47 protein-coding genes, 1 tRNA gene, 1 pseudogene and 1 riboswitch are annotated in these 50,956 nt (G+C 61.0%); of the genes and pseudogenes, 24 read left to right on the top strand and 25 right to left on the bottom strand.

Going from position 1 to position 50,956, the window contains the following annotated elements; genetic code table 11:
- The 11 genes from pdxJ to rpoE all read right to left on the bottom strand — a co-directional run.
- The coding region (pdxJ, locus tag VF672_RS11750) for a pyridoxine 5'-phosphate synthase (RefSeq protein WP_331104766.1) at positions 1-747 on the bottom strand (747 nt) is incomplete at its 3' end.
- Between the two features lie 91 nt (positions 748-838).
- A complete protein-coding gene (gene recO, locus VF672_RS11745; protein ID WP_331104765.1) occupies positions 839-1,528 on the bottom strand; it encodes a DNA repair protein RecO in 690 nt (229 codons plus the stop codon).
- Positions 1,529-1,739: 211 nt separating this feature from the next.
- The gene (gene era / locus VF672_RS11740) at positions 1,740-2,642 is read right to left on the bottom strand and encodes a GTPase Era (protein ID WP_074888856.1); all 903 of its coding nucleotides are present in this window, start codon (positions 2,640-2,642) and stop codon (positions 1,740-1,742) included.
- A complete protein-coding gene (gene rnc, locus VF672_RS11735; protein WP_037014347.1) occupies positions 2,635-3,324 on the bottom strand; it encodes a ribonuclease III in 690 nt (229 codons plus the stop codon). The genes era and rnc overlap by 8 nt, the downstream gene beginning before the upstream one ends.
- Positions 3,321-3,698, bottom strand: a complete 378-nt coding sequence (locus VF672_RS11730) for a DUF4845 domain-containing protein (RefSeq protein ID WP_331104770.1) — start codon at positions 3,696-3,698, stop codon at positions 3,321-3,323. The genes rnc and VF672_RS11730 overlap by 4 nt, the downstream gene beginning before the upstream one ends.
- A 101-nt stretch (positions 3,699-3,799) precedes the next feature.
- Positions 3,800-4,654 carry a signal peptidase I gene (gene lepB, locus VF672_RS11725; RefSeq protein ID WP_331104764.1) on the bottom strand — a complete coding sequence of 285 codons (855 nt, stop codon included), beginning with the start codon at positions 4,652-4,654 and terminating at the stop codon, positions 3,800-3,802.
- Between the two features lie 9 nt (positions 4,655-4,663).
- Entirely contained in the window at positions 4,664-6,460 is a 1,797-nt protein-coding gene (gene lepA, locus VF672_RS11720) for a translation elongation factor 4 (protein WP_331104763.1), read from the bottom strand.
- 172 nt (positions 6,461-6,632) lie between these two features.
- A complete protein-coding gene (locus VF672_RS11715) occupies positions 6,633-8,069 on the bottom strand; it encodes a DegQ family serine endoprotease (RefSeq protein ID WP_414705597.1) in 1,437 nt (478 codons plus the stop codon).
- 293 nt (positions 8,070-8,362) lie between these two features.
- The gene (locus tag VF672_RS11710; RefSeq protein ID WP_331104762.1) at positions 8,363-9,325 is read right to left on the bottom strand and encodes a MucB/RseB C-terminal domain-containing protein; all 963 of its coding nucleotides are present in this window, start codon (positions 9,323-9,325) and stop codon (positions 8,363-8,365) included.
- Between the two features lie 8 nt (positions 9,326-9,333).
- Positions 9,334-9,924: a sigma-E factor negative regulatory protein gene (locus VF672_RS11705; RefSeq protein ID WP_331104761.1), complete on the bottom strand. Its 591-nt coding sequence runs from the start codon at positions 9,922-9,924 to the stop codon at positions 9,334-9,336.
- A gap of 33 nt (positions 9,925-9,957) precedes the next feature.
- Positions 9,958-10,539 carry an RNA polymerase sigma factor RpoE gene (gene rpoE, locus VF672_RS11700; RefSeq protein WP_268797658.1) on the bottom strand — a complete coding sequence of 194 codons (582 nt, stop codon included), beginning with the start codon at positions 10,537-10,539 and terminating at the stop codon, positions 9,958-9,960.
- Positions 10,540-11,034: 495 nt separating this feature from the next.
- On the opposite strand from rpoE, the gene nadB reads away from it, so the two are divergent.
- A complete protein-coding gene (nadB, locus tag VF672_RS11695) occupies positions 11,035-12,651 on the top strand; it encodes an L-aspartate oxidase (RefSeq protein ID WP_331104760.1) in 1,617 nt (538 codons plus the stop codon).
- Here the strand turns inward: nadB and VF672_RS11690 are convergent.
- The gene (locus VF672_RS11690; RefSeq protein ID WP_331104759.1) at positions 12,620-13,087 is read right to left on the bottom strand and encodes a protein YgfX; all 468 of its coding nucleotides are present in this window, start codon (positions 13,085-13,087) and stop codon (positions 12,620-12,622) included. The two genes, nadB and VF672_RS11690, sit on opposite strands and share 32 nt — an antisense overlap.
- Complete coding sequence (locus VF672_RS11685) at positions 13,071-13,325, bottom strand: succinate dehydrogenase assembly factor 2 (RefSeq protein WP_331104758.1); 255 nt, start codon at positions 13,323-13,325, stop codon at positions 13,071-13,073. Before VF672_RS11685 ends, VF672_RS11690 begins: the two co-directional genes overlap by 17 nt.
- A gap of 143 nt (positions 13,326-13,468) precedes the next feature.
- Between VF672_RS11685 and VF672_RS11680 the strand changes: the two genes are divergently transcribed.
- Both VF672_RS11680 and VF672_RS11675 read left to right on the top strand, forming a co-directional pair.
- A complete protein-coding gene (locus VF672_RS11680) occupies positions 13,469-14,410 on the top strand; it encodes a folate-binding protein YgfZ (protein ID WP_331104757.1) in 942 nt (313 codons plus the stop codon).
- Positions 14,411-14,507: 97 nt separating this feature from the next.
- A complete protein-coding gene (locus VF672_RS11675) occupies positions 14,508-15,329 on the top strand; it encodes an HDOD domain-containing protein (RefSeq protein WP_331104756.1) in 822 nt (273 codons plus the stop codon).
- 20 nt (positions 15,330-15,349) lie between these two features.
- Here the strand turns inward: VF672_RS11675 and VF672_RS11670 are convergent, their stop codons facing one another.
- Positions 15,350-16,774, bottom strand: a complete 1,425-nt coding sequence (locus tag VF672_RS11670) for a sensor histidine kinase (protein ID WP_331104755.1) — start codon at positions 16,772-16,774, stop codon at positions 15,350-15,352.
- Positions 16,767-17,438, bottom strand: a complete 672-nt coding sequence (locus VF672_RS11665; RefSeq protein ID WP_331104754.1) for a response regulator — start codon at positions 17,436-17,438, stop codon at positions 16,767-16,769. The genes VF672_RS11670 and VF672_RS11665 overlap by 8 nt, the downstream gene beginning before the upstream one ends.
- A 484-nt stretch (positions 17,439-17,922) precedes the next feature.
- Between VF672_RS11665 and VF672_RS11660 the strand changes: the two genes are divergently transcribed.
- The 4 genes and pseudogenes from VF672_RS11660 (at position 17,923) to VF672_RS11645 (ending at position 21,992) form a co-directional block, all read left to right on the top strand.
- Positions 17,923-18,903: a tripartite tricarboxylate transporter substrate binding protein gene (locus VF672_RS11660; protein WP_331104753.1), complete on the top strand. Its 981-nt coding sequence runs from the start codon at positions 17,923-17,925 to the stop codon at positions 18,901-18,903.
- Positions 18,904-18,978: 75 nt separating this feature from the next.
- On the top strand, positions 18,979-19,437 hold the full coding sequence (locus tag VF672_RS11655) for a tripartite tricarboxylate transporter TctB family protein (RefSeq protein ID WP_331104752.1): 459 nt from the start codon (positions 18,979-18,981) through the stop codon (positions 19,435-19,437).
- 1 nt (position 19,438) lies between these two features.
- On the top strand, positions 19,439-20,953 hold the full coding sequence (locus VF672_RS11650) for a tripartite tricarboxylate transporter permease (protein ID WP_331104751.1): 1,515 nt from the start codon (positions 19,439-19,441) through the stop codon (positions 20,951-20,953).
- Positions 20,946-21,992, top strand: a pseudogene (locus VF672_RS11645) (AbrB family transcriptional regulator). The gene VF672_RS11650 and the pseudogene VF672_RS11645 overlap by 8 nt, the downstream one beginning before the upstream one ends.
- A 143-nt stretch (positions 21,993-22,135) precedes the next feature.
- Here the strand turns inward: VF672_RS11645 and ung are convergent.
- Complete coding sequence (gene ung / locus VF672_RS11640; protein WP_331104750.1) at positions 22,136-22,831, bottom strand: uracil-DNA glycosylase; 696 nt, start codon at positions 22,829-22,831, stop codon at positions 22,136-22,138.
- Between the two features lie 170 nt (positions 22,832-23,001).
- On the opposite strand from ung, the gene VF672_RS11635 reads away from it, so the two are divergent.
- A complete protein-coding gene (locus VF672_RS11635; RefSeq protein ID WP_331104749.1) occupies positions 23,002-24,114 on the top strand; it encodes an enoyl-CoA hydratase/isomerase family protein in 1,113 nt (370 codons plus the stop codon).
- Between the two features lie 337 nt (positions 24,115-24,451).
- On the opposite strand, the gene VF672_RS11630 is transcribed toward VF672_RS11635, so the two are convergent.
- The gene (locus VF672_RS11630; RefSeq protein WP_331104748.1) at positions 24,452-25,036 is read right to left on the bottom strand and encodes a hypothetical protein; all 585 of its coding nucleotides are present in this window, start codon (positions 25,034-25,036) and stop codon (positions 24,452-24,454) included.
- A gap of 278 nt (positions 25,037-25,314) precedes the next feature.
- Positions 25,315-25,416: riboswitch (guanidine-I (ykkC/yxkD leader) on the top strand.
- Positions 25,417-25,475: 59 nt separating this feature from the next.
- Here VF672_RS11630 and VF672_RS11625 point away from each other — a divergent pair.
- The 10 genes from VF672_RS11625 (at position 25,476) to VF672_RS11580 (ending at position 35,723) form a co-directional block, all read left to right on the top strand.
- Positions 25,476-26,543 (top strand): putative urea ABC transporter substrate-binding protein, encoded by a 1,068-nt coding sequence (locus tag VF672_RS11625; RefSeq protein ID WP_331104747.1) that lies wholly within the window; start codon positions 25,476-25,478, stop codon positions 26,541-26,543.
- An 18-nt stretch (positions 26,544-26,561) separates the two neighbouring features.
- On the top strand, positions 26,562-27,377 hold the full coding sequence (locus tag VF672_RS11620) for an ABC transporter permease (RefSeq protein WP_331104746.1): 816 nt from the start codon (positions 26,562-26,564) through the stop codon (positions 27,375-27,377).
- Positions 27,374-28,138 (top strand): ABC transporter ATP-binding protein, encoded by a 765-nt coding sequence (locus VF672_RS11615; protein WP_331104745.1) that lies wholly within the window; start codon positions 27,374-27,376, stop codon positions 28,136-28,138. Before VF672_RS11620 ends, VF672_RS11615 begins: the two co-directional genes overlap by 4 nt.
- 12 nt (positions 28,139-28,150) lie before the next feature.
- Positions 28,151-28,876, top strand: coding sequence for an urea amidolyase associated protein UAAP1 (locus VF672_RS11610; RefSeq protein ID WP_331104744.1), 726 nt, complete (start codon positions 28,151-28,153; stop codon positions 28,874-28,876).
- A gap of 9 nt (positions 28,877-28,885) precedes the next feature.
- Positions 28,886-29,509: an urea amidolyase associated protein UAAP2 gene (locus tag VF672_RS11605; protein ID WP_331104743.1), complete on the top strand. Its 624-nt coding sequence runs from the start codon at positions 28,886-28,888 to the stop codon at positions 29,507-29,509.
- A gap of 120 nt (positions 29,510-29,629) precedes the next feature.
- Positions 29,630-33,307: an urea carboxylase gene (uca, locus tag VF672_RS11600; RefSeq protein ID WP_331104742.1), complete on the top strand. Its 3,678-nt coding sequence runs from the start codon at positions 29,630-29,632 to the stop codon at positions 33,305-33,307.
- A 255-nt stretch (positions 33,308-33,562) separates the two neighbouring features.
- On the top strand, positions 33,563-33,781 hold the full coding sequence (locus VF672_RS11595; protein ID WP_331104741.1) for a cysteine-rich CWC family protein: 219 nt from the start codon (positions 33,563-33,565) through the stop codon (positions 33,779-33,781).
- The gene (locus VF672_RS11590; RefSeq protein WP_331104740.1) at positions 33,771-34,463 is read left to right on the top strand and encodes a 16S rRNA pseudouridine(516) synthase; all 693 of its coding nucleotides are present in this window, start codon (positions 33,771-33,773) and stop codon (positions 34,461-34,463) included. The genes VF672_RS11595 and VF672_RS11590 overlap by 11 nt, the downstream gene beginning before the upstream one ends.
- A 143-nt stretch (positions 34,464-34,606) precedes the next feature.
- Positions 34,607-34,680, top strand: a tRNA-Gly gene (locus tag VF672_RS11585).
- A gap of 233 nt (positions 34,681-34,913) precedes the next feature.
- Positions 34,914-35,723 (top strand): EAL domain-containing protein, encoded by an 810-nt coding sequence (locus tag VF672_RS11580; protein ID WP_331104768.1) that lies wholly within the window; start codon positions 34,914-34,916, stop codon positions 35,721-35,723.
- A 59-nt stretch (positions 35,724-35,782) separates the two neighbouring features.
- Here VF672_RS11580 and VF672_RS11575 read toward each other — a convergent pair whose 3' ends face one another.
- The 3 genes from VF672_RS11575 to VF672_RS11565 all read right to left on the bottom strand — a co-directional run bounded on the left by VF672_RS11575 (position 35,783) and on the right by VF672_RS11565 (position 37,939).
- Positions 35,783-36,553 (bottom strand): alpha/beta hydrolase, encoded by a 771-nt coding sequence (locus tag VF672_RS11575; protein WP_331104739.1) that lies wholly within the window; start codon positions 36,551-36,553, stop codon positions 35,783-35,785.
- A gap of 443 nt (positions 36,554-36,996) precedes the next feature.
- Positions 36,997-37,473, bottom strand: a complete 477-nt coding sequence (locus VF672_RS11570; protein ID WP_331104738.1) for a hemerythrin domain-containing protein — start codon at positions 37,471-37,473, stop codon at positions 36,997-36,999.
- 268 nt (positions 37,474-37,741) lie between these two features.
- Positions 37,742-37,939 (bottom strand): SPOR domain-containing protein, encoded by a 198-nt coding sequence (locus VF672_RS11565; RefSeq protein ID WP_331104737.1) that lies wholly within the window; start codon positions 37,937-37,939, stop codon positions 37,742-37,744.
- Between the two features lie 213 nt (positions 37,940-38,152).
- Between VF672_RS11565 and VF672_RS11560 the strand changes: the two genes are divergently transcribed.
- A complete protein-coding gene (locus VF672_RS11560; RefSeq protein WP_331104767.1) occupies positions 38,153-39,184 on the top strand; it encodes a DUF4917 family protein in 1,032 nt (343 codons plus the stop codon).
- Positions 39,185-39,231: 47 nt separating this feature from the next.
- Here the strand turns inward: VF672_RS11560 and VF672_RS11555 are convergent, their stop codons facing one another.
- Positions 39,232-39,462 (bottom strand): hypothetical protein, encoded by a 231-nt coding sequence (locus tag VF672_RS11555; protein WP_331104736.1) that lies wholly within the window; start codon positions 39,460-39,462, stop codon positions 39,232-39,234.
- Between the two features lie 297 nt (positions 39,463-39,759).
- Here VF672_RS11555 and VF672_RS11550 point away from each other — a divergent pair, with 297 nt between their 5' ends.
- Positions 39,760-40,659 carry a DMT family transporter gene (locus VF672_RS11550; protein ID WP_331104735.1) on the top strand — a complete coding sequence of 300 codons (900 nt, stop codon included), beginning with the start codon at positions 39,760-39,762 and terminating at the stop codon, positions 40,657-40,659.
- On the opposite strand, the gene VF672_RS11545 is transcribed toward VF672_RS11550, so the two are convergent.
- The 4 genes from VF672_RS11545 to VF672_RS11530 all read right to left on the bottom strand — a co-directional run bounded on the left by VF672_RS11545 (position 40,656) and on the right by VF672_RS11530 (position 44,068).
- Positions 40,656-41,873, bottom strand: coding sequence for an SAM-dependent methyltransferase (locus VF672_RS11545; protein WP_331104734.1), 1,218 nt, complete (start codon positions 41,871-41,873; stop codon positions 40,656-40,658). The two genes, VF672_RS11550 and VF672_RS11545, sit on opposite strands and share 4 nt — an antisense overlap.
- 156 nt (positions 41,874-42,029) lie before the next feature.
- Positions 42,030-42,647: a TPM domain-containing protein gene (locus VF672_RS11540; protein WP_331104733.1), complete on the bottom strand. Its 618-nt coding sequence runs from the start codon at positions 42,645-42,647 to the stop codon at positions 42,030-42,032.
- Between the two features lie 27 nt (positions 42,648-42,674).
- On the bottom strand, positions 42,675-43,445 hold the full coding sequence (locus VF672_RS11535; RefSeq protein ID WP_331104732.1) for a TPM domain-containing protein: 771 nt from the start codon (positions 43,443-43,445) through the stop codon (positions 42,675-42,677).
- Positions 43,445-44,068: a LemA family protein gene (locus VF672_RS11530; RefSeq protein WP_331104731.1), complete on the bottom strand. Its 624-nt coding sequence runs from the start codon at positions 44,066-44,068 to the stop codon at positions 43,445-43,447. Before VF672_RS11530 ends, VF672_RS11535 begins: the two co-directional genes overlap by 1 nt.
- A 280-nt stretch (positions 44,069-44,348) precedes the next feature.
- On the opposite strand from VF672_RS11530, the gene bglX reads away from it, so the two are divergent.
- The 4 genes from bglX to VF672_RS11510 all read left to right on the top strand — a co-directional run.
- Positions 44,349-46,646 (top strand): beta-glucosidase BglX, encoded by a 2,298-nt coding sequence (bglX, locus tag VF672_RS11525; protein WP_331104730.1) that lies wholly within the window; start codon positions 44,349-44,351, stop codon positions 46,644-46,646.
- A 43-nt stretch (positions 46,647-46,689) separates the two neighbouring features.
- Positions 46,690-48,453, top strand: a complete 1,764-nt coding sequence (locus VF672_RS11520) for a sensor histidine kinase (RefSeq protein ID WP_414705596.1) — start codon at positions 46,690-46,692, stop codon at positions 48,451-48,453.
- Positions 48,447-49,793 carry a sigma-54 dependent transcriptional regulator gene (locus VF672_RS11515; protein ID WP_331104728.1) on the top strand — a complete coding sequence of 449 codons (1,347 nt, stop codon included), beginning with the start codon at positions 48,447-48,449 and terminating at the stop codon, positions 49,791-49,793. Before VF672_RS11520 ends, VF672_RS11515 begins: the two co-directional genes overlap by 7 nt.
- 693 nt (positions 49,794-50,486) lie before the next feature.
- Positions 50,487-50,956 (top strand): MFS transporter (locus tag VF672_RS11510; RefSeq protein WP_331104727.1); only part of this gene is annotated, 470 nt, incomplete at its 3' end.

Here is a 50,956-nt window from a genome sequence, read left to right as displayed (position 1 = left end):
GCGAGCAGCATCCGCCGCCGCCAGGATCAGCGCCTTCATCTCCGACACTGCCGATTTGAAGCCGACAAACAAGGCATGGGCCACCAGCGCGTGGCCGATGTTCAATTCGTTGATGCCCTTTATCGCTGCGACGGCTTCAACGTTGTGGTAGTGCAGGCCGTGTCCGGCGTTGACGATCAACCCTTGGGCCACACCGAAAGCGACGCCGTCGGCAATGCGCTTGAGTTCTTCAGCCACGGCCGCCGGGGTTTCGGCATCGGCATAACGGCCTGTGTGCAGTTCGATGGCCGGCGCACCGACACGGGCCGAGGCCGCAATCTGACGCTCGTCCGCGTCGATGAACAACGACACTTCGCTGCCAATGGCCGACAGCCGCTCGACCGCCGCCTTGATGCGCGCCTCTTGACCGGCGACATCGAGCCCGCCCTCAGTGGTCAATTCCTGACGGGTTTCCGGGACCAGGCAGATATGAGCCGGCCGGATGCGCTCGGCGAATGCGATCATCTCTTCGGTGACACCCATCTCGAAATTCATGCGCGTCTGCAGCACGTCTTTGAGCAGCAGAACATCGCGCTCCTGGATGTGCCGACGGTCCTCACGCAAATGCACGGTAATGCCGTCGGCGCCTGCTTCCTCAGCGTCCAGCGCCGCTTTGACCGGATCGGGATAGCGCGTCCCGCGGGCCTGTCGCAGGGTGGCAACGTGGTCGATGTTCACGCCGAGCAGAATGCGGGTGCTGTGGGTCACGGGGTTCTCCTGATTACTTGAGCGGGGCCGGCCATTTGGGGGCTGATTGCGCCTGCGAAAGAAGGATTTTCTAGGTTTGTGCCGCAGGACGCTAGAGTTTGCGAAACAATTCACGGCTGACCAGCGGGCGTCCGCCCAGATGCACGGCCAACGCCTGGCGCATCAACCGCTTGGCCGCGGACAACGCGCCCGGTGAACTCCAGTCCGCCTCAGCCATCGCCTGCAGTTCCGCGCCTTGAAACAGGCCCGGCTGAAACAGATACACCCGCTCAAGACCCGCGTCCACTTGAAGGCGGTACATGCCGTCGGTGGCAAGCGGATCGCCGTTGATGTCCGCGTCCAGGGCAAATCCATAACCCAGATCATCCAGCAGACGCCATTCGAACGAACGCAGCAATGGTTCCAGCGCGCGCCCTTCGGCCAGGGCCACCAGCGTTGCTGCGTAATGCTCGAACACGCCCGGGTGCGGGTCTTCGGCGGGCAGCAGACGGATCAGCAGCTCGTTGAGATAGAGGCCGCTGAACAGCGCATCGCCTTCAAGCCAAGCGGCAATGCCGGCGCCTTCCATGCGCCCCACGTTTTTCAGCTCGCCGCGGCCGCGAAATTCGACTTCCAGCGGCACGAACGGCCGCGCCATTGTTCCCGCTTTCCCCCGAGCGCTGCGCAACACCGCGCGCAGGCGACCCTGCGGGGTGATGAAATCGACCAGCGCGCTGTTTTCGCGGTACGCACGGCTGTGCAACACATAGGCGAGCTGACCGACAGGTGGGGTCTGTGACATTGCTATCTCAATGAAAGAACGCGGCCCGACGGGCAATCTGAAACGACTGTGGGAGCGAGCTCGCTCGCGAAGAGCCAGGTTCATGCGCTAAATCTTCAGCGACTGAAATGCCGTCTTCGTGAGCAAACTCACTCCCACAGGGTTGCATGTGCTGCACGAGCGCGTGGGATCTGGCCAACAGGGCGTCTCCCACAACAGCAGTGCCGCCGTATTACAAGTCGCCGTAACCCAGCGAACGCAACGCGCGCTCGTCATCGGACCAGCCGCCTTTGACCTTGACCCACAGATTGAGCATGACCTTGGAGTCGAACAGCACTTCCATGTCACGGCGCGCGTCCGAGCCGATGCGCTTGATGCGCTCGCCCTTGTCGCCAATGATGATCTTCTTCTGCCCGTCGCGCTCGACCAGAATCAGCGCGTGGATGTGGAGCGTCTTGCCCTGCTGCTTGAATTGCTCGATCTCGACGGTGATTTGATAAGGGAGCTCGGCGCCGAGTTGACGCATGATCTTCTCGCGCACCAGTTCCGCCGCCAGAAAACGGCTGCTGCGGTCGGTGATCTGATCTTCCGGGAAGAAATGCTCGTTCTCCGGCAGATGATCCGCAATGACCTTCTCCAACGCTTCCAGGTTATGCCCCTGCTGCGCCGAGATCGGGATGATCTGAGCGTTCGGCAGTTGCTCCTGCAGCCAGGACAAGTGCGGCATCAGCGCACTCTTGTCTTCGATGCGATCGGTCTTGTTCAGGGCTACGATCAACGGGCCGGTCACGTACTGGACGCGCTCGAGGACCATCTGGTCTTCTTCGGTCCACTTGGTGCGATCGACCACGAAGATCACCACATCGACGTCTTTCAACGCCGCCGAGGCGGTCTTGTTCATGTAGCGATTCAGTGCTTTATCGCTGTTTTTGTGCATGCCGGGCGTATCGACGTAGACCGCCTGCACGGCGCCTTCGGTTTTGATGCCGAGCATGTTGTGGCGCGTGGTCTGTGGCTTGCGCGATGTAATCGCCAGTTTCTGACCAAGGATGTGGTTCAGCAGTGTCGACTTGCCCACGTTTGGCCGGCCAACAATGGCAACATAGCCACAGCGTGTTGCAGGTGAATCAGTCATTGCCATTCTCCACACCCAGGGCGATAAGGGCTGCGGCCGCTGCTACCTGTTCGGCAATGCGACGGCTGACACCTTGTCCCCGGCTTTTTTCATTCAATAAAGAGATCTCGCATTCGACGAAGAAGATTCGGCAATGCGGTTCGCCCTGGATATCCACCACTTCGTACCGGGGCAGATCGCAGGCGCGTGACTGAAGGAATTCCTGCAGCCGTGTTTTGGGGTCTTTGTTGGTGTCGACCAGCGTCAGGGTTTCGAACTCGCTGGCCAGCCAGGCGAGCACGCGATCGCGCGCCATGTCCATGCCGGCGTCAAGGTAGATCGCACCGATCAGGGCTTCCAGGGCGTCGGCCAGAATAGACTCGCGGCGAAAGCCGCCGCTCTTCAGCTCACCCGAGCCAAGGCGCAGGTACTCGCCCAGATCGAAACCGCGCGCCAGCAGCGCAAGGGTCTCTCCTTTCACCAGACGTGCGCGCAGACGGGACAGCTGGCCTTCGCGCGCTTGCGGAAACCGCTCGAACAGCGCTTCGCCTGCGACGAAGTTCAGAATGGCATCACCCAGGAATTCCAGACGCTCGTTGTTGCGTCCGGCAAAACTGCGGTGAGTGAGGGCCAGGATCATCAGTTCCTGATCCTTGAAGGTATAGCCGAGCTGACGCTCCAGGCGACTTAATGAAACGCTCACGGTTTACCCACGCTGAATTCGTGGTCGAACTTGACCACCAGATCGATGTTCTGGATCAGTGGCTCACGTTTTTCGTAGTTCAAATGGGCGAGGAACCTGTTGTTCTCCGTCGTCACAGTTAACGCCTTGTTCAAATCCAAATCCCGAATGTTATTGACCTGCATGCCTTTGGCCACATAGGCGTAAAGCTCGCCGGTGTTGGTGATGTCTGCCGCGCGGTCAGTCCCGGCACTTTCGATGATTTTCTTTAACGACAGGTAATCCAGGTAATGCGGCACGATCTTGGCGGCAGCACTTGCAGCGAAAGCCAGAATCGCCAGCAGCACCAGCCAGCCGATGAACGACAGCCCTTTTTGCGGACCGGCAGACGTCATGGTTGCGTTCAAGAGTAGCCCTTTCCTTTCACCTGCGAGATCAGCCACGCAAACATGGCCCTGAATGACATACGGCGCTGCCAGTGGCAGCGCCGCATCGATTACTTGATCAGACCGACTCGCGAGAAGTTCGGAAAGTGGCTGAGCTTGGGTTCAGGCCAGCTCATCCAGACCGCAAAGGCCTTGCCGACGATGTTCCTGTCGGGGACCATGCCCAGCTCGTCCTTGGGAATATTGGGGTCATCCCAGTAGCGGCTGTCGTTCGAATTGTCGCGGTTGTCGCCCATCATGAAGTAGTGCGCGGCGGGAACGGTCCATTCATGGTCAGGCGGCGCGCGGTAGCGGCTCATTTCCTGACGGATCTGGTGTTCCACCTCGCCCAGCTTCTCGTTGTATAGCTCCGCGCTGCCGAGCGTGCCCGGCTCCGAGCCGATCAACTGCTTGGCCACCAGCTGACCATTGACGAACAACTGCTTGTCGTTGGTGTAGCGAATCACATCCCCGGGCAGGCCGACCACACGCTTGATGTAGTTGACGTTCGGGTCGCTTGGGTAGCGAAACACCATCACGTCGCCACGCTGCGGGTCCCCCACCGGGATGACCTTGAGGTCGATCACGGGCAGGCGAATGCCGTACGAGAACTTGTTGACCAGGATGAAATCGCCCACGTCCAGTGTCGGTTTCATCGAGCCCGAAGGGATCTGGAACGGCTCGACCAGAAACGAGCGCAGCACCAGAACGATGAACAACACCGGAAAGAACGACTTGCCGTATTCGACCAGAAACGGCTCCTTGTTCAGCCGCTCCACGACCGCGACATCAGGCTGGCTCACGCTGCCCTGATAGTTCGCTATCGCGTTACGCCGACGCGGCGCCAATATGATCAGATCGAACAGGGCCAGCAAACCGCAGACAAAAACGGCGACGACCAGCAACAGCGGGAAATTTAGTGACATAGGGCCTGACTATTCCAACCTGAGCACTGCAAGGAAAGCTTCTTGTGGAATTTCCACATTGCCGACCTGCTTCATGCGTTTCTTACCGGCTTTCTGCTTCTCGAGCAGTTTGCGCTTACGGCTGACGTCGCCGCCATAACATTTAGCCAGTACGTTCTTTCTGAGCGCCTTGACGGTTGTACGCGCGATAATCTGACCGCCAATGGCGGCCTGGATTGCCACGTCGAACATCTGACGAGGGATCAGCTCTTTCATCTTTTCAGTCAACGCGCGGCCTTTATAGGCCGCGTTGTCACGGTGCACGATCAGCGCCAGAGCGTCGACCTTATCGCCGTTGATCATCACGTCCAGACGCACCAGATTGGCCGATTGATAACGATCAAAATGGTAATCCAGTGACGCGTAACCGCGGCTGGTCGACTTCAGACGGTCGAAGAAGTCCAGCACCACTTCGTTCATCGGCAAGTCGTAGGTCACTTGCACCTGCGTCCCGAGGAAGAGCATGTCGTGCTGAACGCCACGCTTCTCGATGCACAGCGTAATGACGTTGCCCAGGTGCTCTTGAGGCACAAGAATGTTCGCCCGTACGATCGGCTCGCGCATGTCCTCGATGGTGGACAGGTCTGGCAGTTTCGACGGGTTGTCGACGTAAATGGTTTCACCGGTCTTCAGTAGCAGTTCGAAGATTACGGTCGGCGCAGTGGTGATCAGGTCCAGGTCGTACTCGCGCTCCAGGCGCTCCTGAATGATCTCCATGTGCAGCATGCCGAGGAAGCCACAGCGGAAGCCGAAGCCCAGCGCGTCGGAGCTTTCCGGCGAGTACTGCAACGATGAGTCGTTCAGCGTCAGCTTCTGCAGCGCGTCGCGGAAATCTTCGAAATCATCGGAGCTGACCGGGAACAGACCGGCGTAGACCTGCGGCTGGATACGCTTGAAGCCTGGCAGCACCGCGACGTCCGGGGTGGTGCTCAAGGTCAGGGTGTCGCCGACTGGCGCGCCGTGAATGTCCTTGATGCCGGCGATGATGAAGCCTACTTCACCGGCTTTCAGATCGGCGGTTGCGCTGTGCTTGGGATTGAACACGCCCACGCTGTCGACCAGGTGCATTTTGCCGGTCGACTTGACCAGAATCTTGTCGCCCTTCTTCACGCGGCCGTGGCGCACACGCACCAGGGACACGACGCCCAGGTAGTTGTCGAACCAGGAGTCGATGATCAGGGCTTGCAAGGGGTCTTCGATGTTGCCGGTCGGCGCGGGAATGGTCTGGACCAGGCGCTCAAGCACTTCGTCAACGCCCAGACCGGTTTTGGCGCTACAGACCACAGCGTCGGTGGCATCGATGCCGATGATCTTTTCGATTTCTTCTTTGACGCGGTCCGGATCGGCCTGAGGCAGGTCAATCTTGTTCAGGACCGGCATGACTTCCAGGCCCTGTTCAATGGCGGTGTAGCAGTTGGCGACGGACTGGGCTTCTACGCCCTGGCCGGCATCGACCACCAACAAGGCGCCTTCACACGCTGCCAGCGAGCGGCTGACTTCGTAAGTGAAGTCAACGTGCCCCGGGGTGTCAATGAAGTTGAGCTGGTAGGTGATCCCGTCCTTCGCCTTGTAATAAAGGGTGACGCTGTGGGCCTTGATCGTGATCCCCCGCTCACGCTCCAGGTCCATGGAATCAAGCACCTGAGCTTCCATTTCGCGCTCGGTGAGGCCGCCGCACATCTGGATGAAACGGTCAGCCAGCGTCGACTTGCCATGGTCAATGTGGGCGATGATGGAGAAATTGCGGATATGACTCAAATCACTCACGGATCAACACTCGAAAATGGTCGCAGGCAGACTGCCCGCCAAAAATAGCCGGGAATTGTACCTGAAGGAACGTTCAGGCGTCACGTTCACGCGCGGACGCTGTGCGCCATGCCCGAGACGGGTACAAAAAAAGGAGCGGTCAGACCGCTCCTTTTTCACTTTGACCGACGCTTTATTCCGCCAGTTTGAACGTAATGAACGTCGCACGACCCTGACGCAGCACACGCATGGACACCGAACGGTTCTTCGGCAGGTCCTTGGCCACTTCAGTGAACTGCTTCGACGAAGTGATCGCCTGGTTGTTCAGGTGAGTGATGACATCGCCAGCCTGCAGACCGATCAGCGAAGCCGGACCGTCCTGAACGTCCTTGATGACAACGCCGCCCTTCAAGTCCAGCGACTTCATCTGCTCGGCGGTCAGATCCACCACCGAGACCCCTAGGCGATTGCTGCTGCGCTCGACACCCGCGTCAGCCGCGCCCATCTCTTCACCTTCGGCCGGCAACGCGCCCACGGTCACGGTGAGCTTCTGACGCTTGCCGTCACGGATCACTTCGAGCTCGGCCTTGCTGCCGTCCTTCAGGTTGCCAATCAGATGCGGCAAGTCTGCCGACATAACAATCGGGGTGCCGTTGGCGCTCAGGATCACATCCCCGACTTGCAGACCGCCTTTGGCGGCCGGGCCATCTTCAAGCACTTGGGCGACCAGCGCGCCGGCCGGCTTGTCCAGACCGAAGGACTCTGCCAGGTCTTTGTTCACTTCCTGAATCACCACACCCAGCCAGCCACGGTTGACCTTGCCGCTTGCCTTGAGCTGATTGGCAACGTCCATCGCCACATCAATCGGGATCGCGAACGACAGCCCCATGAAGCCACCGGAACGGGTGAAAATCTGCGAGTTGATCCCCACCACTTCGCCGGCCATGTTGAACAGCGGGCCACCCGAGTTACCCGGGTTGATCGCTACGTCGGTCTGGATGAACGGCACATAGGTGTCATTCGGCAGGCTGCGGCCCTTGGCACTGACGATACCTTTGGTCACTGAGTGATCGAAGCCAAACGGCGAACCGATTGCCAGCACCCACTCGCCGACTTTCAACTTGTCGGAGTTGCCCAGCTTGACGGTAGGAAGGTCCTTGCCATCAATCTTCAGAACCGCGACGTCGGTACGAGGATCGGTGCCGATCAACTTGGCCTTCATCTCACTGCGATCGGAAAGACGCACGAGAATTTCGTCGGCGCCATCAATCACGTGGTTGTTGGTCAGGATGAAACCGTCCGCCGAAATGATGAAGCCCGAGCCCAACGACTGCGCTTCACGCTGACGATCACCCTTGCCGCTACCTGGCGCTCGTGAGCCCGGCGGCGTGCTGCGCTCCAGGAATTCACGCAGCATCGGCGGCAGCCCTTCAAGGTCAGGCATCTGACCCTGCGCCACCGCGCGATCCGGCAATTTCTGACGCGTACTGATGTTAACGACCGCAGGGGAAGCCTGCTCCACAAGGGAGGTGAAATCTGGCAGCGCTTCGGCCTGAGCAGTCAGTGCCTGGCCAAGCATCAGCACAGCGGCCATCCAGGCCAGGTAGGGTTTCAAGCGTGGTATCGACATATGGCTCCCGTTTACAACGAGCATGATTAAGCGGTACGAGCCCGCAGGCTCGCGAAGCATCTGTATGCCGCAGTTTCCTGCAACACCTGTATCTGCTCCAGTTTCCTGGACCCTGAAACAACAAAGGCCACAGCTGCGAAGCTGTGACCTATAGAAAAAAACACTGGCGATTGCAACCGACAAAGCTCACTAAACATTTCAACATCACCAGTGAAGCCCCTGTTTTAAGGCTTTCGAGCGTGAAACGGCCAAAATGAAACCTTTTTCATCGTGGGCATCACCAGCGTGCAGAATCAGTTTTTGCCCGTAACCGCAGCGTCGTCCCGCATGGACAACGCGATGCGCTCGGCTGTCCCGATAGGGATTTCTCCGACCACCGTCACCATTGCGTCGCCCTTTGGCGTTGTGACACGGCGAGAGACAGCCACGGTCGGGCCCAACTGGGTGCGAATATCCGTCACCGCGGCTCCGGTGACCGGCTCGACGAAGACGGAAAAGCGGGCGATGCCGTCGTCAAACATCAGACTCGTCACCAGACTCTTCGAATCCGGGTCTTTTCGCGCCGCAGCACTGCTTAGATCAAAACCGGGTGGCAGCCAGTCCGACCGCCACGCAACCTTCTGCCTGGGGCTGTCAGCTTTGGCTTTCGCCACTTCCACCGCTTTGCAATCTGCACCCGGTGACAACATTTGATCCGTCAGCGCCTGCGACGTGTTGAGGTCGGTGAACTGAAAACGCTCGAGCAGCTGGCCCTTGTCGCTGAGCAACAAAGACTTCAACGGCAAGCCGGTTTCAGTGTCAAGGTGCAGTTCGATGCCGTAACGGTGCTGATCCCGCGGGGTCAGCGTCACGACATTGGCCAGACGCCCGGCGACACGTGAAGTGCCCGCCTGCTTGATGTCATACCAGGCGGATAACCTGGCAGCATCGAATGCTCGGGCCGGGGAATCGGGAACGCTGGAGACTCCGTCCTCAAGGGTTCCGCTGACGCACTGGGTTACCCCGTCGACGCGCAGCACTTCCTGAGGAGAGCCGTCCAGTTGAAGAAGATGCTCCCGGACCTTGCCGTCGGTGACGCGTTGCCAGATCCGGTGAGTGGAAAAGCTTCCGCTACGCTCGTAAACGAATGTGCCGGTATAGCTCTGCTGTTGCTCAGCCTGCGCAAGACGCTTCAACTGGTCTTGCGCGTCGTCGGCATGAGCTGGAAGGACCAGCCATCCACCAAGCAGAAGCGGCACTAGAGGGATGGCGCGCATGATCCTCCTTAACGGTTTTCCAGGCTTGCAGCGCGAGCGTATGGCAGTGCGCCTTCGGCGCCTTTCATGGCTGCCTGCTGTGCGTGCTGACGCAAGTAACCTGGCAGACGCTGATCATGCCAGCCGGCCTGGTTCTGCAGCACACCGCTTGCCATCGGACCTGGGGACTGTTCGCCCTCGGTGTAACCTGCCAGCACTGCCGGGCCTTTGGCCTGAGGCATTGCGACGTTGGTCGACGGCTGCGACTGCTGAGCCAACTGTGCCCCTGCAATCTCGTCCTGGTTGTACAAACGTACACCGGCCAGGACCGCAACGGTCACCGAGGCGGCTACGGCCAGACGGCCGAGGGTGCGCCAAGGGCCGCGGCCCGCCTTCAGGGGGCTGACTTCATCGGCAATACCGGCAGCGACAGCGGCCGAAATGTCCAGATGAGGGATCAGTAATTCTTTATGCATCGCTGCACGAGCAATCTGATAACGCGACCAGGTGGCTCGAGTGTCCGCATCTTCAATGGCGCTAAGCACGCGACGCAGTTCCAATTCGTCCGCTTCGTTATCCATCACCGCGGACAGCGATTCCTGCAGGGCTTCACGACTCATGGCGGTTCCTCTCTTGTGGCTATCGCCGCTGTCTCAGGATTCCTGCAACAGAGGTTGCAAGGCTTTATCGATGGCTTCCCGAGCGCGAAAAATGCGAGAGCGCACGGTGCCAACCGGACATTGCATGACACTGGCAATGTCTTCGTAACTCAGACCGTCAAACTCACGCAACGTTAAAGCTGTACGCAAATCTTCTGGCAGTAGCTGGATGGTTCGGTGGACGGTGCCCTCGATCTCATCCCGCAACAATGCCCGTTCTGGAGACTCGATGTCCTTGAGGCCGTGATCGCCATCATAGAACTCCGCGTCTTCGGATCTGACATCGCTGTCCGGCGGCCGCCGACCTCGCGACACCAGATAGTTCTTCGCCGTGTTAATGGCGATACGGTACAGCCACGTGTAAAACGCACTGTCCCCGCGGAAGTTACCAAGTGCGCGGTAGGCTTTGATAAACGCCTCTTGCGCAACGTCCTGGGCTTCATGGGTGTCGTGGACGAATCTCACGATCAACCCAAGAATCTTGTGCTGATATTTCACCACTAGCAGATCAAACGCTCGCTTGTCGCCGCGCTGTACGCGTTCAACCAGCTGCTGATCTTCTTCCTGGGTTAGCATGAACACTCCTCATAAAGCTTAAAGGAGCATCGCATCGGCTCTTTCGCAGGCTTGCAAACATAGACTCGGGCTTTAAGCAAAAGTTCTCCCCCCTTCAAGCAAGTTTCCGGCGAGCGTCTGCTGCCCGCACGGAAAACGCCGCTCGAACCAGGTCGGCTGCGTAAATAATCTTGTCGTCAAAACCGCTGGTATTGGCTGAAAACCGCCAGTGCACAACGTCGACGCTGTTCCTTTATGGGCAACCCACTATTGAACGTGCGAGCTTAGGAAAAGTTCCCATCGTTCATTAATGGGCGTAGGACACACGCCCCGTCAGTTGTGGGACTCAATCCGTATGGCGCTGTAGGAAAGATCGGGCCCATCAAACGGGGTGCAGGACTTCGCGGGGTGGCGCACACTCCGGTCCCACCGTGATTCACCGTAGCCATAAAGCGCGGCCATTGTGCCGTTCCAACCTTGCTTATACTAGTGGCCATTTAGACGCCGGAAGCCGAGATGAGTCAGCATTTCCACCACGACGTATTGGTAATAGGCTCCGGCGCGGCCGGTTTGAGCCTTGCGTTGACGTTGCCCGCGCATCTGCGCGTGGCGGTCCTCAGCAAAGGCGATCTGGCGAACGGTTCGACTTTCTGGGCCCAGGGCGGCGTTGCCGCAGTGCTCGATGACGCCGACACCGTCGAGTCCCACGTCGAGGACACACTTAACGCGGGAGGCGGCCTGTGCAACGAGGACGCGGTCCGGTTTACCGTCGAGCACAGTCGCGAGGCCATCCAGTGGCTGATCGACCTTGGCGTACCGTTCACCAGGGATGACCCGGCGACCATCGTCGAAGGTGGATTCGGGTTTCACCTCACGCGCGAGGGCGGCCACAGCCACCGCCGGATCATCCACGCCGCAGATGCCACCGGAGCGGCCATTTTCCGTACGCTGCTGGAGCAGGCCAAGGCACGCCCCAACATCGAACTGCTGGAACAGCGCGTGGCGGTTGATCTAATTACCGAGTCGCGGCTGGGCCTGGGAGGGCAGCGCTGCCTGGGCGCCTACGTACTGGATCGTTCGACCGGCGAGGTGGACACGCACAGCGCGCGTTTCACCATCCTGGCGTCGGGCGGCGCGGCGAAGGTCTATCTCTACACCAGCAACCCCGACGGCGCGTGCGGGGATGGTATCGCGATGGCCTGGCGCTCGGGCTGTCGTGTGGGCAATCTGGAATTCAACCAGTTTCACCCCACCTGCCTGTACCACCCGCAAGCCAAGAGTTTTCTGATCACCGAAGCCCTTCGTGGCGAAGGCGCTTATCTGAAGCTGCCGAACGGCGAGCGCTTCATGCCGCGCTTTGACCCGCGCGCCGAACTGGCGCCGCGCGACATCGTTGCCCGCGCCATTGACCACGAGATGAAACGCTTGGGCGCCGACTGCGTATTCCTCGACATCAGCCATAAGCCCGAAGCCTTCATCAAGGACCACTTCCCGACCGTCTACGAGCGCTGCCTTACGTTCGGCATCGACATTACACGTCAGCCGATTCCGGTGGTCCCGGCGGCGCACTACACCTGTGGCGGTGTTCTGGTAGATCAACAGGGCCGCACCGATGTGCCCGGCCTGTACGCCATCGGCGAGACCAGCTTTACGGGCCTGCACGGCGCCAACCGCATGGCCAGCAACTCACTGCTGGAGTGCTTCGTGTACGCCCGCTCGGCGGCGGCGGACATCGTTGCTCAGCTAGAACAAGTTCCGCAGCCGCAGAACCTGCCGGCATGGGATTCGAGTCAGGTCACCGACTCCGACGAAGACGTGATCATCGCCCACAACTGGGATGAGCTGCGGCGCTTCATGTGGGATTACGTGGGCATCGTGCGCACCAACAAACGTCTCCAGCGCGCACAACATCGGGTGCGGCTGTTGCTGGACGAGATCGACGAGTTTTACAGCAACTACAAAGTCAGTCGTGATTTGATCGAGCTGCGCAACCTGGCCCAGGTGGCAGAGCTGACGATTGCGTCGGCGATGGCGCGCAAGGAAAGCCGCGGGCTGCACTACACGCTGGATTATCCGGACATGCTGCCCGAAGCACTGGACACTATTCTGGTGCCGCCCACCTTCGCCGGCTGAAGCGCAGCCGCAAGCGCAAGCGTCGATGGCCGTCCGGCGTCATGGCGCCTGCCGGAATGCACAAGCTGCGTACCCACACACGGCGCAGCCAATGGCCGCTGACCATCTTGAAACGCAGCACAACCATGTGCGGCAGTGCCAGGCTGTCGGGACGAAGCTGCACAGGTTGCCAACCGCCCTCCTCGCTCCACAACGACCAACCGCCGCTGTCGCGACGCAACCCGGTGAGAGAGTGCGGGCGATCAAGCAAAATGCTGGGGCCAAGGAACCGCGAGGCGTGCAACAGGCAAAGCAGTGCGCCGATGGCCTTTGCCCACAGGGGAATGGCCAGGAAACAGATCGACGCCAGTGCAAGAACTTGCGTGACGAGGTACGCCGTCAGCAGCGCCCGCGAGGGTTGCCAACGGCATTCGAAACGATCACTTCGGCTGGACACGATCCAGAATCATCCGAACCATGCGCTGCAGCTCCGGGTCTTGCGATTCGCCGCGCTGCATGAACCAGCCGAACATGTCCTGGTCTTCGCAGGTCAGCAGGCGGACATAGAGGTCGCGATCGACCTTGTCGAGCGTCGGATAGACTTCTTTGACGAAAGGCACCAGCAACACGTCCAGCTCCAGCATGCCGCGACGGCTGTGCCAAAAGAGGCGATTGAGTTCAACATCTTCGACCATGGAGGGCTCCTCGAATTTGCCGGCGAGTATACAGGCGCATCGTCTTGGGGCGTACTTGCAGTTGGTCGCAGCTTTTTGCGTATACCCATTAACGACACGCGGCACTATGATGGTGCCCCAGACTTCTACCCCTGCGATGACTCATGGCCGCTCCAGCATTTTTCTGCCCCCTGTCCCACGAAGGTGTGCTCGCCGTCCGCGGCGTGGATGCCGGTAAATTCCTGCAAGGCCAACTGACTTGCAACATCGATTACCTCAGCGAAGCCAAAGCCACCCTCGGGGCGCGGTGCACGCAGAAGGGGCGCATGCAGTCCAGCTTCCGCATTCTGCTTGAAGGCGACGGCGTACTGCTGGCAATGGCCAGCGAGCTGATCGAGGCACAGTTGCTCGACTTGAAGAAATACGCCGTCTTTTCCAAATCCAAATTGACGGACGAAAGCGCCTCCTGGGTGCGATTCGGCTTGCAGGCCGGCGACGGCGCGCTGGTCAGCCTTGGGCTCGATCTTCCCCAGGAAACCGACTCGGTGGTCCGCGCCAATGACCTCATCGCCGTTCGTGTCTCCCCTGCCCGCGCCGAGTTATGGGTACGCGCCGATCAGGCCGATGACGTGCGCAGCCGTTTGATGGCGCACCTGCCTGAAGCCCCGCTCAACGACTGGCTGCTGGGGCAGATCCGCGCCGGCATCGGCCAAGTGTTCGGGCAGACCCGCGAAGAATTGATTCCGCAGATGATCAACCTGCAAGCCGTGGGCGGTGTGAGTTTCAAGAAAGGCTGCTACACCGGCCAGGAAATCGTTGCGCGGATGCAATACCTCGGCAAGCTGAAACGCCGACTGTATCGCCTGACCATGGCCGGCGCTGACCTGCCTGAACCGGGCGCTGCATTGTGGTCCCCCGTGCATTCGAGTGCAGTAGGCAACGTTGTGATCGCCGCCCGGTCTGATGCCGGCATCGAACTGCTGGCGGTCCTGCAGGCGGATGCGGCGGAGAATGGCAACATTCACCTTGGCGCAGCAGACGGCGAACCCCTGCAATTAAGCGAATTGCCATACACTCTCGACGCGAAGCTCGAAACACAGCGTTGAACCCGTTTGAAGCTTGTGCAAGACGTCAGCGTATTTGTCATCGCCGTGGCCTCGAGTGCGCGGCGGTTGGCCGGAATGTAGTTTCCAGAGATCCAATATGAGTAGCATGGCTGACGAAGTGCAGAGGGATCTGATCAAGGCGATCGACAAGGATGCTCTGTTCCTGCCAACGCTCCCTGAAGTCGCATTGAGGATCCGGCTGGCGGCGGAAGACTCGGAAATCTCCATTGCTGCGCTGAGCAAGGTCATCGGCAGCGACACTGCGCTCTCCGCCCGATTGATCAAAGTCGTCAACAGCCCCCTGCTTCGACCCAACTTTGAAGTCAGCGATGTACTGACGGCGGTTCGACGTCTGGGCGTGAACTACAGCTGCAATCTGGCCATCGGCCTGGTGGTCGAGCAGATGTTTCACGCCAAGTCAGACGTTGTCGAAACCAAAATGCGCGACATCTGGAAACTCAGCATGCAAGTGGCCGGGGTCAGCAATGTCCTGAGCTATCGCAGTGCGCGGCTGAAGGCCGACAAAGCCACGCTCGCCGGACTCATTCACCTGATCGGCGTGCTGCCGATCCTGACCTACGCCGAAGACAACTACGAGTTGCTCGCCGACCCGATCAGCCTCAATCACGTCATCGAACGTATTCACCCGGTCATCGGCGAACGGCTGCTGCGCTCCTGGGACTTCCCGGACGCACTGGCCATCGTGCCACGTCAATTCCAGAATTTCAGCCGTGTTTCGGATCAGGCTGACTACGTGGATCTGGTGCAGGTGGCGACGATTCACATTCATGAAATGAACGGCACGCCCTACTCGAACCTGCACTTTCAGTCAGTGCCGGCCGTGGCGCAGCTGGGCCTCAACATGGCCGACGGTGCGCTGATCAACGAGATGAACGAGGCGATGACGCTGCTGTATTGATCGCTTCAGGCGTGCCCGGATCAAACCAGCCCCACGAGCCCCGAGTCCGGCACCACAAAGCTTACCCTCACCTTCAAGCCCCGCTCTGCCCCGTCATGCAAAGTGATGCGCGCCAAATGCGCCCTGCAGATTTCTCCGACGATGGCTAACCCCAGGCCCGAACCTTTGCTTTGCTGGTTGCGCCGGTAAAAGCGCTCAAACACTCGATCGCGCTCGTGCGCCGGGATGCCGGGCCCGTCGTCCTCGACTTCGAGTGTGCAGGGTGCGTGGACACGCAAGATCACGTTGCCACCGGCTGGCGTGTGGGCGAGCGCGTTATCCACCAGATTGCTGAGGAGTTCATTGAGCAACGTCGGTTCGCCGCGCATCCATACCGGCTGGTCGGCTTCAAGTGCCAATGCAACCCCCTGGGCGTGGGCCAGGGGCGCCATGGCCATGCCCAGTTCCCGCGCCAGCTGGCTGAGGTCAAGCAACTGCGCGCCGCCCTCGGCTATCGCCCGCGCGCCATTTTCGATGCGTGCCAGTGACAACAACTGGTTGGCCAGATGAGTCAGTTTGTCAGTGCCGGCGGCGGCGCTTTCCAGGGTGTTACGCCACGCCGCGGGCTCTTGGTCACGCAGCCCCAGCTCCAGTCGAGCCTTCAACGCGGCCAGCGGTGTGCGCAGTTCATGGGCGGCGTCGGCGATGAATTGCGCCTGACGCTCAAACTGCATGCGCAGCCGCTCGGTGAAATGGTTCAGGGAGCTGACCAGCGGGCGCAACTCGTGCTGCACTTCGACCAGCGGCAGCGAGCGCAGGTCGTCGGGCTGGCGCTCTTCCACCGCCGTGCGCAGGCGGTCCAGCGGCCGCAATGCGGCGCTCACCGTGAACCAGACCAGCAGCAATGCGCCGCCGCCGAGCATGCCCAGACGCAGCAAGGTGTCCGCCATCAGCGCCTGGGCCATGTCCACCCGGGCTTCTTCGGTTTCAGCGACGCGAATTTCGGCCATGCCGTTCATGTTCGGCTCGCTCACGGCCTTGAGCAGGCTGACCACGCGCACGTCCTGGCCCTGATAACGGGCGCTGTAGAACTTGGCCAACGCCGGATAAGCGTCGGTGCGCGGCGTGCCCGGCGGCGGCGCGGGGATGTTTTCGTAGCCCGAAATGAGCTTCTGGTGAATGTCGTTGACTTGGTAGTAGATACGTCCGGCGCTGTCGTAGGCGAACGTGTCCAGCGCAACGTAAGGCACGTCGGCGCTGAGGGTGCCGTCGTGCTCGGACAACCCGGCCGCGATGGTCCGCGCCGAGGCCAGCAAGGTTCGATCGTAGGCCGTGTCTGCCGCTTCACGTCCGTTCCAGTAAGCGCTCATGCCGCTGGCGATCATGAGCACCACCAGCAGCAATCCCAGATTCCACAGCAAGCGCCAGCGCAGGCTGTTCTCCGCAGAGGGGAACGGATTAAGCATCCCGGCTTTCCAGCAGATACCCCAAGCCACGGAACGTGACGATGGCAATCGGGTGGCCGTCAAGCTTCTTGCGCAAACGGTGCACGTAGATCTCAATGGCGTCGGCGCTGGCCTCTTCGTCCAGACCAAACACCTGCGCCGCCAGTTGCTCCTTGCTCATGACCCGGCCGGGACGGGCGATCAACGACTCAAGCACGGACTGCTCGCGGGAGGTCAGGGTGAGCAGTTCTTCACCGAGGGTAAAGCGGCGGGTGTCGAGGTCATAGACCAGTTCGCCGCAGCGCTGCTGGCGTTCACCGCCGAGCACGCTACGCCGCAGCAAGGCCTTGACCCGCGCTTCCAGCTCGGAGAGTTCGAAAGGCTTGGCCAGGTAGTCGTCGGCCCCCAGGTTCAGCCCGTGGACTCTGTCCTTGACGTCGCTGCGAGCCGTCAGCATCAGCACGGGCGTGTTCTTGGCCCGCGCCCGCAGACGCGCCAGCACTTCGAAGCCGTCCATGCGCGGCAGGCCGACATCCAGCACCACCACGGCATATTCTTCGCTGCTCAAGGCCAGATCGGCTGCAACGCCGTCGTGCAGAACGTCAACGGTCAGGCCGCTGCTCTTGAGCGCCAGCGCGACACTTTCAGCCAGTTGCAGATGGTCTTCGACGAGCAGGACACGCATCGATTTCTCCCGAGTGAGCAGTTCATGGGCGGAGTTTACAGGGGCATCGTTGTCTGTGAAGGCCCGGCACGCCGCAAGCGCCGTCGCGCTGAGCTGCAACGACGCTGCGGTGGGTCGGGTGAAAGCTTCGTGAAAGCGAGTTGAAAGGTTAATGAAAGCTTTGCTGATTAGGATCGGGCAACGACTTGTCACGATTGCGTCCCGCATGACGCCGCTGATGCCAGGTTCTGACGAAAAACGCCTCGATGCGTTTTCAACAATAAAAACAATATCGGAGTCATCGGTGATGCCATCACTGCAATCCCCGGCCCACGTGCGGCCTGAATCCCGTTGTGTTTACTGTTCGCCTCGCAACCCCGTTGCGCGGTGTTTCGTCACGTCCGCATTTTGCCGGTCCACGCGTTTGCGACCCGGTGGCAAGACTGCCTGACCGCCGTACAACTGCCTGCCCCCATTAAAACAACAACTCCTCTGGAGACGGACCATGAACCTATCGTTGCGCCATATCAGCGTCGCCGCCAGCTGCATGCTGATGGCCACCCAATTGTGGGCCGCCGAGCCCAATCGCCCAGAATGCATCGCGCCGGCCTCGCCCGGTGGCGGCTTCGACCTCACGTGCAAACTGGCGCAAAGCGCGCTCATCAACGAGAAAATTCTCTCCAAACCGATGCGCGTCACGTACATGCCGGGCGGCGTTGGCGCCGTGGCGTACAACGCGGTGGTCGCTCAGCGCCCGGCCGACGCCGGCACGCTGGTGGCCTGGTCCAGCGGCTCGCTGTTGAACCTCGCCCAAGGCAAGTTCGGCCGTTTCGATGAGAACGCCGTTCGCTGGCTGGCTGCCGTGGGCACCAGCTACGGCGCGATCGCAGTCAAGGCCGACTCGCCCTACAAGAACCTCGACGATCTGGTCAAAGCGTTGAAGGCCGACCCGGGCAAAGTGGTGATCGGCTCCGGCGGCACCGTGGGCAGCCAGGACTGGATGCAGACCGCGCTGATCGCCAAGGCTGCCGGCATCAACCCGCGTGAACTGCGTTACGTCGCCCTCGAAGGCGGCGGTGAAATCGCCACTGCTCTGCTCGGCGGCCACATCCAGGTGGGCTCTACCGACATTTCCGACTCCATGCCGCACATCCTCAGTGGTGACATGCGCTTGCTGGCGGTGTTCTCCGAACAGCGTCTGGACGAACCGGAAATGAAAAACATCCCGACCGCCAAAGAGCAGGGCTACGACATTGTCTGGCCGGTGGTGCGCGGCTTCTACCTCGGGCCAAAGGTGTCGGACGAAGACTACAACTGGTGGAAAGCGGCGTTCGACAAGCTGCTGGCCTCGGAAGACTTCGCCAAGTTGCGTGATCAGCGTGAGCTGTTCCCCTTCGCCATGACCGGTGACGAGCTCGACAAGTATGTGAAAACCCGCGTTGCCGAGTACAAAACGCTGGCCAAGGAATTCGGCCTGATCCAGTGATTGAGCTGCATTGACCGGTCTTCGATTGACTGAGGGTCACGCCGCCTGCGCGGTGGCGTGACCCGGGAGTTTTCCATGGTAATACAACGAATTTTCGCCTCGGTGCTGCTGCTGGTCTGCATCGGTCTGGCGCTGATGGCCTGGCCTTATCAGGCGCCTTTTTCCTACGAGCCCGTTGGCCCTCGTGCGTTCCCGTTGCTGATGCTGGCGCTGATGGGGATCTCGCTGCTGTACATGGCGATTCGCCCGACACCGATCGTGCACACGGAGGATGAACCGGCGCTGGACCGTCCGACGCTGATCAAAATCGGCATCTGCACCCTGCTGTTGCTGGTGTTCGCCGGGTTGTTCGAACCGTTGGGCTTTGTCTTGAGCAGCATCCTGATTGGCATTCCCATGGCACGCCTGTACGGCGGCCGCTGGTTGCCCAGTGTCGTGATCATCACCTTGATGAGCATCGCGCTGTACGTGCTGTTCGACAAAGTGATGGATGTGCCCCTGCCCCTCGGCCTGCTCGACGTTCTGGAGAACTGAAATGGACACTCTCGGCTATCTTGGCCAGGGCTTCGGCGTCGCGCTGACCCCTTACAATCTGATCACTGCCCTGTCCGGCACGCTGATCGGCACCGTCGTCGGCCTGCTGCCCGGCCTGGGCCCGATCAATGGCGTGGCGCTGTTGATCCCCATCGCCTTCGCCCTGGGCCTGCCGCCGGAGTCAGCATTGATTCTGCTGGCCGCGGTGTACCTGGGCTGCGAATACGGCGGTCGCATCAGCTCGATTCTGCTCAATATCCCGGGCGAAGCATCGACCGTCATGACCGCGCTGGACGGCTACCCGATGGCGCGCCAGGGCATGGCGGGCGTGGCGCTGTCTCTGTCAGCATGGAGTTCGTTCATCGGCGCGCTCATTGCCACCTGCGGCATGGTCATGTTCGCGCCGCTGTTGGCGAAATGGGCGATTGCCTTCGGGCCCGCGGAATACTTCGTGCTGATGGTCTTTGCCATTGTCTGTCTGGGCGGCATGGCCGGTGATCGGCCGTTGAAGACGTTCGTGGCGGCGCTCATCGGGCTGTTTCTGTCGAGCATCGGTATCGACGCCAACAGCGGCGTGTACCGTTTCACCGGCGACAACATCCATCTGGCTGACGGCATTCAGTTCGTCGTGCTGGTGCTGGGGCTGTTCTCGATCAGTGAAATCCTGCTGCTGCTGGAGAAAACCCATCGCGGCCAGGAAGCAGTGAAAGCCACAGGCCGCATGATGTTCAACTTCAAGGAAGCCAGCTCGGTGTTTTGGGTGAACATCCGTTGCGGTCTGATGGGTTTCATCATGGGCGTGCTGCCGGGCGCGGGCGCGACGCTGGCCAGTGCCGTGACCTACATGAGCGAGAAGCGTATCGCTGGCGCCAGCGGTAAATTCGGACAGGGCGACATGCGCGGTCTGGCTGCGCCGGAAACCGCGATCGGCGCAACGGCCTGCGGCGCGCTGGTGCCGATGCTGACGCTGGGCGTACCGGGTTCGGGAACCACCGCAGTGATGATCGGCGCCTTGTCGCTGTACAACATCACGCCAGGGCCGCTGTTGTTCCAACAACAGCCGGACATCGTCTGGGGCCTGATCGCGTCGTTGTTCGTCGCCAACATCATGCTGGTGATCCTCAACATTCCGATGATCCGCATCTTCACCCGCATCCTGGCTGTGCCGAACTGGGCACTGGTGCCGGTAATCGCCATCATCACCGGGATCGGCGTCTACGCGGTGCATGCCACCACGTTCGACCTGTTCCTGATGGTCGGCATCGGCATCTTCGGCTACATCCTGCGCAAGCTGGATTTCCCGCTGTCGCCGATTCTGCTGGGCTTTATCCTCGGTGGACTGATGGAGCAGAACCTGCGTCGCGCCTTGTCGATTTCCAATGGCGGGCTGGAAATTCTGTGGTCCAGCCCGATCACCCTGGGAATGTGGGTAGTCACGGCGTTCATGCTGGTGTTCCCGCTGATCCGCATCTGGCGCAAACGCTCCAGGCAGCGTCGCGCGCTGGCCGATGTCTGAACGGCCACTGCGCACATGGTGGGGCACACCGCTGGTTGGCCTGCTGGGGGGATTTCTCGCCAGTCAGGTCGGCTGGCCCCTGCCCTGGATGGTCGGCTCGTTACTGGCGATCATTCTGGTTCGCTGCCTGACGCCCTGGCAGCTGGCTGAAATTCCCGGCGGCCGCAAATGCGGCCAATAGGTGGTCGGCATCGGCATTGGCCTGCACTTCACCCCCGTCGTCATCGAACAAGTCCTTTCCCACTTCGGCCTGATCTTCATCGGTGCACTGGTCACCAGCGTCTCCAGCGTGGTGGGCGTGTGGCTGATGCTGCGCACCGGCGAAGACCGCGCCACCGCGTTTTTTTCCAGCATGCCCGGCGGCTCGGGCGAGATGGTCAACCTCGGCGCACGCAACGGCGCGGTGCTCAGCAACGTCGCCGCCGGGCAAAGCCTGCGGGTGCTGGCGGTGGTGCTGTGTGTTCCGGCGATCTTCAAATACCTGATGGGCGACGGCGGCCCGCCTTCTCATGCGACGGTGGTGGACTGGCGGTGGCTGATGCTGCTGTTTCCACTGGGTGCGTTGGTGGCCTGGGGATGGGAGCGGCTGAAACAACCCAATCCCTGGTTATTCGGGCCGCTGCTCATCAGCGCGGTGATCAGCGTCAGCTTCGATCTGCACATCGGTTTGCCCCACGGCGGCAGCCAGATGGGGCAGTGGCTGATTGGCAGCGGTCTGGGCTGCCACTTCAACCGCGCGTTCTTTCGGCGTGCGCCATCGTTCATCGGCCGCACGCTGGTAGGGACGGCGTTGACCATGAGCATCGCTGCGTTGTGCGCATTGGGGTTGAGCGCCCTCACCCACCTGGATTTGCGCTCATTGACGCTGGGGATGATGCCGGGCGGCATTGCGGAAATGAGCCTGACGGCAGAGGTGCTGCAGCTTTCGGTACCGCTGGTGACGGCGATGCAGGTGATGAGGCTGTTGTTTGTGTTGTTTCTGGCGGAGCCGCTGTTTCGGTATTGGGATCGAAAAGCCTGCGCAGGACCAAAACTGTAGGAGCGTGGCTCGTCCCGCGATCTGGCGCGCAGCGGCAGCACGTCTGCCATCGATTTCTTGCTGATCCACCGCAGGCACCGATTCCACGACCGGTTCCCGGCCGATCGCGGGACAAGCCACGCTCCTACAGGGTGGGTGCCGTGTCAGACAACGGCCGGCAAACGCCAATCGATGGGCGCCAGACCGTTCTGCTCAAGGAATTTGTTGGTCAGCCCAAAATGCCCGCACCCCAGAAAGCCTTTGTAAGCCGACAGCGGTGAGGGGTGCACGGACGTCAGGATCAGGTGCTTGGACGCATCGATGAGTTTTTTCTTGCTCTGGGCATGTGCGCCCCACAGCAAGAACACCAGATGCGGCTGATGGGCGCTCACTGTTTCGATGATCTTGTCGGTGAAATGCTGCCAGCCTTTGCCGGCATGGGACGCAGCGTTGGCGCGTTCGACAGTGAGCGTGGTGTTGAGCATCAGCACGCCCTGATCGGCCCAGGACTGCAGATAGCCGTGGTTGGGGATGTCGATATTCAGGTCGCGCTTGAGCTCTTTGTAAATGTTGACCAGCGAAGGCGGTGTGGGCACGCCCGGCTGCACCGAGAAGCACAGGCCGTGGGCTTGATTCGGGCCGTGGTAAGGGTCCTGACCGAGGATGACCACTTTCACGTTATCCAGCGGCGTCGAGTTCAGGGCATTGAAGATCAACGGCCCGGGCGGATAAATTTCCTTGCCCGCCGCGTGTTCCTGGCGCAGAAACTCGCGCAGTTCATTCATGTAAGGCTTTTCGAATTCTTCACGTAGGGCCTGTTTCCAGCTGGCCTCCAGTTTGATGCGGTCGTCGTTGGTCATGGTGCAATCCGGCAGAAGCGATGCGCAACTTTAGGGATTGTGGCTGATTATTTCCAGCGCGGTGCCGTCGGATCTTTCTACACTCGTTCACACCCGCCGGTTTGCAACTTCCTGGCATTAAGAGGACTCACAATCCCCGATAGATCCCGTACCACTGATAAGAGGTCACGATGAATCTGCATTTTGAAACCCTCACCGCAACGGACGGCGCCCGCCTGGGCATCGCCACGCTGGACGCGGAAAAATCCCTCAACGCCCTGTCGCTGCCGATGATTCTGGCGCTGCAAGACCGCCTGAATGAGTGGGCGAGCGATCCGCAGATCGTCTGCGTGTTGCTGCGCGGCGATGGCGAAAGGGCGTTCTGCGCCGGCGGCGACGTGCGTGCGCTGGTCGAGGCCGGGCGTGGCCAGCCGGGCACGGTCCCGCCGTTGGCCGCGCAGTTTTTCGCGGCGGAATATCGACTGGATTACACGCTGCACACCTACCCCAAGCCGCTCATTTGCTGGGGCCACGGCTATGTGCTCGGCGGCGGAATGGGTTTGCTGCAAGGTGCGAACATTCGCGTGGTCACGCCGAGCAGCCGGTTGGCAATGCCGGAGATCGGCATCGGCCTGTTTCCTGATGTCGGCGCCAGCTGGTTTTTGTCGCGACTGCCGGGCAAGTTGGGGCTGTTTCTCGGATTGACCGGCGCGCACATCAACGGTCGTGACGCGCTGGATCTGGGCCTGGCCGATCGCTTCCTGCTGGATGATCAGCAAGAGGAGATGATCGACCGGCTGCTTCAGCTTAACTGGCAGGAACAGACGAAGGCGCAATTGACCAGCCTGTTCAGAGCCCTGCAATCGGAGGCCGTGGAACAGTTGCCCGCCGCGCAATGGCTGCCACGTCGCGAAATCATCGACGAGTTACTGGATGTGGCCGACGCGCCGAGCGCCTGGAATGCCTTGAAACACCAGCTCAATGCCGATGACCTGTTGCTGGCCAAGGCAGCGAAAACCCTGACCGACGGCTGCCCGATGACCGCGCATCTGGTCTGGGAGCAGATCGAGCGGGCGCGCCACCTGTCGCTGGCCGAAGTCTTTCAGATGGAATACGCCATGAGCCTCAATTGCTGCAGGCATCCGGATTTCGCCGAGGGTGTCCGCGCGCGGCTGATCGACAAGGACCAAAAGCCGCACTGGCACTGGCAGGACATTTCAACGATCCCGCTGGCGGTGGTGGACGCGCACTTCGAGAAAGCCTGGGAAGGCAGGCACCCGTTGGCGGATTTGTCGGAGTATTGAGATTGGGCATTCATGCATGTCACTGCCGGAACGCGCGCGCTTAGTGGGACTGGCTTTAGCCGGGAAGGCGTCAGGTGCTACACCGCAACTGTGAGGGTGCTCACACTGACCTCTTCCCGGCTGAAGCCGGTCCTACAATTGGAATGCGTCGACCCTGTAGGACTGGCTTTAGCCGGGAAGGCGTCAGGTGCTGCACCGCAAATATGAGGGTGCTCACACTGACCTCTTCCCGGCTGAAGCCCGGTCCTACAATTGGACTGATTACTGCCTGATGGCCACTGTCATACATTCAACCCCATAAAAAACGGCGCTCCTGGGAGCGCCGTTCTTGTATCACTCAGCGGTTGCCACCGCCCGGTCCGCCGTGTCCGCCGCGACCGAAACCACCATCTCCCCGGTGCCCTCCGCCTGATCCGCCAGGCCGTGAACCGGGGCCGCCTCCCCCGCCGGGGTTGCCGTGCCAGCCGCCGCCGGGCCCAGGGCCGTATCCGCCTCCCGGTCTCGGGCCCTGGGGCGGTGGGCGGTAGCCAGAGCCACCGCCATGGTAGCCGCCGCCGTTATAGCCGCCACCGCCGTGGTACCCGCCGCCTCCCCCGTTCCAGTTGCCGCCACCGTAGCCGGGCCGACCGCCGTAGCCGGGACGTCCTCCACCGTATCCGGGCCCGTAATAGCGCGGTGGCGGGGCGTAATAACGGGGTGGAGGCGCGTAGTAGCGAGGCCCCGAGTAATAACGCGGCGAGGAGTAATACACCGCCGCCCCAGAGTACACCGGAGCGACCGGGCGGTAGCTGTCGTACACGTAACCACTGCTGTAGCCACTGCTATAGATCGGCTGCGTGTAGCTTTCTGATTCGTAATAACCTCCGTAACAACCTGCGAGGGACAACGTCATCAAAGCGGTAATCAAGCTTCGTCGATACATGGCGGCCTCCCGGACCGCGGTAGAGCTCGAACCAGCGGCGCTGGTCGGCGTTCCCGAAACTGCCGAGAACGTTAACTCAGACCCTTGAACCGGGGTCGAGTGCCCCACAGCGGGCCCCAGCCGCCAGACGGCGCCCTGCATCAGTGCACGCCTCATCACTTGGCAACCGCCATGCGCCCGTCCGGCCCAGACCGCATAAGGCTTTGCGCAACTTGGCACAACTCTCGCTTGGAGGATTGCGTGCAGGAGTCATCACAGGGTTCGCGGCACCACAATTTGCAATAGCCGACTAGGGTTCCGGCTCGCGTTCAGCGAGTGGCTGGTCCGAGAGTTGGCGACCTCCAGTAGAGGTTACACGGCGGGATAAAAGCCCGGGAGACAGGACACCAGTGGTGTCGCCGTGCTCCTGACCGTCCCTTTTCGCTACTGGAGATACCCCATGCAAAAGTCCCGTCTGTTCAGCTTGCTCACCGCAGGCGTCTTCGCCGCGTTAAGCCTCTCGGCCACCGCCGCTCCAAAAAAAGACTTCGACGTTTGCTGGACTATTTATGCCGGCTGGATGCCATGGGAATACGCAGGGACTCAAGGCATCGTTGATAAATGGGCCAAGAAGTACGGCATCCATATCAAGGTCACCCAGCTCAACGACTACGTCGAATCCATCAACCAATACACCGCCGGCCAGTTCGACGGTTGCACCATGACCAACATGGACGCGCTCACCATTCCTGCCGCCGGCGGCGTTGAAAGTACCGCGCTGGTGGTCAGCGATTTCTCCAACGGCAACGACGGCATCGTTATCAAAGGCGATGGCAAAAAGGTCGCCGACCTCAAGGGCATGGACGTCAACCTGGTCGAACTGTCGGTGTCCCACTACCTGCTCGCCCGGGCGCTGGATTCGGCGGACCTGACCGAGAAAGACCTGAAAGTCGTCAACACTTCCGACGCCGACATCGCCGCAGCTTTTAACACCAGCGAGGTCAAGGCCGTCACCACCTGGAACCCGATGCTCTCGGAGATCAAGGCCAAGCCGGGCGTCACCGAAGTGTTCGATTCCAGCAAGATCCCTGGCGAGATCATGGACATGATGGTGGTCAACACCCAGACCCTCAAAGACAACCCTGCACTGGGCAAAGCACTGACCGGCGCGTGGTTTGAAGTGGTGGCGCTGATGAACGCCAAATCTGCCGAATCCAAAGCCGCCCTTGAGCACATGGCTCAGGCGTCGGGCACCGATCTGGCGGGGTTCCAGTCGCAACTGGACACCACCAAGCTGTTCGCCACGCCCCAGGAAGCGCTGGCGTTCGCCACCAGCAAGCAGCTGCCCACCACCATGCGCAAGGTCGCTGACTTCTCCTTCGACCACGGCCTGCTCGGCGAAGGCGCCAAAGACGCCAGCGCTGTCGGCATGACCTTCGCCAACAGCCTGACCGAAGGCGACAAGGGCAACCTCAAGCTGCACTTCGACACCACCTACGTGCAGATGGCTGCCGACGGCAAGCTGTAAAAAACAAAGGTCTTTGCCATGCGCTTGATAAACCGCCGCCCGGATCGCGCCAGTCGCCTGATTCTGGTGCTCCTGCCGTTCGCCCTGTTGCTGTTCGCCTATTTCACGGGATCGGCGACGCGGCTGACGGAAAACCCCAACGACAAGCTGCTGCCCAGCGCCGTGCAGATGGCCGATGCGATCAAACGGGTGGCGTTCGTGCCCGATCAACGCACCGGCGAATACATCCTCTGGCAGGACACCGGCGCCAGTCTGCAGCGCCTCGCGATCGGGCTGGCCATCAGTGCTGTGGTCGGGCTATGCCTGGGCATTGCGTCAGGGGTGCTGCCGTTGTTCAGCGCGCCGCTCTCGCCCTTGCTGACTGTCGTGTCGATGGTGCCGCCGCTGGCGATTCTGCCGATCCTGTTCATTGTGTTCGGGCTGGGCGAGTTGTCGAAGGTGATGCTCATCGTCATCGGCATCACGCCAGTGCTGGCACGGGATCTTGAGCAGCGCGCCCGGGAAATTCCGGTCGAACTGCTGATCAAGGCACAGACGCTCGGGGCCTCGACCTGGACCCTGATCCTGCGCGTGGTGCTGCCGCAATTGCTGCCGCGGCTGTTGATCTCGCTGCGTCTGGTGCTGGGTTCGGCGTGGCTGTTTCTGATCGCGGCCGAAGCCATCGCCTCCACTGACGGCCTGGGCTACCGGATCTTCCTGGTGCGACGTTATCTGGCGATGGACATGATTCTGCCGTACGTGGTGTGGATCACCCTCCTCGCCTGGCTGATGGATTGGTGCCTGAAGGCGCTCACCCGCAAAGCCTTCCCGTGGTACGAGGGGGCGCGCCCATGAGCTTCATTTCGGTCAAAAACGTCTGGCAGCAATATGGCGATCAGGTGGTGCTTGAAGGCCTGAACCTGAGCATTGCCGAAGGCGAGTTCTGCACGCTGGTGGGCGCCTCGGGCTGTGGTAAATCGACCTTCCTGCGCCTGCTGCTGGGCCAGGAGGTCGCGAGCAAAGGCACGATTCTGCTGGACGGCCAGCCGCTGGCAAAAGAACCCGATTCGACCCGGGGTGTGGTGTTTCAACGCTATTCGGTGTTCCCGCACCTGTCGGTGCTGGATAACGTCGCGCTGGGTCTTGAATTACCGCGCTCGGCCTGGCTTGGGCGGCTGTTCGGGGCCGCCAGGCGCGACGCCCGCGAACAGGCCGCAGCGTTGTTGCACAAGGTCGGCCTCGATCACGCGCTGGACAAATACCCGACGCAGCTGTCCGGCGGCATGCAGCAGCGTCTGGCCATCGCCCAGGCATTGATCATGAAACCGCGGGTGCTGTTGCTCGACGAGCCCTTTGGCGCGCTCGATCCCGGCATCCGCAAAGACATGCACGCACTGCTGCTGGAACTGTGGCGCGAAACAAAACTGACGGTGTTCATGGTCACCCATGACCTGTCCGAGGGCTTCAACCTCGGCACCCGGCTGCTGGTGTTCGACAAGGTCCGCATCGACCCGCACGCCCCCGGCGCCTATGGCGCGCGCATCACTTATGACATTCCCCTGAACAGCGATCGCCGGGCCGCACGCGCGGCCATCGATTCGCTGAAAACGGCTTGAAGGACATTGCCCATGACTGACTCAACCACGCTGTTTCCCGTGTTCGCCGAAGAGCTGCTGCCCGGCGGCGGCCATCTTTCGTTCGTGCTGAAGCGCGGCGAGCTATTGCGCCTGACCGATCTGAACGGCAACGCCAACGTCAGCCTGACCCTGTTCAACGCCCATGAAAAAACCGAGCGCCTGAACCTGCCCGACAGCCTCAAATGCCAACACACCGCCAAGCTCACCGCCGGCCATTGCCTGTATTCGGACATGGGCCGGGTTCTGGCCGCGATCACGGCCGACACCTGCGGCTGGAGTGACAGCCTCGGCGGCGTGCTGTGCGCCGAAGAGGTCAGCGAAAAGTATGGCCCGGGGCGCTATCAGGAACTGCGCAACGGTTTCTTCCGCAACGGCGCCGAAAACCTCCTGGTAGAGATGGGCAAATGGGGCCTGGGGCTGTCCGATCTGCTGATGACGCTGAACCTGTTCAGCCGCGTCAACGTCGACGACCACGGCGCGCTGGCCTTCGTCCCCGGCAATTCGAAACCGGGCGATAGCATCGAGCTGTATGCGCCGATGGACACCCTGGTCGTCATGACTGCCCTGCAACACCCGATGGACCCCAACCCCGAGTACGCGCCACAGCCCGTGACGTTGAGCTGGATGAAGGCCGATCCCAGCGTCGCCGAGCACTGCCGCACGTCCCGCGAAGAAAACGTGCGCGGCTTCATCAACACCGATCGCCTGTTCGCCTGAGGAGGCCTTATGACCAGCACCATGACCTCTGCCCCTGTGTCCAGCACCCACATCCCGGCGGGCGAGCCCTCGCTGACTGAGCTCAAGGCCGGGCAAACCCTGCGCCTGCTTGATCTCGAAGGCAACCAGGCCGTCGATACGCTCTTCTACAGCCTTGCCAACCCGCGTGAGCGCTACGACGTACAACGCACGTTGCGTCGGCAAAACAATGTCTACCTGAGCAAAGGCAGCGTCCTTTATTCCAACCTGGGCCGGCCCATGCTGACCCTGGTCGAGGACACCTGCGGCCGCCACGACACCCTCGGCGGCGCGTGCGCTCAAGAGAGCAACACCGTGCGTTACGCGCTGGACAAAAAGCACATGCACAGCTGCCGCGACAACTACCTGCGCGCTTGCATTCACGACGGTCGGCTGGGCAAGCGCGACATCAGCCCGAACATCAACTTCTTCATGAATGTGCCGGTTACGGCGGACGGCGGCCTGACCTTCGAAGACGGCATTTCCGGCGCGGGCAAATACGTCGAGCTGCGCGCCGAGATGGACGTGATCGTGCTGATTTCCAATTGCCCGCAGTTGAACAACCCATGCAACGGTTACAACCCGACCCCGGCTGAGCTGCTCGTGCGGGACTGACCGCTGAACACAATTCCAAGGCTTCGGCGCGAGGGACGGCCTTCGCGCAACGTGTAAAACAGCGGGACGGCCCGCTACCCAGTGAGGGGTTGATCGCTATCGGTCCCCGGGGTCTATGCCATGTTCGACAAACTGCTGATCGCCAACCGCGGCGCCATTGCCTGCCGCATCCTGCGCACCCTTCGTAACCTGCAGGTCGGCGGCGTCGCCGTGTACGCCGAAGCGGACGCTGCCAGCCTGCACATCCTGCAGGCCGATGAAGCCCACAGCCTGGGCGAAGGTGGCGCTGCCGCAACCTACCTGGCGGTGGACAAGATCCTCGCCATCGCCACGGCCAGCGGAGCCAAAGCGATTCATCCGGGTTACGGCTTCTTGTCGGAGAACGCCGCCTTCGCCCAGGCCTGCGAGGACGCAGGAATCGCCTTCGTCGGCCCGACACCCGAGCAACTGCGGGTCTTCGGCCTCAAGCACACCGCCCGCGCCCTGGCCCGACAGCACGGCGTGCCGATGCTGGAAGGGACTGAACTGCTCGACAGCGTGGACGCCGCCTTGTCCGCCGCCGACTCCATTCGCTACCCGGTCATGCTCAAAAGCACGGCGGGCGGCGGCGGGATCGGCATGCGCGTGTGCCGCAGCGCCAGCGAATTGAGCGAGTCGTTCGAGGCCGTCAAGCGACTGGGCCAGAACAACTTCAGCGACGCCGGTGTGTTCATCGAAAAGTACATCCAGCGTGCCCGTCATCTTGAAGTGCAGGTGTTTGGTGACGGTTGTGGCGATGTGATAGCCCTCGGCGTGCGCGATTGCTCGGTGCAACGGCGCAACCAGAAAGTCCTCGAAGAAACCCCGGCCCCGAACCTGCCCGCAGGCATGGCCGATGAGCTGTGCGCAGCGGCGATCAAGCTGGCGAAAGCGGTCAACTATCGCAGCGCCGGCACCGTCGAGTTCGTCTTCGACAGCGACGATCAGCGCTTTTACTTTCTGGAAGTGAACACCCGATTGCAGGTCGAGCACGGTGTGACCGAGCAGGTCTGGGGCGTGGATCTGGTGAGCTGGATGATTCAGCTCGCCGCCGGAGACCTGCCGCCATTGAGCGAGCTTCTTACCGGTTTGAAACCGCAAGGCCACGCAATTCAGGCACGCCTGTACGCAGAAGACCCGGGGCGGGATTTTCAACCGAGTCCCGGCTTGCTGACCTCGGTGGACTTCCCGGCCGCGGATGGCAAAAACCTGCGCATCGACACGTGGGTGGAGGCCGGGTGCGAGATCCCGGCGTTCTTCGATCCGATGATCGCCAAAGTCATCCGCTGGGCGCCTGACCGGGCGTCAGCGAGCGAGGGGCTGTCTCAGGCGTTGGGTGAAATCAGGCTTTACGGGATCGAGACCAACCGCGATTACTTGCGCCAGATCATCGCGGACGCGCCTTTCGCCAGCGGCCAGCCATGGACCCGCTGCCTTGAAGGCCTCGTCTATCAGGCCAACACCTTCGACGTGTTGAGCGGCGGCACCCAGACCAGCGTGCAGGACTACCCGGGGCGCCTGGGTTATTGGGCCGTGGGCGTGCCGCCGTCCGGACCGATGGACAGCCGTTCGTTGCGTCTGGGCAATGGTTTGCTGGGCAATCCCGAAGGGTGCGCCGCGCTGGAAATCACCATGAGCGGCCCGACCCTGCGCTTCAACACCGATGCGGTCATTGCCGTCACCGGGGCAGACATTCCGTTGACGCTGAACGGCGAAGCGCAGCCGATGAATCAGTCACTGCTGGTTGCTGCCGGATCCACCCTCGTCCTGGGCACTCTCGCCGGGGCGGGCGCCCGCAGTTACCTGTGCGTGCGTGGCGGGCTGGATGTGCCGGACTATCTGGGCAGCAAAAGCACCTTTACGTTGGGACAGTTTGGCGGGCACGGTGGTCGGGCCTTGCGCGCGGGCGACGTGCTGCACGTCGCAGCCTTGACCGACCGCAGCGCAGGCCATCAATTAGCGCCTGCTCAGCGCATCGATTTGCCTGCAGTCCGGAACATCCGAGTGATCTATGGCCCCCACGCGGCGCCGGAATATTTCACCCAGGCCTACATCGAAACCTTCTTCGCCACTGCGTGGGAAGTGCACTTCAACTCCAGCCGCACCGGCGTTCGCCTGATCGGGCGGAAACCTGAATGGGTGCGCGCCGACGGCGGTGAAGCGGGTCTGCATCCGTCGAATATTCACGACAATCCGTACGCCATTGGCGCGGTGGATTTCACCGGGGACATGCCGGTGATCCTCGGTCCGGACGGGCCGAGCCTGGGCGGGTTCGTCTGCCCGGTGACGATCATCGAGGCCGATCTGTGGCAGTTGGGGCAGCTGAAGGCCGGAGACAAGGTGCGCTTCTATCCGGTCAGCGTCGACGCAGCCCGTCAGGCGTTTCGTGGGGGTGAGTTCGGTCAGGAAATGTCCGGTACATCCGATGAATATGTAGCGACTAGACCAGAGTCTTCGCGAGCAAGCTCACTCCTACAGGCGCCAGCGTTGGCGTCGCCTGTTGTGCTACCACTGGGCGGCGCATTGATCTCGCCCGTTGTGCTCGACATCGGCAAAGACGACACCCGCCTGGTCGCCCGGCTGTCCGGCGACACGCACCTGTTGCTGGAAATCGGCGCACCGGAACTGGACCTGGTGCTGCGCTTCCGCGGCCATGCGCTGATGCAGGCGCTGGAAGGCAAGCAGCTCAAAGGCGTGATCGACCTGACGCCGGGCATTCGCTCGCTGCAGGTGCACTACCAGCCCGAGCAGTTGCCGTTGACAGCACTGCTCGATGTGGTCGCTGGCGAGTGGGACGGCGTCTGCGCCAGCAAGAATCTGGAGGTGCCGTCGCGCATCGTCCATCTACCGTTGTCCTGGGATGATCCGGCCTGTCAGCTGGCCATCGAAAAGTACATGACCACCGTGCGCAAGGACGCGCCGTGGTGCCCGAGTAATCTGGAATTCATCCGCCGCATCAACGACCTGCCGAACCTCGACGAAGTGCATCGCACGGTGTTCGAGGCGAGTTATCTGGTGATGGGGTTGGGCGATGTTTACCTCGGCGCGCCGGTGGCCACACCTCTGGACCCGCGCCACCGGCTGGTCACCACCAAATACAATCCGGCGCGGACCTGGACCGCGGAAAACTCCGTCGGCATCGGCGGCGCGTACATGTGCGTTTACGGTATGGAAGGCCCTGGCGGTTATCAGTTCGTGGGCCGCACCCTGCAAATGTGGAACCGCTATCGCGCCGTGGCCGCATTCGATGGCAAACCCTGGCTGCTGAGGTTTTTCGATCAGATCCGCTTCTATCCGGTCAGCGCCGACGAGCTGCTGACCATCCGCCGCGACTTCCCCCTCGGTCGATACCCGCTGCGGATCGAACACAGCACGCTCAATCTGACGGACTATCAGGCCTTTCTCACCGACGAAGCGCCGAGCATCGCGGCATTTCGGGCTCAACAGCAAACTGCCTTCAACGCCGAGCGTGAGCGCTGGATCGCCAACGGACAAGCGTCATTCGAGAGCGACGAAGCGGTGGCGGAATCCACAGAGGAAGCCCCTCTGCAGGACGGCCAGACCAGCATCGACAGCCACATTGCCGGCAACCTCTGGCAAGTGCAGGTCAGCGTCGGTCAGCGCGTGGAGGCGGGAGAAACACTGGTGATTCTGGAGTCGATGAAGATGGAAATCCCGCTAGTGGCAACCCATGCCGGCATTGTCAGCGACGTCCGCGTGCAACCCGGCTCCGCGGTCCGCGCAGGGCAACGCGTGGTCGTGCTGGACACCCAACGTTGACAGGCGGTTGTGGCAGTAAGGGGCTTTTGCGACAGGCATGAAACTCGGTGGCGGGTGCTCTGCATGGATACCGCCACTGCACCCTTTCTTCGCGCCGTTGTGGGCCTCTCTCTGACTGGCTCATGGCGCAAAACCGGGCCGCGCGCTAGCATTGGCGACGTTGTGAACCCGCGCAAACCTGATCGGCGTGCAGCGGGCGCTGTCCAGCGCCAGGCGTTGTATCGACCACCAGGGACACTCAAGGCCACGTCCGACATGAACACTCCCCTCATCAACACGAGCCTCTGCCCCGTTTGCGGCGCCCGCAACCGCTGCACGCTCGCGGATCCGCGCACGGTGGATCAAGCCTGCTGGTGTTTTACCGCCGCGATCAACCCTGAGGTCTTGGCAGCACTGCCTGAAGAGGTACGTGGAAAGGCATGCCTCTGCCCGCGATGCGCAGGCCTTGAAACGGCGAGTCACGATGCGCCTTGACCGCTTCCTCGGCAACCTGCCTCGTTTCAGCCGCAAAGACGTTCGACTGGCGCTGATCGCAGGACGCGTGCAGGTCGATGGTGTGCTCGTGAAAGACCCGCTGCATGAGGTTCGAGTATTCAGTCAGGTGCGGGTCGATGACGAGATTCTGCAGCACGGCAAGCCCGCCCGGTATTTCATGCTGCACAAGCCCCAGGGCTGCGTGAGCGCAACCGTCGACCCACGGCACCCCACCGTGCTCGATTTGTTCGATGACGCCGAGAAGGACGATCTGCACATCGCTGGCCGCCTGGATTTCAATACCTCCGGGCTGATGCTCATCACCAACGACGGCCAATGGTCGCGCCGCCTGACGCAGCCGGTCACTCAACTGGCGAAAGTCTATTACGTCGAAACCGAAGACGAAATCGGTGCGCATTACCGGGCTAAATTTGCCGACGGATTTTATTTCGCCTTTGAAAACCTGACGACGCAACCTGCTGACCTGACGATTCTGGACCGGCATCGCGCCCGGTTAAGCATCGTTGAAGGGCGCTACCATCAGGTCAAACGCATGTTTGGCCACTTCGATAACAAGGTGACCCGGCTGCATCGCGAGCGCATGGGCCCCCTTGTGCTCGACCCCGCCCTGGAACCGGGCCAGTACCGGCCACTGCGTGCCGATGAAATTGCGCTTATCTGATTGCTGGAGTGGCTTTGGAAAGTGAGTCGGGGAGGCGAATCGGGAGGCAGTCGCACGGCATTTGGTCGGTGCGGCATATATCGCTTCAATTAACCCGTCGCATCTGGTACAAAGTCAGCCGTTCCAAAGGCGTCACGTTAAAAGCGGGTATAGTTTAGTGGCAAAACGAAAGCTTCCCAAGCTTTAGTTGAGGGTTCGATTCCCTCTACCCGCTCCATCTCCCCCAGTGTTTTCAGGCCTTACGGCCGCCCTCTCCGTTCAGATAACCGCGCAATTCCTCCCTGAGCTGTCAGCCTCAAAACCATCAGCACTCATTGCCTGACATCGATGTCGTCGCACTCACGCCCTGCTGAAATTCGTAGCACAGATTTCGCGCCACCTGCCGATACAGAGAAACCAGTCGCTCCAAATCCACACATCGACCGACGAAATTTCAAGGCACTGACGATCATGCAACCTATCCCCTTGGCACACTTCGAATCCATTGGCTGCGCTGAATGCCGAAATCGTGAAACGTTGGGATTCGACTTCACCATGGCTTTCCAGCCTATTTTCAACGTGACCACGGGTGCGCCCTTCGCCTATGAGGCGCTGGTGCGGGGCATCAACGGTGAGTCTGCTGCTTCCATCCTGGGCCAGGTGAACGACGGCAACCGGTACCGTTTCGATCAAGCGTGCCGGGTCAGGGCCATAGAGCTCGCTGCCCAGCTTGGCCTTCCCGCGATTGCGGACTGCAAGCTGAGTATCAACTTCCTGCCCAAAGCGGTGTATCGCCCCGAGACGTGCATTCGGGCCACGCTTGAGGCGTCCCGAACTTTCGATTTCCCCGTGGATCGCCTCATGTTCGAGGTCACCGAGGGCGAGCGCGTGGAAGACCCGAACCATCTCAAGTCGATTTTTGAGGAGTACGCGCGGCAAGGCTTTACCACGGCCATCGACGATTTCGGATCAGGGTATTCCGGTCTCAACATGCTGGCGATGTTTCAACCACACGTGCTGAAAATTGACATGGCACTCACCCGAGACATTGATCAGGACGCCGTGCGTCGGGCAATAGTCGAGGGGATCGTGCTGATGTCCAAGCGTATCGGCATCACCGTCGTCGCCGAGGGCATCGAGACCTGCGAAGAACGCGACGCTTTGCTGGACCTGGGCGTCGAGCTCATGCAGGGCTACCTGTTTGCCAGACCGATGATTGGGCAGCTGCAGTCGATGCCGCTGGATCTGATACGTGGCTCGGCACGTGTCGAGGTGGCCTGAGTCGCCACGGCCAATGTAAAAGTTACACAGATCGCAGGTGCGCTGAAAAAATTGAGACTTCAGTTCACCGCGTGCATCGCTGCCTGTTCGATCAACGCTGCCACTTCCTGCGGACGCGATTCATACACCGAGTGGCTGGCGCCTTTGATCTCAACGGTGTGGCTGTTGGCCCGTTTCGCGTACAGGCGCTCGAGGTCCGGGTTGATAATCCGGTCCGCCCCGGCGACGGCGTACCAGCTAGGCTTGGTTTTCCAGGCTGGCACACCCGCGGGAGTGGTGAACACCGATGCAGCAGTCGGTTCCTGAGAAACGGCCTCGAATTCGGCCTGAGCCTTGGGCAGGTCGGCCGCGAAGTCCGCCGGGTAGAACGCCGGGGCGAGTGACAGGAAACCATCAGCAGTCTTTTCTACCGCTTTGGTGGCGTTGGGGTACAGCTTGCCGTTCTGCGCTTCCGTCTCACCCTGGTCGAGCGCATGGGCGGCGATGTACACCAGTCCCACGACATGGGCGTCATTGCCGACATCGGTAATGATCGCGCCGCCATAGCTGTGACCGACCAAAATGGTCGGGCCATCCTGCCGATCAACGATGCGCTTCACCGCCGTCACGTCATCGGCGAATGAAGTCAGCGGGTGTTCAGCGATCGAGACGTTGTACCCGTCCTTGTGCAGGATCTCGTAGACCGGCTTCCAACCGGAGCCATTTACGAAGGCGCCATGCACCAGCACAATGTTTTTCACCGGCGCAGCCTGAGCCGCACTGGCAACGCTGAGCGCCAGGGCGCCCGCTGTAAAAACACTTAACAGCAATGACGCTTTGATTCGGTTCATGGGGTGCTTCCTCAGTATGCAGTCATGGTCGGACTGGACCGGGACAGCGAGAGTCTGGCCCCGTCTTCGGTATGAACCATTGAAGGCGCGGCACGTATCTGCAATGTGTCGCTGAGGTGGGGCTTTATATCAGCACGTATCGCCAAGGGGACTGGATACACAGGCATACAAAGCTCGAGGTGTGTTTTGAGCAGATCGAGGCTTCTACTCGATAGAGACCGGCATGTCAGCCATCAGTGTTGCGGTGTGAGACCTGACGCCTTCCCGGCTAAAGCCGGTCCCACAATGGCGTCACCCGCCAGCTGACTGATGCCTGCGCGCCAGAGGCGGGACCGGCTTTAGTCGGAAGAGACCCGTGAATGCACCGCGCCAATCAGAAGCGCCTAAAAGCGGACAGCCACAAAAAAGCCCGGAGAATCCGGGCTTGTTCATTCCATCTACGTTTACGCTGCAATGCTCGGCGACGACATGGACTTTTTGTACTCGGCCTTCATCGCTTCCATCTGCGCGCCCAGCTCCTCTAGTTTTTCCTTGCCCAGCAGCTTTTCAGCCTGCGGGAACATCTCTTCCTCTTCTTCGTCGATGTGATGTTCCAACAGCTCTTTGACCACTTTCACACGACCGGAAAACTCCGGGGTTGCAGGGTCGGTTTGCTTGAGGTCCGGCAGCACGAGCGCATCAACGGTGCGGTGCTCTTCCTTGGCCTCGTAATACATGATGTCCTGCTCTTTGCCACCCGCCTCTTTGAAAGCCGGGTAGAGAATCTCTTCTTCGATCTTGGTGTGAATGGTGATTTCCATTTCCAGCTTGGCTAGCAAATCGGTGCGCTTCTTGACGCCGCGCTCGGTCGATTCGCTCAACTGGGACAAGATGGCTTTAACGCGTTCATGGTCGGCTTTCAACAGGTCAATGGCGTTCATGATTGTTTCCTCTTTATCACGGTAAGCGGATCGATCTAAGTGCCGACCCTGCAGGTTCATGAGTAGAGTTGCATCAAGCGTGCCGAAACGGTGTCCTGCTAAAAGTCCAGTCTATTCAAGCAGTTATAGAAATTCGAGAAATACGAAATCGTGCAGGCTGCATGAAACTTCGCAAACGGATAGTGCAGTTCACACACTGCTATCCGCCTGATGGAGCTCCAGCGAACTGAAGCTCCGCGGACACTAAGGATTCAATTGGATAAGCGCCTTAATGCACTTTGTGTGGTGCCTGCAGCGCCGTTCGCTCTTGATAAGCGGGAAGCGAAGCGGCGAACGCCATGGCTTCTTCTCGGGTGGAGAATGACCCTAATCGGTCGTGATGAGTGCAGACCCGCCAAGGCCCGTTATTGACGTTGATCACATCGTAGCCGTTGAAATGCGTCTTGCTGAGCATCGCGTTATGCATGATGACCTCCCCCTCATTCAAGAGAGTGTTGTGGGTTGTCCGATAAAACCTTACACCCGCCATCCACTCTATAGACGTTGCGGAGACCAGCGGTGTCCTGCACAAAATGACAGAAGCCCGGATGCTGCGTTGACAACACCGACCCGGGTTTCTATAAGTCCCCTCCGTTCTGGCGTCCGGTCAGTACCTGCTACCTGAAAGCGAAGCGAGATGATGGAATTCACGGATTTTGATGCCGAACTGGCCGACTGGAAAACCCTTCAAGCCGCCAATCCCTGCTCGGGATTATTGCTGGGCAACGGCGCCAGCCTTGCCGTATGGAAGAACTTTGCCTACGACTCGTTGTTCGAGCTGGCCCAGACCACGCGCAACAAGCCTCTAAGCGCCACTGAGCTTGCGCTGTTCAAATCCATGGAAACGGAGAATTTCGAACCGGTGCTCAGCGGCTTGAAAGTCGCCATGCGGGTCAACGCGGCGCTGACCATTGGGTCCTCATCGCCACGCAATCGCTATTTTGCGATCAAGGAAGCGCTGATTCACGGCATCCGCTCGGCCCATATTCCGTGGCGCTTGATGGAAGCGGCCGCGGTCGCCCGGATCAGCGAAGCCCTGAGCCAATATCAGACGGTGTATTCCACCAACTACGACCTGCTGACGTACTGGGCGGTGATGCATGGCGCGCAGCCATTCGATGACCTGTTCGACGACGATGCGATCTTCAACCTGCACCGCACCGACAGCCACGCAACGCGCATTCTGTACCTGCACGGCGGCATGCATCTGGTGAAAAATTTCGATGGCACGGCGCGCAAGTTGATGTCCTCGGAGAGCACCTTGCTGGGCAGCTTCGCGATCAATGCGCTGGAGGATGTGCCGCTGTTCGTGTGCGAGGGTCGCAGCGAAGACAAGATGAAGATCATCCGCGGCTCGGACTACCTGTCGTTTTGCCACGCCCAACTGGCTCAACACCAGGGCGCGCTATGCGTCTTCGGTCACTCCCTGGGCAAGCAGGATCGACACATTTTCAACGCCATTGTGCAAGCCCGTCCAAAGCGCATCGCCATTTCGGTGCTGCCGCGCAGCGACGCCTTCATCCAGCACCAGAAACGGCGCTACAGCGAGTTGTTTGAAGGCCAGAATATCGAGCTGACGTTCTTCAACGCCACGACCCACCCGCTGGGCGATCCCAGCCTCGCAGTGCCGGTGGCGCGGTTGAAGGAAGCGCTGGAGTTGAAGAAGAGTTGAGGGGTCATCAACCTGCCGGCGCTTCCAATCTTCCCAGCCGCGGCGCGTTACTCGTTACCTTCCGACAACGATCCCACCACCACCGCCCTACCCTGGGCGTTTTTACTGACGCTGGTCGCGACCGATTCAGTCGACAGCCGCATGCTGCTGAGCACGGCGAGTCGGTCGCTGCTCGTGGTATGCACGACGCTCCCTGACCATTGGGCCGCCACCGTCGCCATCCATGCAAAAAGGAATACCACCACACCCTGCAACGCCCATTTTTCGATAACCGACACGATGGCTCTCCTTGACTGAATTCGACGGCATCAATTTGACCTTCAAACTGTTGCAGCTTCGTTGCATTCAACTTCTGCACCAACATGGGAGACGATTCGGTTCGACGCCGGAAAATGCTCGAAAACGGCAGTTCCCCCTTGATCGACTCAGTCAGGATGAAGCCCGGTTTCATGACCACAGCGTTGCCGGACGAAGTGTACGGACGATTCCGAGCGCATCTGTAAAGGGGCGTGCCGCCAATTCTGTGGCTGAATGAGCAGGCGTTTCGTACCCACAAGAACAAGGCACGGCCCAATATGTCCTCTCGTGAAAACACCGGAATGGTCCTCGGACTGATCGGCGTGGTGATCTTCAGCCTGACACTGCCCATGACCCGCATCGTGGTGCAGGAAATACATCCCCTGCTCAACGGACTGGGCCGCGCCTTGTTCGCCGCGGTGCCAGCGGCGGCGTTGTTGCTGTGGCGCAGAGAGAAATGGCCAACGCGCGCGCAGTTCAAAGCATTGATGGTGGTCGCGCTGGGGGTGATCGTCGGGTTCCCGGTGCTTTCGGCCTGGGCCATGAAAACCCTGCCTGCCTCCCACGGTGCGCTGGTCAACGGCCTGCAACCCTTGTTGGTCGCCATTTACGCGGCATGGCTTTCCCATGAACGGCCTTCGAAAGCCTTCTGGGCCTGTGCCGCGATGGGCAGTGTTCTGGTGCTGGGCTACGCGCTGATCAGCGGTGCCGGCAACCTTCAGGCCGGTGATCTGTTGATGGTCGGTGCAGTGGCGATTGGGGGTCTGGGTTACGCCGAAGGCGGGCGGCTGGCCAAGGAGATGGGCGGCTGGCAAGTGATCTGCTGGGCGCTGGTGATTTCGATTCCGGTGTTGATCGTGCCCGTCAGCTATCTGGCGTGGCAGCACCAAGGCCCGATATCACCCGGCACCTGGTGGGCGTTCGGGTACGTGTCGCTGTTCTCGCAATTCATCGGCTTCTTTGCCTGGTATGCCGGCCTGGCCATGGGCGGCATCGCCCGGGTCAGTCAGATCCAGCTGGTTCAGCTGTTCTTCACCATGGCCTTCTCGGCGCTGTTTTTCGGTGAGCACATTGACCCGACCACCTGGATCTTTGCCGCAGGTGTTGTAGTCGTGCTGGCCATCGGGCGCAAAACAGCAGTGATTGCGCCCAAGCCCCTCGCCGCCGCTCGGATTTAGCCGAGCAGACCATCGGCCTGGAGCAAGCGTTCCAGGCACTGCTCTTGAATGCCGTAGAACACTTTGAGCTCCTGAATCCTGGCCAGCAGCTCGGCGGGATCCGCCGGGGTGGCGCGCCTGACCGCCAGGATCATCTTGTTCTTGTTGGTGTGCTCAAGCGAGATGAACTCGAAGACCTTGGTCTCGTAGCCGCACGCTTCCAGCAGCAACGCGCGCAAGGCATCGGTGACCATTTCGGCTTGCTGCCCCATGTGCAAACCGTATTGCAGCATCGGCTTGAGCAGCGTCGGGCTCTGGATCTGTAAGCGGATCTGTTTGTGGCAGCACGGCGAGCACATGATGATCGAGGCGCCCGACCGAATGCCGGTGTGAATGGCGTAGTCGGTCGCAATGTCGCATGCGTGCAAGGCGATCATGACATCCAGTTTGCTGGGCGCCACCGAGCGCACGTCGCCGCACTTGAACACCAGACCCGGGTGCTCGAGCCGCGCGGCCGCGTTGTTGCACAACGTGACCATGTCTTCGCGCAGCTCGACGCCGGTCACGTTGCCTTCGGCCTGCAAGGTGTTGCGCAGGTAATCGTGAATGGCGAAGGTCAGGTAGCCTTTCCCGGAGCCGAAATCGGCAACCGTTATCGGTGCGTCCAGCTTGATCGGCGACGTCGAGAGCGCGTGAGAAAACACCTCGATGAACTTGTTGATCTGCTTCCACTTGCGCGACATCGCCGGGATCAGCTCGTGTTGCGTGTTGGTCACGCCCAGGTCGGTCAGGAACGGCCGGTTCAATTCCAGATAACGCTTCTTCTCGCGGTCATGCTCGGCGGTCGGTGCTTCGCGCGTTTGCTGAGCCTTGTTGCGGAACAGGGTGGTCTTGCCCTTTTTGCTGAATTCCAGCTGCACTTCGTCAGTAAGCGAAAGCAGATGAGCATTCTTGAAGGACTCGGGCAACAGGCTGTCAATCAGCGCCTGCGCCTCGGCAAGGGGATGGTTCTTGGTGATGTCACGGGTCTTGTAGCGATACACGAAAGACAGGCAGGGCTGATCCTTGACCGTGACGGGCTTGATGATGACCCGCTGCAACTCCGCTTCGCTTCCGACGTACTTGGCCAGAACCAGTTTGATAAGCGAATTTTGCGTCAGGCAGGTGTCCAGCAGACTCAGAAACTGAGCGCGGTGATCCTGCGCAGGAACGGTGGCGGGTGCGGTGACGGACATCAGAAAGCGCCTCGGGAGCGGAAATGCGAGGCGCTATTTTAGGCGGGTCGTGAGGCGGCGGTGCAATTAATTGCGACGTACCGCATTAGCCAGGACGCAGAGCGTCTGTAGCGGCATGCCCACGCGTAGCGTGGGAACGATCAGCCCTGCGGCCGATCACCCCAACACAATCAGCCGATTCGGCAATTCATTGCGCGCGTCGGTCACTGGCACTTGCTCGCTCAGCACGTCGCCACATGAACGTATGCAGCCCACAAAGCCTTCCAGAATCCGGCCGTCCTTTACCTGCCGGGTGAAAGTCTCGACCATCGCGCCCCAGACTTCGTTGTCTACCCGACGGGCGATGCCGTCGTCGACGATGATTTCGACATAACGCTCGGCCTCACTGACGAATATCAGGACGCCGGTACCGTTGGCGGTGGCGTGCAGGTTCTGTTCGAGAAACTGCCGACGGGCCAGATTGCCCGCCCGCCAATGCCGCACGCGTGCTGGCACAAGCCGCGTGGTGATGCCCGGCAACCGGCACACCAGCGCCACCACAAGGAACGTGACCACCTGCGCCAGCAGCAGATGGTTGGCGTTGAGCCAGCCGGTCAGCAGATTGATCAGCCCCGGCCCAAGCAACGCGATGACCCCGGCCCAGATCAGCGGCACGTAGGTGTAATCGTCAGCACGGGTCGCAAGTACCGTCACCAGTTCGGCGTCGGTCTGGCGCTCGACGGTCTCGATGGCGTGGGCAACCTGCTGCTGTTCATCTTTATTGAGCAATGTCATGCACGTAAACCCTTCCTGAGCGATCGACTACCAACCACCGGAGGCACCGCCCCCGCCAAAACCACCACCGCCACCGCGCATACCGCCTGAGCCGGAGCCGCTTGAGCCCCCGGAACCGAAGCCGCCCAAACCCCCGAGGCCACCGCCGCCGGAGCTGATGAAGCCACCGCGCCCGGAACGTATGCTGATGAAACTGATGACCACGAACAGCACGAAGAACAACAGACTCATTCTCCAGTCCGCGCCCTCGTCTTCGGTCGCGCCTGCGCTGCCCGTCGCACCGACCGCTGGCTCGGCAAGGGGATCACCGCCCAGCACTTGAACCATCGCCTCGGCGCCTTTAGTGATGCCGCCGGCAAAGTCGCCCTGGCGAAACGCCGGCGTGATGATCTGGCTGATGATTACTGACGACTGCGCATCGGTGAGGCGATCCTCCAGGCCGTAGCCCACTTCGATGCGCACCTTGCGTTCGTCGCGGGCAACCACCAACAGGGCGCCGTTGTCTTTGCCCTTCTGTCCGATACCCCAGTGACGACCGAGCTGATAGCCGTAGTCCTCGATGCTGGAGCCCTGCAAGTCGGGCAGCGTGACCACCACCACTTGCTCGGTGGTCAGCTCCTCGTGCGCGCGGAGCATCTGTTCGAGATGCTCTTTGCCGGGGCCGTCAATCAGCCCCGCCGTGTCCACGACCCGCCCGGTCAGCGGCGGAAACGCGAGGTCGGCCTGCGCCCACTGGGCAAACACGCCCACCGACATCGTCAATAAAGCGACCAGCACGCCCCGCCGCGCGCGCCTCATCAGAATTTCACTTGTGGCGCTTTATCAGCGTCAGCGGCAGTGGCTTCAAAATTCGGCCGTACCGGCAAATCGCTGTACATTACCGAATGCCACAGACGGCCCGGGAAGGTGCGGATCTCGGTGTTGTAACGCTCAACCGCCGTGATAAAGTCGCGGCGCGCCACCGCAATGCGGTTTTCCGTGCCTTCAAGCTGGGATTGCAGCGCGAGGAAGTTCTGGTTGGATTTCAGGTCCGGGTAGCGCTCGGAGACCACCATCAAACGGCTCAATGCCCCGGTCAGCTGGCCTTGGGCCTCCTGAAATTGCTTGAGTTTGGCCGGGTCGTTCAGCGTGCTGGCGTCCACCTGAATCGACGTTGCCTTGGCCCGGGCTTCGATAACGGCGGTCAAAGTGTCCTGCTCTTGCCTGGCGTAGCCCTTCACCGTTTCAACGAGGTTGGGGATCAGGTCGGCGCGGCGTTGGTACTGGTTCTGCACCTGGGCCCAGGCGGCTTTGACCTGTTCGTCGTAGGTCGGAATGTTGTTGATTCCGCAGCCTGACAATAACGTCGTGAGCAGCATCATCAGCGCCAGTGACAATTTGTAACGACTGCCCTGGCTTTGGTCATAACGCTCTGTCTGCATGGCGTGCGTGCTCCCTGTACTCATTAATAGTTAGTCCTGTCAGTCATGACTTTAGCCAAACCGGACGATCCCCGGCATAATCCCGGCCCATCGCGTCATCAGGGCTCTGGATTGCCGAGCCACAATCAGATAAAACTCGTTGCGCTACTGATACTCATACGAGACAGGAGTTCAGCGACGTTCCGTCCTGACGACAATAAAAACCAAAGGTTTGACACCTATAACAATGGCTGACCGGTATTACCCGCGAGTTGCCGGCAACGCCTTGAGAAAACCATTCATGAATAAGCTGTGTTTACTGAGTCTTGTCATCGGCCTGGTCAGTCAGTCCGCCTGGGCCGAAAACGCCACCAGTGGCGTCGGCACCGCCTCTACGCTGCAAGCCAAGAATGCGTTTATCGCCAACCTGATGAAGCAAATGACCCTCGATGAGAAGATCGGTCAACTGCGCCTGATCAGCATTGGCCCGGAGATGCCCAAGCCGGAAATCCTCAAGGAAATCACCGCAGGCCGCATCGGCGGTACGTTCAACTCCGTCGTGCTGCCGGACAACCGCGCCATGCAGGACGCCGCCGGGCACAGCCGCAACAAGATCCCGATGTTCTTCGCCTACGACGTGGTCCACGGCCAGCGCACGGTATTCCCGATCAGCCTGGGTCTGGCCTCGACCTGGGACATGAACGCCATCACCCGCACCGGTCGCGTGTCGGCGATCGAAGCAGCCGCCGACGGCGTGGACATGACCTTCGCGCCGATGGTCGACATCACCCGCGACGCGCGCTGGGGCCGCAGCTCCGAAGGCTTCGGCGAGGACACGTATCTGGTCTCGCGCATTTCCGCGACCATGACCCGCGCGTTTCAAGGCACCAGCATGCAGGCGCCCAACAGCATCATGGCGGTGGTCAAACACTTCGCCCTGTATGGCGCGGTCGAGGGTGGCCGGGATTACAACACCGTCGACATGAGCCCGGTGCGCATGCAACAGGACTACCTGCCGCCGTATCGCGCATCGATCGATGCCGGCGCGGGCGGCGTGATGATCGCGCTGAACGCCATCAACGGCGTGCCTTCCACCGCCAACGCCTGGCTGCTCCAGGACGTGCTGCGCAGGGATTGGGGCTTCAAAGGCGTGACGGTCAGCGACCACGGCGCAATCAAGGAATTGATCGACCATGGCGTGGCCAAGGACTTCCGCGAAGCCGCCAAACTGGCCATCAAGGCCGGCGTCGACCTGAGCATGAACGACAAGGCGTACGGCGAAGAACTCCCGGACCTGGTCAAGAGCGGCGAAGTGTCGGTCAAAGAAGTCGACAACGCCGTACGCGAGGTGCTTGGCGCCAAGTGGGAAATGGGCCTGTTCGCCAATCCGTACCTGCGCATTGGCGCGGCGGTCGATGACCCCGCCGACCGTAACGCCGAAAACCGTTTGCACCGTGCCGAAGCCCGCGACGTGGCGCGCAAGAGCATCGTGCTGCTGAAGAACCAGAACGACACCCTGCCATTGAAGAAGCAAGGCACCATCGCGGTGATCGGCCCGCTGGCCAAGAGCTCGATGGACATGATGGGCAGCTGGTCGGCGGCCGGTCTGGCGCGTCAGACGGTCAACGCCTATGACGGTATCGCGGCGGCGGTGGGCGACAAGGCCAAGCTGGTGTATGCATTGGGTTCCAATGTCACTGACAACCAGCACGCCATCACCTACCTGAACAAGATGGACGACCAGATCGCCATCGACCCGCGCCCCGAGCAGGAGATGATCGACGAAGCGGTCAAGGCCGCGCAGCAGGCGGACGTGGTGGTCGCGGTGGTGGGTGAGTCGCGCAACATGTCCCACGAAGCAGCAAGCCGGGTTGACCTGGTCATCCCGGGCCGTCAGCGCGAGCTGATCCGCGCGCTCAAGGCCACGGGCAAGCCGCTGGTGCTGGTGCTGATGAACGGCCGGCCGCTGGCGCTGGGCGAAGAAAACGAGCTGGCCGACGCCATGGTGGAGAGCTGGTTCCTCGGTACCGAAGGCGGTAATGCCCTGGCTGATGTGTTGTTCGGCGATTACAACCCGTCCGGCAAACTGCCGATGACCTTCCCGCGCTCCGTCGGCCAGGTGCCGGCCTACTACAACCACCTGAACACCGGCCGTCCGTACCGCCCGAATGATTCGAACTACACCTCGAACTACTTCGAAGAGCCGACCAGCCCGCTGTTCCCGTTTGGTTACGGCCTGAGCTATACCCAGTTCAGCGTTTCGGACATCACCCTGTCGATCAACAAGATGACCCGCAAAGACAAGCTGACCGCCAGCGTCATGGTCAAGAACACGGGCAAGGTTGCGGGTGAAACCGTCGTTCAGCTGTACCTGCGCGACGTGGCCGCGTCGATCAGTCGTCCGGTCAAAGAGCTGAAGAACTTCCAGAAAGTCATGCTGAACCCCGGGGAAGAGAAATCCGTGAGTTTCACCCTGACAGAAGAGGACCTGAAGTTCTTCAATCCTTCGTTGAAGTACGCGGCGGAAGCAGGCGAGTTCAAGTTGATGATTGGCCTGGACTCCGAGCACCTGAAAGAGACGACGTTCAATTTGCTGTAAGGCAGGAATCCGGGGCGCATGCGCCAGCCACTGAAAACAGGTCATGCGCATGCCCCGTTCCGTTCGCCTTGTGTTCTACGTTTTGCTGATCCTCGCAGGCGCTGCCATCGCGGCGACGCTGGCGATGCATCAGGCTCAACGGCATGCCCTGGAAGACGACGCCGCGCGATCCGGTGACCGGCTCGCGCTTTACGCGAACACGCTGCAGACCCTGATCGAGCGCTACCGTGCGTTGCCGGCCGTTCTGGCCATTGACCCGCAGCTGCGAACGGCGCTCAGCGGGCCAGTCAGCGCCGACACCACCCAGGCGCTCAATCTCAAACTGGAGCAGATCAACGGCGCTGCGCAGTCCTCCACCCTCGAACTGCTCGACCGCAACGGGCTTGCCGTCGGCGCCAGCAACTGGCGTCTCCCGAGCAGTTATGTGGGGCACAACTACGGCTTCCGTCCTTATTTCACCCAAACCCGCGCCACCGGCGTCGGACGTTTCTATGCGGTCGGCGTGACCAGTGGCATCCCGGGGTATTTCCTGTCGCACGCAGTGCGCGACGAGGCCGGGCAGTTCATCGGTGCGATGGTGGTCAAGCTCGAGTTTCCGGACCTTGAACACAGCTGGGCGCAAAACGACGACCTGCTGTTGGTCAGTGACGCCAAAGGGATCGTCTTCATCGCCAATCAGCCCGGCTGGCGATATCGCGCGTTGCGGCCGCTGACGGAGCAGGACCGAGCCGAACTGGCCAGCACGCGTCAGTACGACAAGCAGCCGCTGACGCCCTTGCATCAGCAGCCGCTCCGTTCGTTTGGCGAGAACAGCCACTTCAGCCGCGTAGATGCGCCCACCGAACAGGCCGATCTCTTGTGGCAGTCGATGCCGCTTCCGAACGAGGGCTGGACCTTGCACCTGCTGCGCAAACCGCAGCCGGCCCTTGAAGATGTGCGCAACGCGGGGCTCGCGGCGGCGGGTATCTGGCTGACGCTGGTGTTTCTCGGGCTGTTTCTGTACCAGCGCTGGCGCCTTGCGCGCGTGCGCCAGCGCAGTCGCGAAGAACTCGAACGCTTGGTCGAGGCGCGTACGCGGGACCTGCAAACGGCGCAGGACGGCCTGGTGCAGTCGACCAAACTGGCGGCCCTGGGGCAGATGTCCGCCGCCCTCGCCCACGAAATCAATCAGCCGCTGACAGCGCAGCGCATGCAACTGGCCACCCTGCGCCTGTTGCTGGAACAGGGCCGGGTCGACGATGCGCACAAAGCGTTGAGCCTGCTTGATCAACAACTGTCCCGTATGGCCGCCCTCACCGGCCACCTGAAAACCTTCGCCCGCAAAAGCCCCAGCGGTCTGCGCGAGCGCGTTGATCTCGCCACGGTGGTCGATCAGGCGCTGCTGTTGCTGGACGCACGCCTTCGCGAAGAGCGCGTCAGTTGCATGCTCGACCTGACCCGCCCGGCCTGGGTGCGCGGTGACCCTATCCGTCTGGAACAGGTGCTGATCAACCTGATGCGCAACGCCTTGGACGCTATGCGTGATAAACCGCTCAAGCGCCTGGAAATTCGTATCGACGGGTACACCGAGCATTGGCGTATCGCGGTCATCGACAGCGGCGGCGGAGTTGCCGAAGAGCACTTGGCCAATGTCTTCGATCCGTTTTTCACCACCAAACCGGTGGGCGATGGCCTGGGCCTGGGGCTCGCGGTTTCATTCGCTATCGTGCATGAGCTCGGCGGCCGGCTCGGGGTGGAAAACCTCGACAATGGCGCACGGTTTTCCTTTTCTCTGACCAAGGCGGCGGAGGCCGGAGCCCTATGCTGAACGCGGTAATGGTGGTGGATGACGAGGCGCCCATTCGGGAAGCGGTAGAGCAATGGCTCACGTTGTCCGGGTTCGAGGTGCGCCTGTTCAGCCGCGCCGAAGAATGCCTGGCGGCGCTGCCCGAGCACTTTGCGGGCGTGATACTCAGCGACGTACGCATGCCCGGCATGGACGGGATGCAGTTGCTGGCCGAGGTGCAACGGCGCGATCGCGATTTGCCGCTGATCCTGCTGACCGGCCACGGTGACGTGCCGATGGCCGTGGACGCCATGCGCGACGGCGCCTATGACTTTCTGGAGAAGCCGTTCAGCCCCGAAACGCTGCTCGGCAGCTTACGGCGAGCCTTGGAAAAACGCGCGTTGGTGCTGGAAAACCGCACCCTGCATGAACAGGCGGATAACCGCTCGCGTCTTGATGCGACGCTGCTGGGCATGTCACCGACGATGCAGACGCTACGGCGGCAGGTACTGGACCTCTCGCAGTTGCCGGTCAATGTGCTGATTCGTGGCGAGACCGGCAGCGGCAAGGAAATGGTCGCACGCTGCCTGCACGACTTTGGTCCGCGCGCAGACAAGCCGTTCGTCGCGGTCAACTGCGCGGCGATCCCCGAGCAGCTGTTTGAAGCCGAGTTGTTCGGGCACGAAAGCGGCGCCTTCACCGGCGCCCAAGCCAAACGAATTGGCAAACTGGAGTACGCCCACGGCGGCACGGTGTTTCTCGACGAGATCGAGAGCATGCCGCTGGCGCAGCAGGTCAAGTTGCTGCGGGTGATCCAGGAGCGGCGGATCGAGCGACTGGGGTCTAACCAGAGCATCGAGATCGATTTGCGCATCATTGCCGCGACCAAGCCGGACCTGCTGGAAGAAGCCAGGGCCGGGCGTTTCCGCGAGGATCTGGCGTATCGGCTGAACATCGCCGAATTGCGCCTGCCACCGCTACGCGAACGGCGCGAAGACATCCCGATGCTGTACAGCCACTTCTCACGGAATGCGGCGAAGCGCCTAGGCCGCAGCGCGCCGGTGTTGAGCGGCGAACAGCTGAGCCATCTCCTGAGCCACGACTGGCCCGGTAACGTGCGCGAGCTGGCAAACTCAGCCGAGCGCCAGGTGCTGGGACTTGAGCCGCCGGTGGCAGAAGCCATCCCGGTGGGGCAGTCGCTGGTGGCGCAGCAGGAAGCGTTCGAGGCGCACTGCATTCGTTCAGCGCTGCAACGGCACCGGGGCGACATCAAAGCCGTGCTGCACGAACTGCAGCTGCCACGTCGAACACTCAATGAAAAGATGCAGCGGCACGCACTGGTGCGCGAAGACTTCCTGGTCGAAGGTCATGGGCAAAGCTGATCTGATCTGAATTCAGTGACACCGCTCTCCCGCCTACGAGCTCTGAGTGGGACCGGCTTCAGCCAGCCCCACTAAAGATACGCGGGGTGTCAGTGGGACCGGCTTCAGCCGGGAATAGGCCCGTTCAAGCATTCCAGATTCCGCGGTGTGCCTTCTGACGCCTTCCCGGCTAAAGCCAGTCCCACCAAGAATCCGCGGAGTGTCAGTAGGACCGGCTTCAGCCGGAAAGAGGCCCTTTCAAACACTCAAGATCTCGCGGTGCGGCCTCCGACGCCCTCCCGGCTAAAGCCAATCCCACCAAGAATCCGCGGCGTGTCAGTGGGACCGGCTTCAGCCGGGAAGAGGCCCGTTCAAACACTCCAGATTCCGCGGTGTGCCCTCCGACGCCTTCCCGGCTAAAGCCAGTCCCACCAAGAATCCGCGAGCTCTTAGTGGGACCGGCTTCAGCCGGGAAGAGGCCCGTTCAAACACTCGAGATTTCGCGGTGTGGCCTCTGGCTTTCCTGAAACTTCTGAACCTGCAATAAGCGATTTTTCGCCCATGGATTTCAGCCAATAAGCGGATTCCCGCTTATTAGTATCGCGCCAATCCCTCTATTCCGGCGCTTTCAGTCCTTGGCACAGCTCCTGCTATCACTGTCGTCAGACCGCCTCGATGCGTTCCTTCTAACAACAATGACCTGCAGGTAAATCCATGGCCATCCCCAATTCTGCCTCCCACGGAACGGCTGCATCGCCAGCCGCCGCCAAGACCACCGGAAGCCGTTTGAAGTCAATTTTCAGCGGTTCGGTCGGTAACATGGTTGAGTGGTACGACTGGTACGTCTACGCCGCCTTCTCCCTCTACTTCGCCAAAGTGTTCTTCCCCAAAGGCGACACCACCGCCCAATTGCTCAACACCGCCGCGATCTTCGCCGTGGGTTTTCTGATGCGTCCCATCGGCGGCTGGCTCATGGGCCTTTATGCCGACCGCAAAGGGCGCAAAGCGGCTCTGATGGCGTCGGTTTTGCTGATGTGCTTCGGTTCGCTGATCATCGCCCTCACGCCCGGCTATGAAACCATCGGCGTTGGCGCTCCCATCATGCTGGTGTTCGCCCGCCTGTTGCAGGGCCTGTCGGTGGGTGGTGAATACGGCACCTCGGCCACCTACCTCAGCGAGATGGC

This window comes from Pseudomonas sp. (assembly GCF_036387035.1).
GTDB lineage: Bacteria > Pseudomonadota > Gammaproteobacteria > Pseudomonadales > Pseudomonadaceae > Aquipseudomonas.
This window is presented reverse-complemented; position numbering and strand designations above follow the sequence as displayed.

Excerpts from the sequence above, each read along its gene's own strand:
- recO (WP_331104765.1), bottom strand. The coding sequence starts at position 1,528 with ATGTCACAGACCCCACCTGTCGGTCAGCTCGCCTATGTGTTGCACAGC.
- era (WP_074888856.1), bottom strand. The coding sequence starts at position 2,642 with ATGACTGATTCACCTGCAACACGCTGTGGCTATGTTGCCATTGTTGGC.
- VF672_RS11730 (WP_331104770.1), bottom strand. The coding sequence starts at position 3,698 with ATGACGTCTGCCGGTCCGCAAAAAGGGCTGTCGTTCATCGGCTGGCTG.
- lepB (WP_331104764.1), bottom strand. The coding sequence starts at position 4,654 with ATGTCACTAAATTTCCCGCTGTTGCTGGTCGTCGCCGTTTTTGTCTGC.
- VF672_RS11715 (WP_414705597.1), bottom strand. The coding sequence starts at position 8,069 with ATGTCGATACCACGCTTGAAACCCTACCTGGCCTGGATGGCCGCTGTG.
- VF672_RS11710 (WP_331104762.1), bottom strand. The coding sequence starts at position 9,325 with ATGCGCGCCATCCCTCTAGTGCCGCTTCTGCTTGGTGGATGGCTGGTC.
- VF672_RS11705 (WP_331104761.1), bottom strand. The coding sequence starts at position 9,924 with ATGAGTCGTGAAGCCCTGCAGGAATCGCTGTCCGCGGTGATGGATAAC.
- rpoE (WP_268797658.1), bottom strand. The coding sequence starts at position 10,539 with ATGCTAACCCAGGAAGAAGATCAGCAGCTGGTTGAACGCGTACAGCGC.
- nadB (WP_331104760.1), top strand. The coding sequence starts at position 11,035 with ATGAGTCAGCATTTCCACCACGACGTATTGGTAATAGGCTCCGGCGCG.
- VF672_RS11685 (WP_331104758.1), bottom strand. The coding sequence starts at position 13,325 with ATGGTCGAAGATGTTGAACTCAATCGCCTCTTTTGGCACAGCCGTCGC.
- VF672_RS11680 (WP_331104757.1), top strand. The coding sequence starts at position 13,469 with ATGGCCGCTCCAGCATTTTTCTGCCCCCTGTCCCACGAAGGTGTGCTC.
- VF672_RS11675 (WP_331104756.1), top strand. The coding sequence starts at position 14,508 with ATGAGTAGCATGGCTGACGAAGTGCAGAGGGATCTGATCAAGGCGATC.
- VF672_RS11670 (WP_331104755.1), bottom strand. The coding sequence starts at position 16,774 with ATGCTTAATCCGTTCCCCTCTGCGGAGAACAGCCTGCGCTGGCGCTTG.
- VF672_RS11665 (WP_331104754.1), bottom strand. The coding sequence starts at position 17,438 with ATGCGTGTCCTGCTCGTCGAAGACCATCTGCAACTGGCTGAAAGTGTC.
- VF672_RS11660 (WP_331104753.1), top strand. The coding sequence starts at position 17,923 with ATGAACCTATCGTTGCGCCATATCAGCGTCGCCGCCAGCTGCATGCTG.
- VF672_RS11655 (WP_331104752.1), top strand. The coding sequence starts at position 18,979 with ATGGTAATACAACGAATTTTCGCCTCGGTGCTGCTGCTGGTCTGCATC.
- VF672_RS11650 (WP_331104751.1), top strand. The coding sequence starts at position 19,439 with ATGGACACTCTCGGCTATCTTGGCCAGGGCTTCGGCGTCGCGCTGACC.
- ung (WP_331104750.1), bottom strand. The coding sequence starts at position 22,831 with ATGACCAACGACGACCGCATCAAACTGGAGGCCAGCTGGAAACAGGCC.
- VF672_RS11635 (WP_331104749.1), top strand. The coding sequence starts at position 23,002 with ATGAATCTGCATTTTGAAACCCTCACCGCAACGGACGGCGCCCGCCTG.
- VF672_RS11630 (WP_331104748.1), bottom strand. The coding sequence starts at position 25,036 with ATGTATCGACGAAGCTTGATTACCGCTTTGATGACGTTGTCCCTCGCA.
- VF672_RS11625 (WP_331104747.1), top strand. The coding sequence starts at position 25,476 with ATGCAAAAGTCCCGTCTGTTCAGCTTGCTCACCGCAGGCGTCTTCGCC.
- VF672_RS11620 (WP_331104746.1), top strand. The coding sequence starts at position 26,562 with ATGCGCTTGATAAACCGCCGCCCGGATCGCGCCAGTCGCCTGATTCTG.
- VF672_RS11615 (WP_331104745.1), top strand. The coding sequence starts at position 27,374 with ATGAGCTTCATTTCGGTCAAAAACGTCTGGCAGCAATATGGCGATCAG.
- VF672_RS11610 (WP_331104744.1), top strand. The coding sequence starts at position 28,151 with ATGACTGACTCAACCACGCTGTTTCCCGTGTTCGCCGAAGAGCTGCTG.
- VF672_RS11605 (WP_331104743.1), top strand. The coding sequence starts at position 28,886 with ATGACCAGCACCATGACCTCTGCCCCTGTGTCCAGCACCCACATCCCG.
- uca (WP_331104742.1), top strand. The coding sequence starts at position 29,630 with ATGTTCGACAAACTGCTGATCGCCAACCGCGGCGCCATTGCCTGCCGC.
- VF672_RS11595 (WP_331104741.1), top strand. The coding sequence starts at position 33,563 with ATGAACACTCCCCTCATCAACACGAGCCTCTGCCCCGTTTGCGGCGCC.
- VF672_RS11590 (WP_331104740.1), top strand. The coding sequence starts at position 33,771 with ATGCGCCTTGACCGCTTCCTCGGCAACCTGCCTCGTTTCAGCCGCAAA.
- VF672_RS11580 (WP_331104768.1), top strand. The coding sequence starts at position 34,914 with ATGCAACCTATCCCCTTGGCACACTTCGAATCCATTGGCTGCGCTGAA.
- VF672_RS11575 (WP_331104739.1), bottom strand. The coding sequence starts at position 36,553 with ATGAACCGAATCAAAGCGTCATTGCTGTTAAGTGTTTTTACAGCGGGC.
- VF672_RS11570 (WP_331104738.1), bottom strand. The coding sequence starts at position 37,473 with ATGAACGCCATTGACCTGTTGAAAGCCGACCATGAACGCGTTAAAGCC.
- VF672_RS11565 (WP_331104737.1), bottom strand. The coding sequence starts at position 37,939 with ATGCATAACGCGATGCTCAGCAAGACGCATTTCAACGGCTACGATGTG.
- VF672_RS11560 (WP_331104767.1), top strand. The coding sequence starts at position 38,153 with ATGGAATTCACGGATTTTGATGCCGAACTGGCCGACTGGAAAACCCTT.
- VF672_RS11550 (WP_331104735.1), top strand. The coding sequence starts at position 39,760 with ATGTCCTCTCGTGAAAACACCGGAATGGTCCTCGGACTGATCGGCGTG.
- VF672_RS11545 (WP_331104734.1), bottom strand. The coding sequence starts at position 41,873 with ATGTCCGTCACCGCACCCGCCACCGTTCCTGCGCAGGATCACCGCGCT.
- VF672_RS11540 (WP_331104733.1), bottom strand. The coding sequence starts at position 42,647 with ATGACATTGCTCAATAAAGATGAACAGCAGCAGGTTGCCCACGCCATC.
- VF672_RS11535 (WP_331104732.1), bottom strand. The coding sequence starts at position 43,445 with ATGAGGCGCGCGCGGCGGGGCGTGCTGGTCGCTTTATTGACGATGTCG.
- VF672_RS11530 (WP_331104731.1), bottom strand. The coding sequence starts at position 44,068 with ATGCAGACAGAGCGTTATGACCAAAGCCAGGGCAGTCGTTACAAATTG.
- bglX (WP_331104730.1), top strand. The coding sequence starts at position 44,349 with ATGAATAAGCTGTGTTTACTGAGTCTTGTCATCGGCCTGGTCAGTCAG.
- VF672_RS11520 (WP_414705596.1), top strand. The coding sequence starts at position 46,690 with ATGCGCATGCCCCGTTCCGTTCGCCTTGTGTTCTACGTTTTGCTGATC.
- VF672_RS11515 (WP_331104728.1), top strand. The coding sequence starts at position 48,447 with ATGCTGAACGCGGTAATGGTGGTGGATGACGAGGCGCCCATTCGGGAA.